The sequence below is a fragment of the Nonomuraea sp. B12E4 genome, from assembly GCF_039871825.1.
GTDB lineage: Bacteria > Actinomycetota > Actinomycetes > Streptosporangiales > Streptosporangiaceae > Nonomuraea.
Map to the genome: position 1 here is coordinate 1 of NZ_JBDPME010000014.1, position 57,671 is coordinate 57,671.

Consider the following 57,671-nt stretch of genomic DNA (forward strand, 5'->3'; position numbering starts at 1 on the left):
AGGCTTTCGTGTCGTTCGAGGACGTCGCGGAGCGCTGCTCGCAGGGCGTTGGTGTCGATGGGGCCGTGGAAGCGCAGGGCGGTGGGGAGGTTGTAGGTGGGGGTGGGGCCTTCCAGTTCGGCCAGGAGCCAGAGGCGGCGTTGGGCGTGGGACAGGGGTGGTGTGGGGGGTCGTGGTTGGGGGGTGAGGGCGGGCCGCTGGGTGCCGGTGGTGCCGGTGCCGGTTTCGGTGTCGGTTTCGGTGTCGGTTTCGGGGTCGGGGTGGAGGCGGGTGGCCAGGGTGGTGATGGTGGGGTGTTCGAAGATGGCGCGGGTGGGCAGGTCGGTGCCCAGGGTGGTGCGGATGCGGCTGGCCAGGCGGGTGGCGAGCAGGGAGTGTCCGCCGAGGTGGAAGAAGTCGTCGTCGATGGTGATGTGGGGGATGCCGAGGATCTCGGTGAAGAGTTCGGCGAGGGTGGTTTCGGTGGGGGTGCGGGGTGGTCGTCCGGTGCTGGTGGGGGTGTCGGGGGTGGGGAGAGCGGCGCGGTCGATTTTGCCGTTGGCTGAGACGGGCAGGGTCTTCAGCAGCACGAACACCGCCGGCACCATATGGGGTGGAAGCTGGGCTTCCGCCGTCTCCCTCGCATCCTCCTGACCGGCCGAACCGGCCAGGTAGGCCACCAGCCGCTCATGACCCGCCACATCGGCGCGCAGCATCACCACGGCGTCCTTGACCCCGGGCGTGGTACGCAGCGCCGCCTCGATCTCACCCAGCTCGACCCGCTGCCCACGGATCTTCACCTGGTGGTCCATCCGCCCGAGGAACTCGAGCTGCCCGTCGGGAAGAGCCCGTACGAGGTCACCGGTGCGATACAGGCGGTCACCCGCCCGGCCCGAGAACGGATCGGCGACGAACGACACCGCCGTGGCGGCGGGCCTGCCGAGATACCCCAGGCCCACCCCCTGGCCGCCGACGTACAGCTCGCCCGGGACCCCGGCCGGCACCGGCTGGAGAGTCCGGTCCAGGACGTACAGTTCGAGGTTGCGGACGGGCCGCCCGATCGGCGCGACCACGTCCGGAACGTCGGCCGCGCTCGTGATGAAGCCGTGGGTCACGTCGTCGGAGCACTCGGTGGGCCCGTACGCGTTCACCACTGGAACGCCGGGGAAACGCCGGAACCAGCGCCGGCACAAATCAGCGGAAAGGCTCTCGCCGGTGACCAGCAGCCGGCGAAGAGCCCCCAGGTCAGGGAGCGGCGCCCCGTCGTCCCAGGCGTCCAGCGCGGCACGCAGCAGGGACGGCACCACTTCCAGCACCGTGACCCGCTCCCGTTCGGAACGGCGGAACAGCGCCACCGGGTCCAGCGCCACGTCATCGCCGACGACCACGACGCACCCGCCGACGGTGGAGGCCGTCAGCATCTGCCACACCGAGACGTCGAAGGTCAGCGGGGCGTTCTGCAGGACGATGTCGGAATCGCCCAGCTCGAGATCCTCGTTCTTGGCCGCCAGGTGGTTCACCATGCCCCCGTGGTGCACGAGGGCCCCCTTGGGCAGGCCCGTACTGCCGGAGGTGTAGAGCATGTAGGCCGGCTGGTCCGGACGGACCTCGGGCGGCTCGAAACCCCCGTCGGGCGTGGCGGACCCGTCGAGAGCCACGATCCGGCAGGAGATCTGCGCGGCCGCCGCGATCTCGGCCGCGGTCCCCGCGTGCTCGGGCCCGGCGAGGAGGAATTCCGCGCCGCTCGCCCGCAGCATCGCCGCGTTGCGAGCCACGGGGGCGCGGGTGTCGAGAGGCAGGAACGCGTTGTCCGCTCCCAGCACGCCGAGCACCCCCGCGATGACGCGGGCGCCGCGGCTGGCGTAGATGGCGCACATCCCGCCCGGGCGGGCACCGAGGGAACGAAGACGGCGGGACAGGGCGCCCGCTCGCCCGCACAGCTCCCCGTAGGTGACCCGGGCGTCGTCCGCGATCACCGCCGGCTCCTCCCAGTGCGTCGCGGCCATCTCCCGCACGCGTTCCAGCAGGTTGGCGAACGCCTCGGGCCGTCGCGTCCCGTTGAGCCCGGTGAGCAGCCGCGCGCGCTCGCCGGGGGCGAGGATCGACAGCCTTCCCACCTCTCGCTCGGGAGCGCCGGCGATCTGGTCCAGGAGGCGTATCAGGCGATCCGCGACGGCCTCGGCCTCGTCGGCGGTGACCAGATCCGGCCGATAGTCGATGTGGAGTTGCGGGTCGGGCACGGGGAGGACCACGAGCCTGAGCGGGAAGTGGGCCGCGTCGTGCACATCCGCGCCGACCAGCGAGAGCCCCTCGGCGGGAGCGTCGAACGTCGAGACGTCCAAGGGATAGTTCTCCACGACCACCACCGTGTCGAAGAGCTGTCCCAGGCCGGCCATCCGCTGGATCTCGGCCATCCCCAGGTGCTGGTGGGGCATCATCTCGGCCTGCTGGTCCTGTATCTCGGCCAGCATCTCGGCCACGGGACGGGCCGCGTTCGGGCGCACGCGAACCGGAACGACGTTGATGAACGAGCCGACCATCCCCTCGGCCCCCGCCACCTCCGGAGCCCTGCCGCTGACGGTGGCGCCGAAGCAGACGTCGTCCCTCCCGGTGAGCCGGGCCAGCAACAGGCCCCAGGCGCCTTGGATGACCGTGTTCAGCGTGAGCCCGTGACCCTGCGCGGCGCGGCTCATCGCGGCCATGAGTTCCGGCGGCAGCACGACCTTGTGCTTGCCGGGCATCACGGGTGGCAGTGACGGGTCGACGGGGACCACGATCGTCGGCTCCGCCAGGCCCGCCAGGGTCTGCCGCCACGCCTCCCTCGCCTTGCCGGCGTCCTGCCGCACCGCCCAGGCGAGGTGGTCGCGGTGGGGTACGGGGGCCGGCAACTCGCCGTCGTCACCGCGCTTCTCGTACAGGTGGAACAGCTCCTGCAGCAGGATGGGCATCGACCAGCCGTCCAGCAGGATGTGGTGGTTCGTGAGCAGGAGACGCGAGCGGCCGTCGCCGCGGTGGATCAGGGTGAAGCGCAAGGACTCGGGCCGCGACAGGTCGAAGCGCCGGTCCAGCTCCTCGGCGGTCAACCGCGCGACCTCGGCGTCCCGGCGCTCGCCCGGGAGCTCCCGCAGGTCCTCTTCGCGCCACGCCGCCGCCACACCCTCGATGATCAGCTGGACGGACTGGCCGTTCCCGCGCTGGCGGAAGGCGGCGCGCAACGCCGCGTGCCGCCGCACCAGGGCGTCCGCGGCGGCCCGCATCGCGGCGGCGTCCAGGTCCCCCGCCAGGTCCAGGCGGTACTGAACGTTGTAGACGTCCGGGCCGTCCTGGTCGTACAGTGCGTGGAACAACACGCCTTCCTGAAAAGGCGTCAGCGGCAGGATGTCCGCCACTCTGTTCCGTTCCGCCACTTCGTCCTCCATCACTCTCCCGGATCGCTACCGGGTCACGCCTGCCGTTCCATGGCTTCGACGAGGCTCTTCGGCCGCATGTCGGTCCAGTTCTCCTCGACGTAGCGCAGGCAGGCGGCACGGTCGGCCTCGCCGAACACGACGGTCCACCCCGCCGGCACGTCCACGAACGTCGGCCACAGGGAGTGCTGGCCCTCGACGTTCACCAGAACCACGTAGGGCGCGTCCTCGTCATCAAAGGGATTCGTCACGGCGATGCTCCGGTGGGCTCGAAAACGGGTCGCACGTATGTCGCACGTATTCTGCTGGAAGGCTAGCAATCGCCTCTAATCTTCGACTTATCCGCGGCTTAAGCAGCTGCATGACGCCCGATAAAAGGCCTCTTTATTCAACGCCGCCGCCGATGGCTGAAAACTCCGCCGGGCCGCATGATGGAAACCAGTGGTAAGCCCCCAAGGAAAGCGGAGCCATGTGCGGTGTCGCTGGATATATGGACCTTCGCGGGCGGCGACCTGCCGACGACGAGGTCCTGTCGGCCATGACGGCCGTGCTGGAGCACCGCGGTCCCGACAGCTCCGGCCGATTCACCCACCCCGGAATCGGGCTGGGATTTCGCCGGCTGAGCATCATCGATCTCGCCACCGGCAACCAGCCGATCACCAATGAGGACGGCAGCCTGGTCCTCGTCTGCAACGGTGAGATATTCAACCACCGCGAGCTGCGGGAGAGGCTGGTGGCCCGCGGGCACACGTTCCGTACGGAGGGCGACGTCGAGGTCCTGATCCACCTCTACGAGGAGCGGGGGGTCAGGCTGCTCGACGACATCAGGGGCCAGTTCGCCTTCGCGATCTACGACCGGAACCGCCACCGGCTCTTCCTGGCCCGCGACCATGTCGGGATCCTGCCGCTGTTCTACACCCAGACCGCCGAGCACTTCGTCTTCGGCTCGGAGGTCAAGGCCGTCCTGCCGCACCCGGACGTCCGCCGCGAGGTCGACCTGGCCGGCCTGGACCAGGTGCTCACCTTTCCCGGACCGGTCAGCCCCCGTACCATGTTCGCAGGCGTGCGCAGCCTGGAAAGCGGGCACTACCTGCTGGTCCAGGACGGGCAGGTACGCAAGGTCCGCTACTGGGACCTTGACTTCCCCGAGCTCGGCGAGGAGCCCGGCGATGAGCCGGAGAGCTTCTACGTCGAAAGGCTGCGCGCCCTTCTCGCGACCTCGGTGGAACGGCGCCTGCTGGCCGACGTGCCCGTGGGCTTCTACCTGAGCGGAGGGCTGGACTCGTCCCTCATCGCCGCCCTCGTCGGCGAGGTCTCCCCCCGCACCCGCCGGCACTCCTTCTCGATCGCCTTCCCCGACGCCGCCATCGACGAGTCGCCCTACCAGCGCCTCATGGCGGGCAAGGTCTCCTCCCGCCACCACGAGGAGGTGTTCGAGGCCCGGGACGCCGCCGAGAGCTTCCGCCGGATGATCTGGCACGCCGAATGCCCCGTGAAGGAGACCTACAACACCTGCTCACTGTCCCTGTCGGCCGCGGCGCGGCGGGAAGGGGTGCGGGTCGTCCTGACCGGGGAAGGCGCCGACGAGCTGTTCGGCGGGTATCCCGGTTACCGTTTCGACCAGGCCGGTCGTACCGGCACGCGGTCTCGCCGGGGGGTCGGCGAGCTGCTGGAGGACGAGGCCAGGCATCGCCTGTGGGGCGATGAGCGCATCTTCTACGAGCGCGACTACCAGGCCTGGAGTGAGACGAAACTGGAGCTCTACTCGCCGGAGGCGGGAGCGCGGTTCGACGAGTTCGACTGCCTGAACCTGCCGCTGGTCGACCACGAGCGGCTGCGTAACCGGCATCCGCTGCACCAGAGGTCGTACATCGACGTCAAGCTGCGGCTCTCGGACCACCTGCTGGCCGACCACGGCGACCGGATGGGCCTCGCCAACGCCGTCGAGGCGCGCTACCCGTTCCTGGATCGCGACGTCATCGATTTCGCCACGACGATACCGCCGCGTCTCATGGTCACCCCGCGGAGCGAGAAGTACGTGCTCAAACAGGCGGCGCTCGGGCTGGTGCCCGCCGAAATACTCCAGCGCGAGAAATTCGGTTTTCGCGCGCCGGGCAGCCCCTGGCTGCTGCGGCACGACCAGGAATGGGCGAACGACATGTTGTCGTACGCCCGCATCAAACGGCAGGGCTACTTCAATCCCGACACCGTCGAGCGGCTCAGGACGCGGTACCTGCGCCCCGATTTCGACGTGCACCCGCACCTCGGCGACGACCTGCTGCTCATAGTCCTCAGTTTCGGGGTGCTCGTGGACCTGTTCGACCTGCCCGACCACCACTGAATTACGGCATCGGCGAGGACGTGTCTTGAGGAAGGAATGAGGATGGCTTTCGAGGCGATCCATTCGATGGTCCGGAGAGCGGCGGAGCGGTCGCCGGGACGCGGCGCGGTGTCGTCCCCGGAGCGCGAGCTGACCTATGCGGCGCTCGAGAACGCGGCCACCCGCGTCGCGACCGAGTTGGGCGCGGCGGGCGTCGGAGCCGGCCGGCTCGTCCCCGTGCTCGCCGAGGACCGCTGTGAGACGATCACCGCGGTCCTGGCCATTTTGAAGATCGGCGCCGTGTTCGTCCCCGTCGATCTGGCGGCTCCTCCGGCGCGGATCGGCCACATCCTTGCTGACACCAGGGCCGAACACGTGGTCGTGGGCGGCCTTACGGGCGATGGTGCCGTCGCCCGTAAGGCGTTGGAGCTGTGCCGTACGCACCTGCCCGGCGCCCGCCTGATCCGGGTGGAGGCGGGAAAACCGGACCAGCACGCGCTCGAACCGGATTTCACCCCGCACGCCCCCGCGCCCGACGATCCCGCTTACGTCATGTACACCTCGGGCTCCACCGGCCGGCCCAAGGGCATCGTCGGCCGGCTCGGCGGCATCGATCACTACATCCGCTGGGAGACCGAGCTTATCGGCGCGGCGAGCGGCTGGCGGGTCAGCCATCTCACCTCCCCCGCCTTCGACGCGATGCTGCGCGATCTGTTCGTCCCCCTCACGACCGGGGGAACGGTGTGCGTCCCGCCCACCGGCCTGCTCCTGGACCCCTCCGGCCTGCTCGGCTGGATCGACGAGCAGCGCGTCCAGCTCGTGCACTGCGTCCCGTCGATCTTCCGCGGCCTGGTCACCGCCTCGGCCGGCGGGCCCGAACTGCTCGACCTGCGATGCGTCGCGATGTCGGGCGAGCGGCTGTCCCCTTCCGACGCGGCCCGGTGGTTCGAGCGCCACGGCGAGCGGATCAAGCTGCTCAACCTGTACGGCCCGTCGGAGACCACGATGACGAAGACCTACCACTTCGTCACCCCGGACGACACCCGGCGCGGCTCGATCCCGATCGGCCGGCCCATGCCGGGAGCCGAGGTCCTGCTGCTCGACGCCGGCCGTCGCCCCTGCGAAGCCGGCCGGGTCGGGGAGATCTACCTGAGGACGCCCCACCGGTCGCTCGGCTACCGGGACCTTCCGGAGGAGACGCGCGCCGCGTTCGTGACCAACCCCTTGACCGGGGATCCGGCGGACGTCGTCTACCGCACCGGTGACTTCGGCCGCCTGCTGCCCGGCGGCGACCTGGAGTTCGTCGGGCGCAAGGACCACCAGGTCAAGGTCGGCGGCGTACGGATCGAACTGGGCGAGATCGAGAGCGTGCTGCGTACCCACCCGATGGTGAAGGACGCGGCGGCGGTGGTCCACGAAGGGACCGGCGAGACGCCCTCGCTGTGCGCGTTCCTCGAACTGTCCGGTCCCGCCGACAACGACGAGCTGCGCCACCACCTGGCGCAGCGGCTGCCGGGCAGCGCCGTCCCTTCCGTGCTGGTGGCGCTCGACGAGCTGCCGCGCACCATCAGCGGGAAGGTCGACCGGCGTGCCCTGCCCGCCCCCACGGTTCCCGCCCCTCGGGAGGACCAGGAGATCGTGGCGCCGCGCACGCCGACGGAGAAGGCGCTGGCGCGGCTGTGGGAGGAGTTGCTACCGGTCGAGGAGGTGGGCGTCCGGCACGAGTTCTTCGACATGGGAGGCCATTCGCTGCTGGTCATGAGCATGATCTCCCGGCTCGGCGAGGAGTTCGGCGTCGAGGTCCACCTGCAGGCGTTCCTGGCCGAGCCCACCATCGAGGCGCTCGCCAGGCAACTGGAGGAGGCGCTCGTGAACGAGCCCGGCGCCGACGACGACCTGCTGGACGTGCTGGGCGCGACCCAGCCCGGAGCGGGCGAGGGCACGAGATGAGCCGGTCGGGGCCGGCGCCGCTGAACGCCGGGCAGGCGCGCGTCCTCGAACGGGAAGTCGAGCTGGCGATCCTGGCGCACGAGCACGTCGCCGACTGCGCCGTGGTGTACCAGAGCTCCGCCTCGCCCGCCGTGGTGGCGCGGGCGTGCGCGAGCTGCGGCATGGACGCCGCCTACCCCGGCGCCGACCTGGACGGGGACGGCACCTGTGCCTTCTGCCGCCTCTACACCGGTCACCGGGAGGAGATCCACTCCTACTTCGGCGGGGTCGAGGACTTCCGGGAGAAGGTCGGGCGCGGCGCGGCCGAGTACGACTGCCTGCTGCTGTTCAGCGGCGGCAAGGACAGCACGTACGTGCTGCACCGGCTTGTGGACCTCGGCCTGCGGGTGATGACGTTCACCTTCGACAACGGGTTCATCTCGCGCACCGCGCTGCGGAACGTCGAGGACATCACCAGCAAGCTGGGCATCGAGCACGTCACCGCGGGGCGCGACGACCAGAACCGGATCTTCGTCGAGAGCCTGCGGCAGCACAAGAGCGTGTGCAACGGCTGCTTCCGCTCGCTGCTGAGCCTGAGTACGCAGCTCGCCGCGGAACGCCGGATCCCGACAATCGTCACGGGCCTGTCCCGGGGCCAGATCATCGACGAGCGGCTGAGCTGGTTCTACCGGCGAGGCGTCTTCGACCCGCGGGAGATCGAGCGGCAACTCACGATCGGGCGCACCGTCTACCACCAGATCGGCGAGCGAGTCGACCCGGCGGCGGTGGACGCCGTCGAGGTCGTCGACTTCTTCCGCTACGACGATGTCGCGAAGGACGGCATCCTGCGCTTCCTCACGGAGCAGGCGACCGCCTGGTCACAACCCAAGGACACGGGTTTCTGCAGCTCCAACTGCATGATCAACGATGTCGGCGTCTACGTGCACAGCGCCGAGCGCGGCTACCACAACTACGAGTCGCCCACCCGCTGGGAGGTGCGGCTGGGCCACCTGCGCCGGGCACAGGCGGATGAGGAGTTGCGCGCGCCGGTGAACATCCCGCGCGTGCGGACCATGCTCGGCAAGATCGGTTATGCCGACCCCGCCGACCGTCAGCGTCTCGGCCGCCGGCTCGTGGCCTACTACGTGGCCCGCGGCCCGGTCACCTCCGCCGCCCTGCGCGGCTTCTCCGCGCGTGCCCTGCCCGGCTTCCTGATTCCCGAGCGGTGGGTGGCGGTCGACAGCATCCCCCGGGAGGCCGGTGCTCTGCTGCGTCATGAGCTCCCGTCCCCTTCCCCCGCGACCGAAGATCAGGACCACGCCCCCGGCGACGGGACCCCCGGCGACCGACCCTCCAGAGATCGAGCCCCCGGAGATCGGGCCTCCGCGTCCGCTTCCCGGGCCGCCGGCCGGGAGTCGTTCCTCCCAGCCCCCGCGCAACACCGCCTCCTCTCCAGGAGCGGAGAGCCAGGCGCCGTTCCCGGGCGGGTCGTCCTGGCCGGGCTGCCGGACCACACCGACCTCACCCGGGTCCGCCGCGCGGTGTCGCAGCTCGTGCTGCGCCACGACGCGCTCCGCCTGCGCTTCCGGCAGGGCGCTCCCGGCGGGGACTGGCAGCAGTTCGACGCCGGCCTCGCCGCGCGGGTCCCTGTGCAACGGCTGGACCTGAGCCTGCGCCCCGGGCCGCACGACGACGTGCTGAGGGCCCTGGCGGACCGGCTGCTCGCGCAGACGGACCCCGTGACCGGTCCCGTCGTGAGATGCGCGATCGTGGAGACCGGCGACGCGCGCCTGCTCCTCATCGCCGCGCATGGCCTCGTCATGGACGTCCGCTCGTTCCGGCTGCTGCTGACGGACCTCGCCGGCGTCTGGGACTGGCTCGGCGAGGCGTCCCCCGAGCCGCCGCCGGCGGGCTCGTTCCTCTCCCTTCTCCCCAGCCCCGAGCACGTCCGACCCGCCCCCCGCGTCCCCACGTCCGAGCCGGGCGCGGGCACGTGGGTTCCCGGCGCGGCTGAGCCGGGCGCGGGCGGGCCGGGCGCGGGCGAAGTCACCACCACGTGGCTGCCCGAGGCGGAGACACGAGCGCTGTTGCGGGGAACCGCCGAGACCGGGCTACCGGAGATCACCGCCGTACTCGCCGCGCTCGCCACCGCCCGGGAACCCGGCGTACCGCCGCTGACCGTGGAATTCGCCGATCACGCGTGGCGGCCGGACGAGCGGGAGGCGATGACGGTCGGCCCGCTGCTCGCCGCCGGCTCCGTCTCCCTCACCCGGCCGGACCTCACCCGCCCGGATCTCGGTGCCCCCGGCGCGGTCTTGGAGGAGATCGGCCGTCAGGTACGGGTCACGCCTCCGTACGACTCCCGCTCGGTTCTGACGGCGGGAGCCGACCTGGGGATCGCGTCCGTCCGGTTGCACTACTTCGGGCGCTTCGCGGACGAGGCCGACCTCACCGGCGGAGCGGAGCCGTTCCAGCCCTTGGCGTTGCCCGGCCACGGCCTGGCCGCGCTGCCTGCCGCGTACCCGATGGAGATCGGCGCCTGCCTCGCCGGCGGGCGGCTCCGCCTCCAGTGGTCGTCGCGGACGGGCGGGGACGTGGCCGGCGTCGAGCCGGGCCGGGCCACGGCCTGGCTGGAGCGGCTGGCCGGCGGCCGCTCGCGCGCATGATGTGCTGCGCGATGCCGTCGCGGCGGACCCTGGGCGTCCTCGGCGGAATGGGACCGGCCGCGACGGCCGAGTTCCTGCGCCTGCTCGCCGCGGAATCCCCGGCCGGGACCGATCAGGAGCACGCCCGCCTGCTCCTGCTGTCGGAGCCGGGGATTCCGGACCGCAGTACCGCCGTGCTCGCCGGCCGCGCCGACCCGCTGGTCCCCATCAGGCAGGGGCTGCTGAGTCTCGCGCGGTGGGGAGCGGATCTCCTGGCCGTCCCGTGTAACACGGCGCACGCCTTCATCGAACGCTTCTCCGACGAGCTCCCTGTCCCCCTTGTCCACATCGTGGACGCGACCCTGCGGGAGGCGATGCGCCGGGCACCGGAGGGGGGCTGGCTGGCGGCGACCACGGGGACCGTGGCGAGCGGGATCTACCAGCGCCGGGCCGTGGAGCTCGGCTACCCGTTGCACGTGCCCGGCGGCTCGATCCAGGCGTACGTCCAGCGGACGAGTGTCCTGGTGAAGGCGGGCCGCCTGGCCGCGGCAGGTCAGGATTTCCTGACGGCCGTCTCCGGGATGTGGCACCGCCACCGGGTGCCGGTGCTGGCCGCGTGCACCGAACTGCCCCTCGCGTACGAGGCCGCGGAACTGCCACCCGAGTTCCTGATCTCCAGCCTCCGGGCCCTTGCCCTCGCCTGCGTCGAGCATCTGTACGACGAGGCCGGGACCACGAGCACCGAACCGATCGCAGGCGTCAAGCCGGCCGCAGGAGGCGTCAAGCCGGCCGCTCGCACCGCGCCGACCGCAGGCGGCTCACCCGCCCGCGAGCAACTCATCCGGCCGCGAGCGATGTGAGGGTGACCCACTCCCCCCGATCCGCGCCACGCTCCAGCCGCTCCCCCAACTCGGCCGCGTACCGCTCATCCACCTCGGCCTCCACGGACAGGCGCCGCAGCAGCCGCTGAAGACACAGCACCAGCCACCCGCCGTCCGCGAACGCGCCTCCCAGGCGGTCCCGGTTGCCGAGCCACATGAGCAGGCACGATGCGGCGGCGTGGTGAACGCAGTGGGCGTTCGCGTCGGCCAGCGCCCGGACGGAGCTCGAGTTCCAGGGCGTGGTGCCGCGTACCCGGGTGTGCAGGGCGTCCCGCAACTCGCCGAGCGCGGCGCACAGGTCGAGCAGGTCGGCGCCGGCCGCGGGCGGGCGCCGGCCCCGGACCAGGGACTCGGTGCGGCGGACGGCGAGCGGCCACGCGGCGCTGATCTCGTCCAGGCCGCCGTTGGCCAGGCGCAGCCGCCGCCCGTCCGGGCTCCACACCGGAGTGTCTTCGCCCTGGTCGAACAGCCGCCGCACCAGGTCCCGCGCCGCGTCGTCCGGCTCGCCCGCGCGGGCCACCACAGCGGGAAGCTGTTCGGCGATCCACTGGAGATTGACGTGGGTCGTGCCCTCGAAGACGCTCGCGATCGCATGGTCACGCTGGAGCTTCTGGAAGGCGCCGGAGGCCACGCCCTCCCGCAGGTAGCTGCGGGCGCCCATCACCACGCCCACGCTGTGCACCGTCTCCTCGGCGATGACCGGCACCAGGTATTTCGCGACCGCGGACCACAGGCTCAGCCGCTCCGGAGCCAGCACCAGGGCCCGCGAGATCGGCAGCGCCGTGCACTCGCCGATGAAGAGGTTGACATGCTCCTGCACGAGCTGGTGCCGGATGATGGGAATGGCGAAGATCTTGTCGCCGTAGAGGCGGCGGCCCATCGAGTACCCGAGTCCCATGCGCAGCACGGCGTCCATGGTGCCCAGGGAGAGCGCCGCGATGGCCGTACGGGTGATCTGCAGTGTCTTGAGCACCTGGGTCACCCCGATGCCGGACGGCCCGATCAGGGCGTCGCCCGGCAGCGGGGCCTCGTGGAACTCGACTCCGCTGAGGTCGTGCCCCCTGAGGCCGAGGGTGCGCACGAACGGGCGGCAGCTCCACGCGCCGTCGGGCAGCCGCTGTTTGTCGACGAGCGCCAGCGAGAGGTCGAACTCGCCGGTCCTGGCGAGCACGGTGACGAAGCGCGCCCGCGTGGCGTTTCCCACCGGCCACTTGACGCCGGTCAGGCGGAGGCCGTCCCCCTCCTTGGTCAGGGTCGCCTCGGTCGCCTGCAGGTCGCTGCCGTGGTCGGCCTCCGACACGCCGAAGCAGGCCAGGCCACCGGCCAGCAGCTCATCCGCCAGCGCCCGCTTCTGCTCGGCGCTGCCCCACAGCCACACGGGGTTGGCCGCGAGCAGGGCGGAGCCGTACGTCACGGCGACCGCGGCGTTGCGACGGGACAGGACCCGGCACACGTGCGCGAGATCCTCCAGCGTGCGCAGCCGCCCGCCCTGCTCCACCGGGACGAGGAGCCGGTGGAAACCCCACTCCTCGATCAGCCCGCGGGCGTTCGCCGGGAACTCCGACGCCTCGTCGCCCGCCACGATCTCCACGTAGGAGTACGGAGTCCCGCCGGCCATCGGGTCCCCCAGGAACCCGTCGAAGGAGGCGGCCAGCGCCTGAGCGGAAGAAAGCGATCCAGTCATTGATTCACCGTTTCGATTCAGCGGCCAGCGAATCGTCCGGAAGAAATACTAGTCCGGCGCCCGGACATCGAAAAAGAATGTCTCAGGGGAACCCGCCCGGCGCATTATCAACGCGCCCCGCACGAATTAAGCGACCTTTAAGACCGGTTTAAGGAGCGCCGCTGGATTTCTCGCGGGACTCCGAGAACGGACAAGAGCCCACGTCCGGAAAGAACGCGGACCCTCCATCCGCGCCGGCCGGCCCGGCAGAACTCCTCGGGCGTGCCCCCGCCCGTACGGCGACCCCGCGTGGGTGCTCCCGGCGTCGAGGACGACGTCCGCCGGATCGGGGCGGCGCCGCAGGAGCGAGGACGACGTCCGCCAGGTACGCGGCGGGCGAGCCCACCGGCCGTGACTCGTCCTCGTGCCGGAAGTCCGGCTCGCCGAAGCGCTGATCGAAGCTCGGCAGGGAGGCGTCGTCGCGCAAGGGGTCTCCAGGATGGATGGACGGAGCGCGCACGGCGACACGTCTCACACCGTCGTCCCGGCGGCCCCGATCGGCCGGATGAAAGCGGACAGAAGCCCGACATCAGCCCTCCTTCGCAGCCAGTCGTAACCGGGTTGATCGCCGGGGGCGTAAAACTGTTGCCAAACCGCGATGACCAGGCGATCCTCCCTACGTGGCCGTCTATCTGCAGCTCCTGGATCGATTCCACATCCGTGGCGGCGACGGCCCGATCGCCGTGTCGGCCACCGGGCAGCGGCTGATAGCGCTGCTCGCGCTGCGCGGTTCGGTCAGCCGCAGCGTCGTGGCCGGGACCCTGTGGCCGGACGTCACGGAAAACCGCGCGCACGGGAGCCTGCGCACCACCCTGTGGCGGCTGCACCAGGCCGACGAGGGCATCGTGGGCAGCGACATGGGCGTGCTCACCCTGGCCTCCGCCGTCCACGTGGACGTGCGCTCCTACACGGAGCGGGCGCTGCGCTCGCTCGACAGCCCGGATGACCGCTGCCTCGCCACGATGCTCGAAGGCGGCGAGCTGCTGCCCGGCTGGGGAGAGGAGTGGGTGGTGTTCGAGCGCGAGCGGCTGCGGCAGTTGCGCCTGCACGCGCTGGAGGCCATGGCCGGCCACCTGCTGGAGCGGCGGCAGTTCGCCCTCGCGCTGGAGGCCGCCCTGCACTGCTCCCGGCTGGAGCCGCTGCGGGAGAGCGCGCACCGGGCGATCGTCGCGGTGCACCTGGCCGAGCACAACGTCCACGAGGCGCTCCGCCATTATGGAACGTTCCAGGCGCTCGTCAGGGACGAGCTGGCCATCGAGCCGTCGGACGCGTTCACCGCGATGGTCAGGCCGTTGATGCGCCGCTGACACTTCCGTGACGCGCCCGGCCTGAGGTGGACGGGTGGATGCATCGGACCCCCCGCACAGCGCCATCCTGATGATCAGCCTTTCCGCGGACCCCGCGACCGGCGTGTACGGCTACCGCGTCATGGAGACCCTCGACCCGCGGCACCCCGGCCACGTCTACCACCTGACCAGCCGCGAGCAGGTGATCGCCGCCGTGCGGGGCTGGATGGACGACTACGGCGGCGGTGACGCAGGTGTGACACATGGCTGACGAAGCCTGTCTAGCATCCTGAGGCATGACGGGTCTGCACCAGGGACTCGAGCAGGCACTGGGGCTTCTCGACCGGCTGCTCGGGCGCGCGGTCGAGACGGTCCTGGCGGCCTACGGCACCGACCGCGATCCCCGCCGCGGGCTCTACCTGGACCCCGAGGAGATCGCCCGGCTCGTCCGGCTGCAGCCGCGGCTGCCGTTCCGCGCCACGGACGAGCGCTCGCCGCTCGACCTGCTCGACCCCGGCTCCCGGCCCGCCGAGCTCGCCGCCCGCTTCCGGCTCACCGGTTTCGACCTGGGTGTGCTGGTCATCGCGCTGGCCCCCGAGCTGGATCTGCGCTACGAGCGCCTCTACGCCTTCCTGCACGACGACGTCTCCCGGCAGCGGCCGACCGTGGACCTCGCGCTCACGCTGCTGTCGGCCTCGCCCGGGGAGAAGCTCGCCCGGCTGGAGCACTTCGCCGCCGACGCGCCCCTCGTCCGCCATCGGCTGATCAGGCTGGCCCGCTGCCGGCTCGCCGAGCCGATCCAGGTCGCCGAGCCCGTCGTCAGGCACCTGCTCGGGCTGGGCGGGCTGCCTCCGTGGTGCGAGCTCGTCGATCCGGGCGACCGGCCCGCGGAGCCCGCCCCCGGCCCGCGCGTCTACCTGTCCGGCGCCGGTGGCCCGGCCAAGCGGGAGGTCGCGCTGAGCATCGCCGCCGCCGAGCGGGCGCCGCTGCTCGTGCTGAACGCCGGCACGGCCGCCGAAACCCTGCCGCAGGTGGAGCCCGGCTCCCAGGCGGAGAGCGGCTGGCCGCACGCCGACCCCGGCCCGCAGCCGGAGAGCGGCCTGCCGCAGGCCGTGGAGGCCGGGCTGCTGGAAGCCGCGCTCCGCGATGTCGTGCTCCTGGTGGACGACGTGGACGAGCTGGACGACCACGGCGCCCGGCGGGCTCTCATGCGCGAGCTCGCCCGGCGCCGCGGCACCACGCTCGTCGCGGGGACGGGCGCCGTGCCCGACGGCTTCGCCGAGCGGCCGGTCCCCGACCGGCAGGCCGCCTGCCGCGTGCTGACCCGCCTCGCCCAGCGGGTCCTGCCCCGGCACGGCTGGGACGACCTCGTCCTGCCGGCCGACACGGTCGATCAGCTACGCGAGCTGTGCTCCCACGTCCGGCACCGCGACCAGGTGCTCGACGCGTGGGGGTTCGGCACCGCGGCGAGCCCTGGACGCGGCGTCACCGCCCTGTTCAGCGGCCCCTCCGGCACCGGCAAGACCAGCGCGGCCGAGATCGTCGCCGCCGACCTCGGGCTCGACCTCTACCGGATCGACCTGTCCGCGGTGGTCAGCAAGTACATCGGCGAGACCGAGAAGAACCTCGGCCGCATCTTCGACGCCGCCGAGGAGTCAGGCGCCGTCCTCTTCTTCGACGAATGCGACGCCCTCTACGGCAAGCGCTCGGAGGTCCGCGACTCGCACGACCGCTACGCCAACATCGAGACCGCCTTCCTCCTGCAGCGGATGGACGTCTACGACGGCGTCGCGATCCTGGCCAGCAACCTGCGCCAGAACATGGACGACGCCTTCACCCGCCGGCTGCGCTTCGTCATCGACTTCCCCGTCCCCACCCGGGCCGAGCGGCTGCGGATCTGGCACCGCCACCTGCCCGCGAAGGCCGCGGTGGAGCCCGGCATCGACCTGGAGTCCTACGCCGAGCGCTTCAAGCTCACCGGCGGCAACATCAGGAACATCGTGCTGTCGGCCGCCTACCAGGCCGCCGCCGAAGGATGCCCGATCGGCGACCGTCACCTGCTGCACGCCACCCGCCGCGAGCACCAGAAGCTCGGCAGGCCCATGAACGGAGCGCAACCGTGAACGCCGTGGTGCTGGGCCTGCTGGAGCGGGAATGGGAGGCGCAGTCCGGCCGTGACCGCCCCTTCGCGATCACCTGCCGGGTCACGGAGGTGCTGGAGCTGGCCTACGGCGGCGCCGTACGCGATCTTCCGGACGCCGGCACGCCCGGCGACCTGCTGGCCGGACTCGGCCCCGTCACCCCCGCCCCGTGGGCTCTCCGGGTCCTGACCTCCCTGTCCGAGCTCGACCACCACACTCCCGCACCCCCCGAGACCGGCATTCTGGTACGCGCCGACCTTCCCCCCGCCCTCCCCGCCGCGACCGCCCGAACGGGACAGCCCGCCCCCTCCCCCAGGGCCGGACAACCCGCTGCTCGTCCTCGTGTCCGGCTTTCCCGGCTGGTCGGTGCGCACGTCCTGGCCGCGGGGGGCGGGTTCGGGCTCGCCACGGCGTTAGGAGACTCGCCGGTTCTGCTCGGCACGTTCGCCGCCGTCGCGGGCGCGTGGGTCGCGCTGCTCATCCCCGCGAAATCCTCCCGAGGCATTGGAGCGTTCCACGATGACGACGCAGCGGATCGCGAGGCGAGCCCGCAGGCGTGACCGCGCACGCACCGTGGTCAGGCGCTCGGCCGAGTCCACCTACGAGCGCCCGGCCGAGCCCGCGGCCCTGGCCGGTCTGAGCAACCGGGCGATGGCCGGGTTCGTCCAGGCCAAGCTCACCGTCAGCCGGCCCGACGACCCGGCCGAACGCGACGCCGACCGGGTGGCGGCCGAGGTGATGCGCTCGGCCGAACTGTCCCGGCCGCCGATGCGCGTCTCGGGCACCTGCTCCCGCTGCGCCGACGACGGCCGGCCGTGCACCGGCTGCCAGGCGAGGCGATCGCCGGAAGACCTCGGCAGCGCCACCGCGAGGCGATCGGCGGAAGCGGGCGCCGGTGGCGGGCGCGCGAGCGTGGTGGTGGTGCCGACCGGCGGGCAGCCGCTGCGGGCGGCGGACCGGGCCTTCTTCGAGCCGCGGCTGGGCGTGAGCCTGGCGGGCGTGCGCGTGCACACCGGGACGGCGGCCGGCGCGGCGGCCAGGTCGCTCCAGGCCAAGGCGTACACCGTGGGCGACGACGTGGTCTTCGGGACCGGCCGTTACGCCCCGGAGAGCGATCAGGGGCGGCTCCTGCTCGCGCACGAGCTGGCGCACGTCGCCCAGCAGAGCGGCACCGCCCGGCAGGGCGTGTGGCGCGCCCCGGAGGAGGGCCTGTCGGCGGTCGACGCGGGCAGGGCGCTGCTGACCGGCGGCCTGGCCGGGCTGGCGGGCGAGCTGTGGCTGCGGCTGTCGCCGGAGCAGAAGGCGTCCTTCGTCGACAGGGCGCTGGAAGAGGCCGCGAAGGTGGTCGCCAAGCTGCCGAGCGACCCGATACTGGGCGTGCTCTGGCCGCTGTTCCGGACCGGGCTCGAGGGTTTCGTCGCCCGCCTGCGCTCTCCGCAGGTGAAGGCCGCCGAGAAGATCCAGGCGATGGACAAGATCGCCGGGATCGTGGCCGGCCGGAACATGGACTTCAACAAGGCCTTCCTGGCCGGCCTGGCCAGGGGCTTCTTCGTCGAGGGCATGCTCGGCATCTTCGTCATGCTCCGCGACATCGCCCTGGCGATGCCGCGGGTCTGGGAGTTCGTCAAGAGCGTGGGCCGGGCCATCGGCGGGTTCCCCGACGCCGTCGCCGACCTCCTCATGGGCCTGCGGGACACCTGGCAGACCCTGGTCCGCGAGTCCGACTCGATCGCCACGCAGGCCTGGGACTACGCCAAGCACCCCGGCAGGGTGCTGGAGGCGCTGTCCTCGGCCTGGTCGAGCATCAAGGACCTGGTCAGAAGCAAGGCAGGCGACCTGGCCGAAGAGCTCGTCAAGGCGGTCAACCAGCCGGGCAGCGAGGCGAAGCTCGGCGAGACCACCGGCGGCGTGCTCGGGCAGGGGCTCTGGGAGGTCCTCTTCGGCGTGCTCACCGCGGGCGGCGGCGCGGCGGTGACCGGGGTGAAGGCCGCGCTCAAGCCGGTCATCGTCTTCTTCCAGCGGCTCGGCGGCAAGATCGCCGGCGGTTTCATGGCGCTCTTCCGCCAGGTCCACGGCCTCCTGGAGCCCGCGATCAAGTGGATCAGAAGCACGGCCGGCTCGGCCAGGGGCAAGCTGGGCGAGTTCGGCGAGAAGCTCGGCAACCTTATCGAGAAACTGAAGGACTTCTTCGCCCGGCTGCTCGGCAGTTGCCACGAGAGCCAGTTGACGTGCTCGTTGCCCGGGCCCCGGCGGAACAGATATCCGGATTTCGAGCCGGTGCACCCGGGGCTCCTGCCGAAGGCGCTCGCTCAGGCCGGCACCTTGAGCAAGCAACTCGGCATCGCCATCCCGGCCGACCGGCTCCTCGACGCGCCGTGGATCGGCCGCCTCCGCAGCAAGAAGACGGGGAAGTTGCGACCGATCTCCACCAGTCTGGGTTACCTCCGCAGTGAAAACCGGTTCTGGCGGAAGTTCGAAGAGCTCTTCCCGGAGGATTTCAAGCTCATCGGGAAGGACCGGCGCGTCACCAAGGAGCTCGCCGCGAAGTACGGCTGGGACCCCAAGCACGTGGGTGACAAGCTCGTCCACCACCACGTCGAGAACGGCCAGTTCGTGGCCGCGATCCCGGAGGGCCTGCATCACGAGCTCTCCGGGACGATCCACGCGGCCGCCACCGTGGTCGGCCAGCCATGAGCCGGGGAGGACGCCGTGTTCCATGACCTCGACCTGACGCTGACCGTGCTGCTGAACGACGCGCCGGCCGCCGAGCTGCCCGAGCTGAACGGCGCCGACGTGAGCTTCGAGGCGCCTGACCGGGGCTTCCACCCGCCGGCCGCCACGGTCAACCTGTTCTTGCACGAGGTCAAGGAGAACCGGGTGCTCCGGCACCCCGCGCCGATCGTGCGGGACAACGTGCGGCGCCGGCCGCCGCTGCGCGCGGACTGCTCCTACCTGGTGACCACCTGGGTGCCCGGACCGGTGGGCGCGCAGCGGGTGGTCACCGAGCACCTGCTGCTGGGGCAGGCGCTGTCCTGGCTGAGCAGGTTCCCGACCGTGCCGGAGCGCTTCCTGCGGGGCTCCCTGGCCGATCCGGACCGGATCTACCCGCTGCCCACGGCGGTGGCGCGGCTCGACCCGGCCGATCACAACGGGGACTTCTGGGCGGCCATGGGCGTCCCTCCCCGGCCGGCCTTCCAACTCACCGTCACGATCGAGCTGGATCTGGGCTTTCCCCGAGCCGAGCATCCGGTCGCGAGCGTGGAGGTCGGCCATCCGGGCGAGCCATATGTCGCGTTCGGCGGCCGGGTCACCGACGCCGCGGGCGCGCCGGTGCCGGGGGCGCGGGTGGAGCTCGAACCCACCGGCCGGACGGCGCGCACCGACGCCGCCGGGCACTTCGCCTTCGACCGGGTGTCGCCGGGCGACGGCTACCGGCTCCGCGCGGCGGCGACGGGTCATGAGCCGGTGGACCGGCCGGTCACCATACCCGATCCGAATGGCCACTACGACCTGCAGTTCAGGTGAGCGAGAAAGGCGAGCGCATGGCCGTACGAACCTCCTATCCCGGGGTCTACATCGACGAGTTCGCCCCGGCTCCGCCCATCCAGGGGGTGGGCACCTCGACCGCGGCGTTCGCGGGTCCCGCCGCGGGCGGGGAGATCGACGTCCCGGTGAAGGTGACCCGCTGGGAGACCTTCCAGCGGCTGTTCGGCGACCTGCCGCTGCCCGGCCGCTATCTCTGGTACGCCGTACGCGGCTTCTTCGACAACGGCGGGCAGGTCTGCTACGTCACCCGGGTCAGCAACGGCGTCTGCGCCGCCGCCGGGATCGGCAACGCGGCCGGCGACCCGGTGTTCCTGGTCAGGGCGGCGGCTCCGGGCACGGCGGGTGACGCCATCGCCGTACGGGTGGCGCACACGTCGCTGGTGTCCGGGGCGGAGCTGTACCGCCCGTCGGCCCGGGGCACGGTCACCGGGGTCAGGCAGATCACGCTCGCCACGGCGGCGGAGTCGGCGCGCTTCCGCGTGGGTGACTGGGTGCGCTTCACCGGGCCGAAGACGGATCCGCGCGTGCAGGTGGTCGGCATCGGCGGCGGCGTGATCCGGGTGGACCGGGACCTGATCTCGGCGGTGAACGACGCCGGCGCGCTCACCCTGGCCGACGCGGTGCCGGGCACGAAGACGATCCGCGTCAAGGCCGCCGGGCAGCTCGGCGAGGGCGCGCTCGTGCCGGGCAGCACCCTGGCGGTGGTCCAGGGAACGGTCGCCGAGACGGTGATCGCACAGGAGGTGCGGCAGGAAGGCCAGGTGGAGACCGGTGCCTGGGTCTACGGCGTCACGCTCAGGCAGGGGCTCGCGCACGGCCTCTCCCTGGATCCGGCGGGGACGGCGCCGAGGGTGAGCTCCCGGGAGTTCACCTTGACCGTCGGCTCGGCCGTCTATCGCGACCTGGCGCTCGATCCGGCCCACCCCCGCTACTATCTGCCGCTGGTGAACGACGGCCCGGTCGTCGTACGCCCGGCCGATCCGGCTCCCGCCGACGGTTTCCCGGCGGCCGGGAGCACCAACCTGGCGGGCGGCGCCGACGAGGACCTGGGCACCCTGGACGCGGGCGACTACCTCCGCGCGCTGGCCGCCCTGCGGCCGATCGATGACGTCAACCTGCTGGCCGTGCCCGACGCGGCGGACCTGCCGGACGCCGACACGCTGGCGGTGCAACGCCGCATCGTGGAGGACTGCGAGCTGCTGATGGACCGGTTCGGCGTGCTGGACCCGCAGGCCCGCGACCTGCCGCCGTTCGGCGCGGGAGCGGCCGCGGGCATCGACACCCAGCGGCGCACGCTGAGCTCGGCCCGCGGATACGCGGCGCTCTACTACCCGTGGATCAAGGTCGTGGCGGCCGACGGCGGCCCGCCGGTGCTGGTCCCGCCGTCGGGTCACATCTGCGGCGCGATCGCCAGGGTGGACAACACCGCCGGGGTCTTCAAGGCCCCCGCCAACGTCTATCTCAACGGCGCCCTCGACATCCAGGCCAACGGCAACCTCATCGACGCCGAGCACGGCGAGCTCAACCTGATGGGCATCAACGTCATCCGGGTGCTGCAGGGCGGCCGGCCGCTGCTCATGGGCGCCAGGACCATCGCCGACGACCTCAACTGGCAGTACGTCAGTGTCCGCCGCCTGTTCCTGTTCCTGGAGGAGTCGATCCAGCAGGGCATCGGCTGGGCGGTCTTCGAGCCGAACAACCTGGAGCTGTGGCAGAAGCTCAAGCGCGCGCTCAACGCCTTCCTCCACCGGCAGTGGCAGGACGGCGCGCTGTTCGGCGCCACCGCGGACGACGCCTTCCAGGTGCAGATCGACGAGGCGCTCAACCCGCCGGACGAGCAGCGGCTGGGCAGGCTGCACATCAGGATCGCGCTACGACCCACCTATCCCGCCGAGTTCGTCGTGGTCCACATCGGGATCTGGGACGGCGGCGCCGAGATCAGCGAAGGCTGAGAGAGGAGAGCGGGCCATGCCCAGGCCAGTGGATCCGTACCGGAGTTTCAACTTCCACGTCGAGATCGACGGCATCACCCAGGCGGGGTTCACCGAATGCACAGGGTTCTCCGCGTCCGTCGACCCGGCCGACTATCGCGAGGGCAAGGACGGCCCGGCGATCAGAAAGCTCCCTAACCTCGCCAAATACTCCAACCTCACGCTCAAGTGGGGGCTGACCGACTCGCGGGACCTGTTCGACTGGTTCGTCGACGTGACCATCGGCAAGATCAGCCGCCGGAACGGCTCGATCATCGTCTACGACCTCGACGGCATGACGGAAAAGGTCCGCTGGAACTTCTTCGATGCCTGGCCCACCAAGTGGGACGGCCCCGACTTCAACGCCACCGGCACCGCCGTCGCCATCGACACGCTCGAGATCGCCTACGAGCGGCTGAGGAGAGAGTAGTGATCGCCACCGAACGCCCCTTCCGGCTGCCCGTCGGCTATCTCGACGAGGAGGGCACCTTCCACCGTGACGGCGTCATGCGCATGGCGACGGCGGCCGACGAGATCCTGCCCCTGCGTGACCCGCGGGTGCAGGGCAACGAGGCCTACCTCATCGTCATCCTGCTCTCCCGGGTGATCACCCGGCTGGGCAGCGTGGAAGCGATCACGCCCAAGGTCATCGAGAGCGTCTTCGCCGCCGACCTCGCCTACCTGCAGGACTTCTACAACGAGCTCAACCTGACGGGCGAGGCGCGGACCGCGTGCCCGGCCTGCGAGCGCCGCGCCGAGGTGATGGAGGTGAACGGTGCGGGGGGATCGTAGGCTACCCCCTCGACTCCCTCTACGGGGAGGTAGCCTTCCTCGCCTACCACTTCCACTGGCCGCTCGCCGACATTCTCGACCTGGAGCACGCGGATCGGCGGCGGTGGGTGGCCGAGGTCTCCGCCATCAACCGGCGCATGCTGGAGACGGCCGAGTGAACCGCTGGCTCGCCTGGGCCGACCGGCTGGCCGCCCGCCCGCGGCGCCGGCCGGTGCGCCGCCCGGCCGCGCCGCTCGTCCTGCTCCGCCCGCGGCGTCCGATGTCCTCCGGCGGCTCGTCTCTTGTGGTGAGCATGGTGATCGGCCTTCGCGGCGGGCCCGCGCGGATGACCGTGGTCCGGCTTCCCGGCCCGTCGCGGGGCCTCCGGTGGGCCGCGCCGGTCGTCGGCCGCACGCGTGTGGCCACGGTGCTCGACCTGCGCCGGACCGTACGCGAGCGGAACGCCGGTGAGGCTCGCCGTGACCGGGACACCATGCTGATCCGCCGCGACGGCACCCGGACGACGATGCTGATCCACGGCGACGGCACCCGGGTGACGGCGCCGCTCCGCCGCGGCCACACCCCGTCCGCGGCGCACGCCCGGGTCGAGCTGCCCGTGCGCGAGTGGCGCGGGACCAGCGGGCTCGCCCCGCGCCCGCCTGTCCCGGCCGGTCCCGTGGTCACGCGGGTGCCGGCGCGCCAGGCCGTACCCGGGGCCGGGTGGCGGGCGGCGGAGCCGCAGCGCGGGGCCGAAGCGCGGGTGACGGAGGCGCGGCCGCCCGCGCTCGATCTGGACCGGATCGCCGACGACGTCGTACGCCGCATCGACCGGCGGATCGTCGCGCACCGGGAACGGCTGGGACGGATCTGAGGAGCCACGATGCCGCTGGAGAGATTGACGATCACGCCGCTGGACGCGACGGGACGCCCGCAGACCGGCCGCCGGGTCACGGTCCGCTACAACCCGGAGGAGTTCACGGTCAGCAAGGACAACGCCTTCGCCGTGCAGGCCGTGCCCGGCCTGGGCTCGCCGATCGTGCAGTTCGTCAGCGGCAACCAGCGCACGCTGGAGATCGAGCTCTTCTTCGACACCTACGACAACGAACAACTGCCCAAGACGGACGTCAGGACGGAGTCTGGCCAGGTCGCCGCGTTCATGGAGCTCGACTCCGACCTGCACGCGCCGCCGGTGGTCGAGGTGGCGATGGCGGCCTGGAGCTTCCGCGGCGTGCTGACCAGGGCCAGCCAGCGCTACATCCTGTTCATGCCCGACGGCACGCCCGTGCGGGCCCGCATGACCTGCACGTTCGTCGAGTACGTGGACCAGGAGCAGGCGGCCAGGGCGGCCAACCTGCAGACCGCCGACTACAGCAAGCAGCACGTCGCCGCCGGTGACGAGACGCTCTCCTCGATCGCCGCCCGGCTTTACGGCGACGCGGCCAAGTGGCGGCCGATCGCGCTGGCCAACGGCCTGGCCGACCCCCGCGAGATCGCGCCGGGCGACGCGTTGCGCGTGCCCGCCCTCCCCTACGTCAATCCGGTGACCTGGGAGGTGGAGGAGTGAAGCGGTACGCGCCCGGTTTCGTCGTCGCCGTCGGCGGCCGGCCGCTGCCGCCCGCGCTGCGCGCGAGCGTCACCGCCATCCGCTACCAGGACGGGCTGGAGGGGGCCAACCGGCTGGAGGTGAGCATCGCCGACGAGCGGCTGCGCTGGCTGGACGATCCGCTGCTCGCCGTGGACGCGCCGGTCGAGCTGAGCCTGGGCTATGCCGGGGATCCGCTGGAGATCGTCTTCACCGGCGAGATCACCGGCGTGGACGCGGCCTTCCCCTCCTCCGGGGCGCCGTCCCTCACGGTCGTCGCCCACGACTTCATGCAGCGGATGACGATCGGCGCGAAGGACCGGGCATTCGCCATCAGCCTGCCCTGCATCGGGAAGTTCCCGCTGCCCGACCCGGTGATCGCCGCGGCGGTCTCGGCGACCGACCTGCTGGTGCCGGTCATCGATCCGGTGGGCGCGGCGCTGTCGTTCCTCACGTTGCTGGCCACGTACGCGATCAACCCGGCGGACGCCGCCGGCTCCATCCGCATCCAGCAGGGGCAGAGCGACTTCGACTTCCTGTCCGCGATCGCGCGGGAGAACGGCTGGGACATGTTCATCGACCACTCCGCCGCTCCGCGCGGGCACGTGCTGCGCCTCCAGTTCACCGGGCTGGACGCCGCCCCCACGGCCACCCTGCGCTGGGGCGAGTCCATCGTGGACTTCAGCCCGCGCATCACCACGGTCGGCCAGGTGGCCACGGTCTCCACCCGGATCTGGGTGTCGGCGACCAACACCGAGTGGGTGGTCGCGCTGGGCTGGGACTACGACCGGAGCGGCTTCGATCTGCAGGTCTATCCGGGGCTCGGCTATCCGGAGGCCGCGCGGACCGGCACGCTGACCGTCGACGCCGACGGCCCGGCCACCGCGCCCCGCAAGATCCTCGGCGAGCTGATCCCCCGGCTGAACAACCGGCTCACCGGGAGTGGCACCGCCATCGGCGACACCCGGATCAAGGCGGGCCGGCTGATCTCCCTGGACGGCCTCGGCGCCCGGTTCGGCGGGCTCTACCGGGTCACCCAGGCCACCCACACCGTCGATGCCAGTGGCTACCGCACCGCGTTCGAGGTGCGCAAGGAGGTCTGGTTCGAATGAGACTGTACGACTCGGGCGAGAAGAGCGCCGAGCCCGCCTCCACCCGGCTGCTCAGCGGTGTGGTGGTCAACGACTGCGAGGCGCTGCCCCAGGGCAACATCCTGGTCCGGGTGCCCGCTCTCGACCAGGAGATCTGGGCCCGGCTGGTGGCGGCCGGCGGCGGTCCGGGGGCGGGCTTCTTCTTCCAGCCCAGGATCGGCGACGAGGTGCTGGTCGGCGTCACCGGCGCCGAGGCGTTCGTGCTGGGCGGCATGTACAGCCTGGCCAACAGCCCGCCGGTGGGCAATCCCGTGGACGCCAAGACCAAGCGGGTCATCAAGAGCGGCCTGGTGGGCGGGATCGGGGGGCACCGCATCGAGCTGGACGACGCCCGGCAGAGCATCTCCATCAGCTGCGCCACCGGGCACGAGATCACGGTCGGGCCGGCGGAGATCGAGCTGACCAACCCGGCGGGCTCGTTGAAGATCACCCTGCGGGACGGCGACCAGACCGTCGTGATCAGCGGGGTCAACATCGAGCTCAGCGCCACGGCCAAGCTCACGCTGAGCGGCGGCCTGATCGACATCAGCGCGAAGGGCGCACTCGTCCAGCAGGGCAAGCCCATCAAGATCAACTAGGGAGGATCCGGATGCTTCCAGCCGCCCGTCCCGGCGACCCGACCGGCCACGGCACCCCGTTGACGCCCGGCCCGCCGGGCTGCAGCCCCGACGTGCTCATCGGCGGCCTGCCAGCCTGGCGGGTGGGCGACGTCCACGCGTGCCCGCTGGTCACCGGGGTGGTCCCGCACACCGGGGGCGCGGTGGTCGTCGGGAGCCGTACCGTGCTGATCAACGGGCGGCCCGCCGTACGGGCCGGGGACCAGGTGGTGGAGAGCGGCCCGCCCAACCCGATCGCGGCCGGCTGCCCGACCGTGCTGATCGGCGGGTGAGCCGATGCCGGACTTCCTGGGCGTGGGCTGGGCCTTCCCGCCCGGCGTGACCACGGCGGGCCGGACCGCGACCGCCTCCCATGAGGAGGACGTACGGCAGGCGATCCTGATCATCCTGGGCACCGATCCCGGCGAGCGGGTGATGCGCCCCGACTTCGGCGCCGGGCTGTCCGCCTTCGTCTTCGAGCCGATCACCCCGGTCACCCTGGCCGGGCTCGAAGACCGCGTACGCGAGTCGCTGATCACCTGGGAGCCGCGCATCGACGTGGAGTCGGTGGCGTGCCTGCCGGAACGTTCCAGGGTGGACATCGAGATCCGCTACCGGGTGCGGGCCACCAACACCCTGCACAACCTCGTCTACCCCTTCTACCTGGAGGAAGGAGCGGGCCGGTGAACCTGCGCGACCTGCGGCCCGGCTACGTCCCCGAGTGGCGGCCGGACGGGGACGATCCCGGGGCGGCGCTGCTCGACATCGCCGGCCGCTATCTGGCGATCATCGAGGCGCGGCTCGCCCTGGCCCCCGACAAGCACCACGCCGTCCTGCTCGACCTGCTCGGCGCGCGGCCGTGCCCGGCCAGGCCCGCCTCGGCCACCGTGGTGATCACCCTGGCCGAGGGCGCGCCGGACGCCCGGTTGCCCGCGGGGACCCGGCTCGCCGCGCCGCCGCCCCCGGGCGGGCAGGCGCAGATCAGCTTCGAGACGGAGCAGACGGTGGGGCTGGCGGGGGCCCGGCTGGCCGAGGTGGTCAGCCTGTGGCCGGGGCGCGACCAGTACATCGCGCACGACCCGGCCGGGCCGCTGCGCCCGTTCGACGCCCGGCTGCTGCGTGACACCCCGCACGCGCTCTACCTCGCCCACGACCGGCTGCTCGACCTCGGCGGGCGCGCCGAGATCACCGTCGGCTTCGACCTGACCACCCCGTCGGACCAGCCGCTCGACCTCGCCTGGGAATACTGGGACGGGTCGGACTGGCGGGCGTTCCTGGACGCGAGCGACTCCAGCGCCGGGCTGACCCGCGACGGCAGCCACGTCCTGCGGGCCGACTGCGCGAAGACGAAGCCGACCGAGGTGGACGGCGTGCGATCCCGGTGGATCCGCGCGCGGCTGGACGAGACCCTCCCGGCGGACCCGGCCAGGGTGTTGCCCGAGATCTCGGCGGTGACCCTGGCCACCACGCTGACCCGCTCGTACGCGTCCGTCTGGCGGGTGGGCGAGCGGGTGGGGGGCCGCGACGGCAGGCTCCTGGTACGGCTCCGGGACGCCGCCGGGGTGCCGCTGGCGGGGGTGCCGGTGTCCGTGCCCGGCGGCGGCGGCACGAGCGATGACAACGGCGAGGTCGTGCTGGATGCGGAGGCGGGTGACATCGTCGTGGTCCGGCTCGGCGGTTTCGCGCAGGAGCACCGGCTCGATCGAGGCGACGTGACCGTGACCTTCGGCCTCGACCTGCTCGCCCCGGAGCTGGCCGTCGCGGACGGGATCGAAGCGGACCTGTCCCGGCCGTTCCACCCGCTGGGCGTGCAGCCGCAGCCGGGGTCGGCCTTCTATGTGCGCAGCGAGGAGGCGCTCGGCCGGCCGGGCGCGCGGGTGCGGGTCTACGTGCGGCCGGCCCGTACGCCGGAGGACGAGCTGACCCCGCCGACCGGCTCGAAGCCGCTGCCCCATCTGGTGAGCTGGGAATACTTCGACGGCAACGGCTGGCGGGCTCTGCCGGTGGACGGGGTGGGCGACGCGCCGGGAGCGTTCAAGGGGCACGGGTTCTTCGAGCTGACCGTCCCGCGCGACCTGTCGGAGACCGAGGTGAACGGGCAGCGTGGCAGGTGGCTGCGGGCCAGGCTGCTCAGCGGCGGGTACGGGCTGGTCCGCACCCTTGAGGGCGGGCTGGAGTTCGTCGTCGGCCAGCCGCCGGTGCTGGCCGATCTCCGGTTCGGCTACACCTGGCAGGACGGGCCGGTCGCCCCCGAAGCCTTCCGTACCCACAACGACTTCGCCTACGGCCGGTCCGCGACCCCGTTCTCCCCCGTCTCCGACGAGACGCCCGCGCTCTACCTCGGTTTCGACCGCAAACTGCCGGTCGACGACGTCGGGCTGCTCTTCCGGCTGGCCGGCGAGCCCGACGCCCCGCTGCTGACCTGGGAATACTTCGACGGCCTCAACTGGAGCGAGCTCACCGTGGCGGACGGCACCCGAAACCTGTCCGTGTCCGGCACGGTCCGGCTCATCGGCCCGGAAGGCAGCCGGGCCCACCCCCGCTTCGGCGAGCCCCGCCACTGGCTGCGCGCCCGCCTCGCCCAGGACGGCCCGCCAGGGCAGCCCGAGATCCACGCCATCCACCTCAACGCGGTCCCGGTGGCGCAGCGGCAGACCGTCACCGGCGAGCCGCTGGGCATCAGCACCGGAACGCCCGGCCAGTCCTTCCCTTTCCGGGTACTGCCGCTGCTGCCCGGCCCAGCGATCGAGGTGCGTGAGCTGTCCGGCAGGCGGGCGGAGGTCGAGTGGCGCGGCCCGGCGGAAAGCGGCTCCCCGCGACTGGTCCGCGACCGGCTCGGCCGGGTGACGGAGGTCTGGATGACCTGGCAGGAGCGGCCCGACCTGCGCGCGTCCGGGCCCGCCGACCGGCACTTCGCCGTCGATCACCATCGTGGCCTGGTGCTGTTCGGGGACGGGCGGCACGGCATGGTGCCGCCGGAGGGCGCGGCCGTGGTCGCGACCACCTACCACGCGGGCGGCGGGCCCGCGGGCAACCTGCCGCCGCACGGCATCACCCAGGTCCTCGGCGCGGCGGCGGCCATCGAGACGGTGGACAATCCCGACGCGGCGGACGGCGGGTCGGCGCCCGAGCCGGTCGAGGCCCTGCTGCGCCGGGGCCCCGGCCTCATCCACGCCCGGGGCCGGGCCACCACCGTCGCGGACTACGCGGCGCTCGCCCTGGCCCTGCCCGCCGTCGCCGCCGCGTGGGCCTACCCGTGCCTGGACGCCTCCGGACGGCCCGCCGCCGGATGGGTGACCGTCGTGATCATCCCGCACAGCACCGAGTCCCGGCCGTACCCGTCGCCGGCGTTGCGCGCCGAGGTGGCGCGCGTGCTCGCGGCCCGCGCCCCCGCCACGGCCAGGCTCAACGTGACCGGGCCCGGCTACCTGCCGGTCGATGTCACGGCGACGCTCGTGCCGCGGTCCCGGTCCGCGGCGGGCGCGGTGGAGCAGGCCGCCCGCCGGGCGATCACCGGCTTCTTCCGGCCGGGGCGCGGCCTCGGGCGCGGCGAGGTCCCGGTGGCCCGGCTGGCCGCCCTGCTGGAACGGCTGGACGGGGTCGACCACCTGGAGGACCTGGTACTGACGGCACGCGGCGAGAGCCACGCCGACAACGTCCCGGTGCCGGACGGCCTGCTGGCCACCGCGGGCGACATCCGTCTGAACGTGATCGGAGGTTGAGCCGTGCCCTTCCCACCGTCCCATCCGAGCCTCCGCGTGATCGGAGGTTGAGCCGTGCCCTTTCCGCTCCCCCGCCTGGATGACCGGCGCTGGCGCGACCTGGTCGACGAGGCGCGCGCGCTCATCCCGTACCGGGCTCCCGGGTGGACCGACCACAACGTCTCCGATCCCGGCATCACGCTGTCCGAGTTGTTCGCGTGGGTGGCCGAGATGGACCTGTTCCAGCTCGACCAGATCTCCGACCGGCTGCGGCAGACGATGCTCTCCCTGGTCGGCTTGCGGCGCGGGCCCGCGGCGCCCGCCACCGTCACACTCGCGCTGTCGGGGGACGGGGTCGTGGTCCCGGCCACCACCGAGATCGCCGGGCCGTACGGGCTGCTCTTCCGCACGCTCGAACCGGTCCTGGCGACCGGGGTGCGGCTCGCCTCGGTCGAGGCGGCCGGTGAGAGGGTGGTCGCCGGCGCGCCGTTCACCCCGTTCACCCGGCCAGGTGAGGCGCTGGTGCTGGGCTTCAGCGAGCCGTTGCGGCGCGGCACGACTCTCGCGATCACGGCGGACGGCAACGAGGTCGTCACCCGATGGGAGGGACACCTGCGCGGCCGCTGGCGGCCGCTGGAGGTCGAGGACGGCACCCGCGGGCTCAGCCAGAGCGGCTCGGTGCACCTCCACACCCCCGGCGCCGCGCTCGTCAGGTGCGTGTACGCCGGCGGCGACCTCGACGCGCCGCCGGTCGTGCGGGACCTGGCCGTCAACGGGGTACGGGCCGAGCAGGCGATCCCGGCCGGCACGCTGACCTGGCCGATCGCCCCCGATGCCGTGATCGTGGGCACGGTGCGGCCCGGCACGACCATCCACGCGGCGATCCGGCTGGACGGCTCCGGCGCGATCACCCGTGTGGAGACCGGCCGGCCCGGGACCCCCGGGCTGTTCGTCCTGGACCACTCCCCCGTCCAGCTCACCGTCGAGGCGAGCCTGCTCGGCACGGGGGACGACGCGCCCGGCCGGCAGCACCGGCTGCCCGCCTTCCCGGTGGGCGCCGAGATCTGGACGCTCGAATCGGAGTGGCGGCGCTGGCGGCTGCGCGAGGACCTCGCGGGGTCGGGACCCGCCGACTCGCATGCCGTCCTCGATCCCCTGACCGGCCTGCTGCGCTTCGGCGACGGCGAACACGGCCGGGTGCCACCCAGAGGCGCACCGATCATCGCACTGTCCCACCGGACCACCGGCTCCGCCGGCAACCGGGCCACCGGATTCACCGCGCCCGGCCAGACGCCGACCACCGAGTACGCCGCAACCGACCAGACGCCGGTCGGCGGGTTCGCCGTGGCCGATACTCCCCACAACCGGGCGCTGGCCGTGTCCGGCGTGCGGGTCACGTATGCGTCGCGCGCCGCCGGGGGGTCGGACGCGGAGAGCGTGGCCGACGTGTGGGCCCGGGCGGAAGGGCTGATCGACCGCGCGACGCGGGCGATCACGCTCGCGGACTGCGAGGAACTCGCCGCCGCCACTCCCGGGGTGCGGCTGGCCCGGGTGATGGCGCTGGCCGGGGTTCATCCAGCGCTTCCTGGTGTGCCCGCGCCCGGCGTGGTCACCGTCGTGCTGGTGCCGTACCTGCCCGCGGGCCGTCCGGTGCCGAGTCCCGGGCTGCTGCGTGCGGTGGCCCGCCACCTGTGCCAGCACCGGCCGATCGGCTCACGGTTCGAGCTCACCGGCCCGGTCTACACGGAGGTGGTGGTCCGCGCACGGGTGCGCGTGCTTCCCGCGGCCGACCCCGAGGCCGTACGGCGGGAGCTGCTGCGCGCGCTGGACGCCTGGCTGGACCCGCTCACCTGGCCGCTGGGCCGGGACGTCTACCGGACCGAGGCGCTGGCCGTGCTCGACCAGGTGCCGGGGGTGGACCGGGTGTCCGGCGTCGAGCTGGCGGCCGGGAGCGAACCGGCGTGCGGCAACCTCCGCGTCGGCCCGCTGGGGCTGGTCACCGCGGGTGAGCACACGATCGAGGTGGAGCGGGCATGCGGCTAGAACGACTACGTCACCGGTCCGGGCAACTCCTGCGCGCCCGAGACCTGCGCGATCAGCTGGCCTACCAGGAACGGCTGCGTGACCTGCACGAGCGGATCCCGCACCCGGCCGCCGCGGACGCCCCGCACATCGCCTGCGGCGGCACTCCGGGCGACGGCACACCATGGCGCCCCTGGATGGGCACGCGGGCGCCCAGTGCCGTCGCCCGGCAGACGCCTGACGCCGTCGCCCGGCAGACGCCTAGTGCTGTCGCCCGGCAGGCGCCTAGTGCCGTCGCCCGGCAGGCGGCCAGTGCCGTCGCCGCGCAGGTGGTGCTGGGTGTCGAGGTGGTGGTCGACACCGGGGCGCACGGCTTCACCGACGTGCCCTGCTACTTCGCCTGGCAGTCCCTCGGCGGCCGGTCGCGGGTGCCGGTCGTGGTGCCGTACGTCGAGGAGGTCAGCGCCACCGGGTTCGTGTTCCGGCTGGTTATGCGGGGCCTGCCCGACACCGGACCGGACGCGTTCGTGGCCATCGCGCTGGCGGAGCGGTGGTCGGTCTGCTGGATCGCCGTCAGCCGCCCGGCCGACCTGCTGGAAGGGGAATGAGCGTGACTTCTCCGCTCCCTGAAGGAAGCGGCTTCTCGCTAGGCTGCTTCCGCCGCGTCGCGAAGGGCAAGCCCTGCCCTCAAGATGTTGATCGCCGCGTTCACGTCGGCGTGCGCGGTGTGCCCGCACGCCGTACACGCGAACTCGGCCTGGGTGACACGGTTCTCCGTCACACAGTGCCCGCATTCGGCGCACGTGCGGGAGGTGTTGGCGGGGTCCACTGCGATCAGCTCTCGACCGGCGCTGCCCACGGCCGCACCCGTGGCCGGGAGCGGCCGGGCGGGCACGTCGTCGCACGACAGGACGACGAACCAGCGACTGCCTTCCCGCTTGATGCTGATCGTCTTGACGGTGCCCAGCACCCGCCGGTGCCGGTGCACCCGCACATGCCCGACTCCCTGAAGCCGCACGAACGTGGCGGTCGGGTGGCAGGGCTGGGAGTCCCACCGGCACCCGTCACCGTCCTTGGGCCACTCGACCGTGTCGAACCAGCCCCGCCCCTTGAAACGCGGGAACCCTGGCGTGCGGCCTGCTTCGACGCGGGCGAAGAACGCCTTGAATGCCTTGTCCAGCCGACGCAGGGTGGCCTGCTGGGAGGAGAACGACCACCGGCCCTGACCGCCGGGGTCGTCGGCGCGGATGTGCTTCAGCTCCGCCGACTGGCCGCCGTAACGCACCCTCACCCCGGCTTTGCGGTAGGCCGTACGGCGGTGTTCGAGAGCGGCGTTGCACAGCTCCCGGTGGTCTTCCAGGCACCGCGTGAGCGCGGCGGCCTGCCTGCCGGTGGGGCGCAGCAGGAACTTGAACGACCTGCGCACCCCCACCCCCCACGCTCGGCAACGAGAACACCACGGTATCGGCCGGCACCGACAAACCCGGAAGGAAATCTGTGATGCGCGGACCTGACAGGTCAGGGCACACTCGGGCCTTGGCGGCCCTCCCGCTCCCGATTCCCCCGTCGCCTCAAGGCGACGGTCCCCTCGGGAGACTCTGATGGAAACCCGTTACACCGAGCGGCTGCGCTTCTTCGACGGGCAGCAGCTCCACGCCGAGGACCTGGACGAGCTGGAGGCGGTCAACCGGGAGCTGCGGTGGCTGCACAACCGGAGCCTGCACCAGCCGGGCATCGGCGCCGGGCTGGCCGTGCACGGGCCGGCGGGTGCGGGCCACGTCCTGGTGCAGGAGGGATACGCGCTGGACGCCTCCGGCCACGAGATCGTGCTGACCGGGCCGGAGCGGCTGCCGGTGCCGCCGGTGGCGGGCGAGGAAACCTGCGGACCCGCGTACTTCGACCTCACGGTGTCGTACCCGGCTGACGAGGAGCTGGAGGAGGCGGAGACGAGGGAGGGCGCCTGCGCGCCCCGCGGGATCGTCCGGCTGCGGGAAAGGCCGGCGTTCACCTGGGTGCGGCTCAAGCACGACGTCTCGGGCACGTTGCGGCCGGTGGACCCGCGCCACCGGGCGGACATCCAGGCGGGCATGATGATCATCCTGGCCCGCGCGCGGATCCGCGAGTGCGTGCTGGCGGCGGACGTCTCGCTCGCCCAGCGCAGGACCTCCAGGGTCGCCGACCGGCCGCGCATCCGCTGCGACACCTCCTACGCCGAGTGGACGTGGTGGAGCGTTCCGGCCGGGACGGAGTCGGTGATCCAGGGGGTGGAGGCGGTCATCGACACCGAGGCGGCCTGCTTCGCCCAGGTGCCCTGCTACTCGGCCCGGGTGGCGGGCAGGCGGCCGCTGACGGTCGAGTACGACGACGACGCCGTGGTGACCGTCTTCGACGGCCCCGCCCACGTCGAGGAGCCGGCGACCACCTCCTTCCGCTGCCGGGTGCCACTGCTCAGCCCCGACTACGGCGTCGGCGACGCGGGCATCGAGGCCATCCTGACCGCCGTACGCGCCGAGTGGGCGGTCACCTGGCTCGGGATCGAGTGCTGATGAACTACCGCTTCCTCAACCGCGAAGGGCGCTGGCTCGGCTTCCAGCGGTCCGGCCTGCGGCTCGGCGCGGACGGCTCGTTGCGGCTGCACCCGCTGCCCCTCGGTTCCGTCGCCGACGACGGCCGGGCGGCGCCGGCCGGTCCTTTGGGGGTCGCCGCGGTGCCGGGCGGAGCCGTCTACTTCACCGACGGGCACCGCCTGTACGTCGTGCCGGACTGCCGGCGCGACGCGACGGCCTGCTTCGGCGGACTGTGCGAACCCCGTGGGCTCGCCTACCACCCCGGCCGCCGGGCGCTGCTGGTCGCCGACACCGGGGACGACCGGGTGCTCGCCCTCGACGCCGAAACGCTGCGGCCGGTGCAGAGCTGGACCGGCCTGCCCGAGCCGCGTTCGCTGGCCGTGGACGACGCGGGGAGCGTGTACGTCGCCTGCCGCGACGCCGTCCACGTCCTCGACCGATGGGGCAACCGGGCGCCCGGACTGCCCCGCGCCGAGGAGGTGGCCGCCGCCGGCGGGCGCGTCCTCCTGCTGGCCGGCGGGGCCGTGACCGTCCTTCCCGAGGGGCGGACCTGGCAGAGCGGGCTGGCCCGGCCGATGGGGCTGGCCGCCCGCGGCGACCACGTCTACCTGGGCGACAACGACCGCCGCGAGCTGGCCGTGTTCCTGGCGGACGGCGAACGGATCGGGCGGGCGCGCGGTTTCGCCGGGCCGGTCGCGGCCGTGAGCGCCGACGGGGACGAGCTGCTGGTCCACCGGGGCGGCGCGGAGGTCCCGGTACGGCTGGCGGCCGAAGGCGCGTACGGCGAGCACGGCGTCCTGTGGGGCGGGCCGATCGCCAACCCCAGCCCGCACCGGGACCCGCTGCACCTCGTACGGGCCCGGATCTCCGGCACGCGCTTCCGCCTCTACCTGAGTTCGGCCGAGCCCGCCGGTCCCCCGCCCGGCGACCCGGCCTGGCGTCCGGCGGCGCCCGGCGCCCCGCACACGACGATCGCGGGCAAGCCGCTCGACCGGCTCTGGATCGGCGTGCGGTTCACCGGCGACGGGCTGAGCACTCCCGTGCTCTCCCAGCTCAGGGTGGATTTCGACCACCGTACCTACCTGGAACGGCTGCCGCGGATCTACCAGCGCGACCCGGCCTCGCGCGAGTTCCTGCGCCGGTTCCTGGCGCTCTTCCAGAGCGGCTTCGACGAGACGCGCGACCGGATCACCGGCCTGCCCGACCGGCTGGACCCGCTGACCGCCGAGCCGAGCGAGCTGGCCGCGCGGCTCGGCCTGCACCTGCCGCCGCACCACCGGCGGCGCGCGCTCGCCGGGGCGTTCGCCACCCACGCGCGCCGCGGCACCGCCGCCGGGCTGCGCGCGGCCGTCCACGCGGAGACCGGGGCGTGGGCCGTCATCGCCGAGCCGCTCCAGCAGACGCACTGGTGGGTGCTCGGTGAGCAGCCGCTCGGGCTGGAGACGATGATGCCGGTCGGCGAGCCGGGCGGCGCGGTGCTCGGCGCGGGCGCCACGCTGGACGCCTCCTTCCTCGACCCGTCAGCCGGCACCGCCCTGTTCGAGAGCCTCGCGCACCGATTCGCCGTGCGGATCTACCGGGGTGACGCGCGGCCGGCGGTGGTCCAGCAGGTGGTGGAGCGCGAGAGTCCCGCGCACACCGCGTTCCACGTCTGCGTCATCGAGCCGCGCATGCGGCTCGGGGTGCAGTCCGTGCTCGGCGTGGACAGCGTCGTGGCCGAGCCCGCCCCGGCGGGGTCCGGCGTGCTGGCCCTGGCCGGTCCGCCGACGCCCCGGCTGGGCGTCACCACCGTACTCGGCCCGATCGGAAAGGAAACGTGATGTCAGACCACCTACGGGCGCCGACCAGGAACAACTACTTCTACGGCCAGCTCATGACCGTGGAGACCTTCACCACGGAGACCGACTACTTCCTGCGGCAGGAACGCACCTTCAACCGGCTGGCCATGGGGCACGGCGTGGTGTGCGGGCTGGACGTCCAGTTGGCCGACGCGGGCCGCGCGGTCGTCGTCACCCCCGGCCTGGCCGTGGACCGGTGGGGCAGGCGGATCGTGGTGCCCCGCGCGTCCGCCCGCGTCCCCATCCCCGACGACGTGCTCGAAGAGGCCGTCGAACGCGGCCGCGAGTGCCGCCAGGACGCGTGCGTCCAGGTGCTGATCGGCTACCACGAGTGCGTCACCGACCCGATGCCGGTGCACGCGGGCGACTGCGAGGACCCGCGACCCTGCATGCCGGGCACCCTGCGGGAGGGCTACACCGTCTCCTTCCGCGCCGACTGCGCGCCCACCAAGCGTCCCTCGCCCGGCGGGCGGCTCATCCGCGGCGGCAAGGTGGACTACGCGGAGCTGGCCCGGCTGGTCACCCGCGACTGCCCCGCCCCGGCCGCGGACCCGCGCATCGTGCTGGCCGCGCTCCAGATCGAGGACTGCCCGCCGCGGGCCGAGGGCGACCCGGACATCACGGTACGGCCGGTCTCGCCGACGAACCAGGTGCTCATGCGGCTGCTCCTGGCGCTGCTCGAATCCACCCACGACTGATGAGGGCGACCATGCACCACGACACATTCGAACGGCCGCGGTTCTTCCCCCGCCAGCTCGTCACCCACACCGAGCTCAACCAGGCGGGCGACTACGCGCTGGCCCGGCTGCGCCGGCACAACCGCATGATGCACGGCTGGGGGGTGGTCCACGGGGCGCTCGTGTGCCCGGCCGGGGACCCGTGGCAGCTCAGGATCACCCCCGGCTATCTGCTCGACCCCGCGGGCAACGAGCTGTGCGTGCCCAAGGAGCAGGTGGTGGACCTGCGGTCCGACGGGGTGACGGTCATGGCCGGCGACCCGTTCGGAGCGTGCGGCGAGCCGGCGCGCCGCGGGCGGCCGGGCAAGGTGTGGGTGGCGCTGCGTTACGTGGAGGAGCCGCGGCGGCCGGTCCGCACGCCCACGTCCGGATGCGGCTGCGACGAGACGGCGTGCGAGTACTCGCGCCTGGGCGACGGCTACGCGGTGGCCTTCCTGCCCGAGTGCCCGCCCTCGCACGCCGGCTCGCCGCCCACGCCCGACCAGTTCCTGAACGGCGTGCTCACCCCCGGCCCGCCCGCCGGGCTCGATCCCTGGGTGGTGCTGGCCATGGTCGAGGTGGACGCCAAGGGCGAGATCGTCGCCATCGACAACTGCTCCTGCCGCCGGATCGTGACCACGCTGGCACCGTTCTGGCAGCGGTGCACGCCCCAGCCCGCCGCCATCAGCCAGGTGTCCGCCACCGAGCCGGTCGCGCCGGGCGCCACCGGGGTGAAGCTGGTCGTCGAGGGGAGCGGCTTCGACCCGGCCGCGCGGGTGGACCTCGGGCTGGGCGTACGGGTCACGCGGGTGGAGGTGACCACGGGCGGCACCACCATGCTGGTGACGGCGCACGTCCTGCACAGCGCCGCGCCTGGGGGCCGCACGCTCACGGTCACCCTTCCGGACGGCTCGACCAGCAGGCACCCGGAGGCCATCACGATCGCCTGAACGCTCCCGGGCTCGGCGAGGAGGCGAGTCTTCCCCCTTTCGCCCACTCGGCGCGGCCCGACTCGGACGTACGGCAGGCGCGGGCGCCCACCGTACGGACGGTAGGGGCGGCCGGACCGGGGGTGCCGACGCGACAGCGATCAGGTCGCGGGCGCCTCCTCGCGCAGCGGGAAGTGGCAAGCGGCCTGGTGCGTCCCGCCCTGCAGCAGGGGCTCGGTGGCGCAGATGTCCTGGGCCAGCGGGCAGCGGGTGCGGAAGCGGCAGCCGGTCGGCGGGTTGAGGGCGCTCGGCAGCTCGCCGCGGATGGTCGTGTCCGGGCTGGGCGCGTGGCCGGGGTCGGGCGAGGGGACGGCGTCGAGCAACGCCTGGGTGTAGGGGTGGCGCGGGGCGCGGACCACCTGGTGCGCGGGGCCCACCTCGACCAGCTTGCCGAGGTACATCACGCCGATGCGGTCGGCCATGTAGTCGACCACGGACAGATCGTGGCTGATGAACACGTACGACAATCCGAGGTCGCGCTGCAGGTCGCGCATGAGGTTGAGCACCTGCGCCTGCACCGACACGTCCAGCGCGCTGACCGGTTCGTCGGCCACGATCAGCCGGGGCCGCAGCGCCAGCGAGCGGGCCAGTCCGATGCGCTGCAACTGCCCGCCGGAGAACTCGTGGGGATAGCGCTCCAGCGCCCGGCGCGGCAGTCCGACCTGGTCGAGCAGCTCACTCACCCGGGCGCGGCGGGCGCCGGAATCGCCCGCCTGCTGGATCTCCAGCGGCTCCGTGAGGATGGCGTCGATGCGCATGCGCGGGTTCATGGCCGCGTAGCTGTCCTGGAACATCAGCTGCACCTGCCGGTGCATGCGGTGGCGCGCGCCCCGGTCCAGCGTGGCGAGGTCGGCGCCGTCGAGGACGATCTGTCCACCGGTAGGTGCTTCGAGGCCGGCGACGAGACGGCCGACGGTGGACTTGCCGCACCCGGACTCGCCCACGATGCCGAGCGTCTCGCCGGGTTGGACCTCGAAGGACACGCCGGCCACGGCGCTGACCCGGCCGCCGGCCCGGCGGATCCCCGTGCCGCCGGCGTCGTACTCCTTGACCAGGTCGCGCACGGTCAGGATCGGGTCGGTGACGCCTGACGCTGTCCGGGCCTGGCCGGCCGAGGCCACGATCGTGACGGGCTCGGTGACCGGGTGCAGGCAGGCGAACTCGTGCCCGTTGCCGGCCGGGGTGAGCATGACGTCGGTAGTGCGGCATTCGTCGGTGGCGAAGTGGCAGCGGGGCGCGAAGCGGCAGCCGGTCAGCGGCCGCGACAGGTCCGGCGGCAGGCCGGGGATGCTGTAGAGGCGGCCCTCTGCGGCCGACTCGGGCAGGGCGCGCATGAGCGCCTCGGTGTAGCGGTGGCGCGGCGAGCGGAACAGTTCGGCGGTGGTGGCGGTCTCCACCACCCGGCCGGCGTACATGACGGCGACCCGGTCGGCGCGGCCGGCGATCACCCCGAGGTCGTGGGTGACCAGGATGACCGCCATCCTGAACTCCTCGCGCAGGTCGTCGATGAGCTCCAGGATCTGGCGCTGGGTGGTGACGTCCAGCGCCGTGGTGGGCTCGTCGGCGATGAGCAGGCGCGGGGAGCGGATGAGCGCCATGGCGATGACCACGCGCTGGCGCATGCCACCGGACAACTGGTGCGGGTAGTCATCGACGATCTTGTCGGGCCGGGGCATGCCGACCCGGCGCAGGATCTCGACGGCCCGCCCGCGCGCCTCGGCCTTGCCGATCCCCTGGTGGACGCGCAGCGGCTCGGCTACCTGGGCGCCGATACGCATGGTGGGGTTCAGCGAGGTGAGCGGGTCCTGGAAGACCATGCCCATCTCGATGCCGCGCACCCTGCGCAGCTCCTGCGCCTCCAGACCGCGCAGGTCGCGGCCGTCGAAGAGGATCTCCCCGCCGACGACGCTGCCGCCGCTCGGCAACAGACCCATGATCGACAGTACGGTCATGGTCTTGCCGCTGCCCGACTCGCCCACGATGCCGAGCGTCTCGCCCTGGCCGACCTGGAGGTTGACCTGGTCGAGCGCGTGCACGGTGCCACGCCGCAGCGCGATGTCGGTGCTGAGGTCGCGCAGCCGCAACAGCGGCTGGTTGGCTGCCTCCATGTACGAAACTCCCGCTAACGCCGCCGGAGGCGGACCTCGAAGACGTCCCTCAGCCCGTCGCCGATGAAGTTGAAGGCGAGGACGATGAGGATGATGGCGATTCCCGGCGGATAGAGCAGCCACCAGTGGCCGCTGAAGGTGTCCGACAGGCCGTCGGACAGCATGCCGCCCCAGTTGGCCGCGGGTGGCGGCACTCCCAGGCCGAGGAAGGACAGGTAGGCCACGTACAGGATCGCGTCGGCTACCTGGAAGGTGGCGTTGACGATCACGGTGCCGATGGCGTTCGGGATGATGTGCCGGCGCACCGCGCGTCCGCCGGTGCCGCCCATGCCGCGCATCGCCAGGACGTACTCGCGGGTGCGCAGTGTGAGCGCCTCGCCGCGTACCAGCCGCGCCGGGCCGAGCCAGGCGAAGGCGCCGATGATGACGATGAGCATCGGCACCGTGGGCGTGACGATCGAGGCCATGAGCATGAACAGGAAGAGGGCCGGGATCGACATCATCGCGTCGACCACCCGCATCATGACCGCGTCGACCCAGCCGCCGGCGAACCCGGCGATGGCGCCCCAGACGGTCCCGACGACGGTGGCCAGCAGGCCGGCGGCCAGCCCGACCACGATGGACGTCTGGCCGCCCAGCATCAGCCGGCCGAGCTGGTCGTAGCCCACGCCGTCGGTGCCGAGCGGGTGTCCCTCCGTGCCGGGGACCAGGAAGGTCTTGGCCAGGTCGGTGTGGACCTGGTCGGTCCGGTAGAAGAGCGGCCCGAGGAAGGAGAAGATCGCCAGCAGGACGAAGATGCCCACGCCCACCAGGGCGAGCCGGTTCTCGACGAAGACCTCGAGCCCCTGGCGCCACATCCCGCGGACGGGCGCCTCCTCCTCGTGCGGGATGGCGGTCATGAGACCTCCTTCGTCGGCCTCATGACCAGGGTGCTGTGTCTGTTGATGGCCTCGGCGGGGTCGGTCATGCGCGGCCTGCCTTGAGCCGCACCCGGGGGTCGACCGTGGCGTAGAGGATGTCGGCGATCAGCGCCCCGACCACGGTGGCCACCGAGAGCAGCAGCGTGACGCCGAGCAGGATCGGATAGTCCCGCTTGAGCGCCGCCTGCCAGAACAGCAGCCCCATGCCCGGGTAGTTGAACAGCCGCTCGACCACCAGGGCGCCGCTGAACAGCGCGGGCAGGTACATGCCGAGCAGGGTGATGACCGGGAACAGGCCGTTGCGGAGCGTGTGGCCGACGATCACCCGGCGCTCCGACAGGCCCTTGCTGCGGGCCGTACGGACGTAGTTCTCGTTGAGGTTGTCGACCATGGACGAGCGGATGTAGCGGGAGTAGACCGCCACGGTGAGGATGGCCAGCGTGACCGTGGGCAGCACGAGCCCGGCCGGGTCTGCCAGCACCTCCAACAGGGTGAACCCCTGCGGAGCCTCGGGCGGCAGGACCGGCCACGCCTGGGAGAACAGAATGATCATCATGAGGCCCATGAAGAAGATCGGCGTGGCGTACGCCAGCAGCGACAGCCCGTTGATGGTGTAGTCGGGCCAGCGGTTACGGCGTACGGCCTGCACGACGCCCAGCGGGACGGCCACCACGACCGCGAGCACCGTCGAGGCCAGCGACAGCAGCATGGTCTTGGGCAGCCGCTGGCCGATGGCCTCGGCCACCGACTGGTTGAGCTGGAAGGAGTAGCCCAGGTCTCCGGTGACCAGCCGCCGCAGGTACAGCGCGTACTGCTCCCACACCGGCCGGTCGTAGCCCATCTCGTGGTTGAAGGCGGCGATCTGCTGCACCGTCGCCTCCTTGCCGAGGATGGCCCGGGCCGCGCCTCCCGGTAGCAGGTGCAGGATCACGAACGTGATCAGCGTCACCAGGATCACGATGACCAGGGCCTGCCCCAGGCGGGTGAGGAGGTACCGGGTCACTTCCAGGACCAGTCTTGGAAGTACATCAGGTTCATCGGGTCCTGCGGCTCGACGCCCTGCAGGCCCGCCTTGTAGGCCGAGATCTGGTAGACGGGGTTCGGCATCCAGAGCACCGGCAGGTCCTTGGCCAGGAAGGCGTTGTACTCCTGCAGGGCTCCGGCGTCCTCGGTGAACTGCGCGTTCTCGATGAGCTTGTCGGCCTGGGGGTTGCTGTAGCTGCCGAGGTTGACGGGGGCGTCGGTCTGGAACAGGCGCTCGCCGGAGGCGAAGGCCGGGTAGTACCAGCTGCCCTGGGAGCCGAAGAACGACATGTCCCAGTCGCACTTGGCGTCGTCCGGCTTGCAGGCCGGGGTGACCGCCACCGAGTCGGGCACTTCCTTGATGGCCAGTTGCACGCCGACCTTCGCCATCTGCGACTTGATCTCGGCGAACATCTTGGTGGTCGCGGCGAAACCGGACTGGCTGGTCACGGTGAAGTTCAGCGGGGTGCCCTCGGCGATGCCCTCACCGCACAGGGAGGGGTCCTCGCAGGTGGTCTGCCCGTCGGGGGTCACCTTCCAGCCGTGGCTCTGCAGCAGTTGCTGGGCCTTGGCCGGGTCGAAGGGGTAGACGCAGCCCTGGCCGCCGGGCGCGCCCGGCTTGGGCGGCACCGGGCCGCAGGTGGGCTGGGCCATGCCGGACCAGATGACCTTGCTGATGGTGGGCTGGTCGATGAGCATCTGCAGCGCCTGGCGCAGGTAGGGCTGCTTGAACAGGACCCCGGTCTTGGGGTTGCTGAAGTTGAGCTGCAGGTACGTGATCGACCACCCGTACCAGGGGGAGACGTCGTAGCCCTTGGACTCCAGGTATGCCTTCTGCGACAGGTTGGCCGGCGGGATGTAGCCGTAGTCGATCTGCCCGGCGCGCAGCACGTTGAACTCGGCGTCGTCACCGGTGAACGGCCGCAGCACGACCTTGTTCAGCTTCGGCTTGTCGGTGCCCGAGTAGGTGTCCTGCTTGGCCAGGACCACCTCGCCGCTGGGCACGTAGCTCTCCAGCTTCCAGGGGCCGCTGTTGGTCTTCCACAGCGGGTTCGTCGCGTAGGACTTGGGGTCCTTGGCGGCGGCGGTCAGCTCCTCGAACGTCTTCTTCGGATCGCCCTTGTCCCAGGCGTGCTGGGGCAGCGGCACGATGCGGTTGAGCTGGTTGGCGACGAACCAGGCGGCGTTGTACGCCTTGTTCGTGGTCAGGGAGAAGGTCTTGTCGTCCTTGACCTTGAAGCTGGTGATGTTGTCGGGGAAGCCGCCGGGCTTGTACGAGGCCCACTTGTCCTTGTTGGCGCTGACGAGGTCCCACCAGAACCGGACGTCCTTCGTGGTGATCGGCTTGCCGTCGTTCCAGGTGTTGTCCTTGAGCGTGATGCTCAGCGTCTTGCCACCGTTGCTCACCTCGGGCGCCCCCGCCAGCGAGCGGTCCGGGTCGACGTTGTCGGTGTTGGAGCCGTCAAGGTTGAAGGAGTAGAGCTTGCGGTACAGGGCGGTGACGAAGATCTCGTTCTCGCCCTGGGTGAAGCCGGGGGCCGAGATCGGCAGGATCCAGTTGGGCGTGCGCAGAGCCACGGTCACGGTGTCCTGACCCTGTGAGCCGCCCTGCTCCGAACCGCTGCCGGCACCCGCGCTGCAGGCGGTCAGGCCGAGCCCGATAGCCACCACGCCGCACAGGATGCGGATTCTCGTCCCCATGATTCTCCTCGTCGAGACGTGGATGTGCCCTGCAGGGCCGTTCAGCCGGTGAATGTATAGAGGTACAAGTATTAAGTCAATACGAAAAATCTACTTTTGTCAGCATACTTATTTCGGGATAGAGTCCGCCGCGAAGACCATCTGTCGGTGATCGTCTTCGTACTCGATGATGGGCATCTGCCGTGTCCGTCAGGGAGGAGTGGCATGTCGGACCCCGCTAGTCTGCGGGAGCAGGCGTTGAGCCTGCTGGCCAGTGGCAGGGCCACCTCCCGCGCGGATCTGGTGGAGGCCCTGCAGGTGGCTCCGTCGACGGTCTCCAGCGTGGTGCGCCGCCTGCTGGAGGAAGGCGCGATCCTGGAGGAGGGCACGGGCGTCTCCACCGGAGGGCGCCGCCCCAAGATCCTTCGGCTGCGCGAGGCCGGCGGCGTGTACGCCGTGACCGAGCTGGGCGCTCGCCATGCCCGCGTCGGCCTGTGCTCGCCCTCCGGGGCGCTGCTGGCGGCCGAGGAGTTCGCCGTCGACATAGGAGCAGGCCCCACGGCCATCTTCGACGAGATCACCCGGGCCCTGGACGACGTCAGAGACGCCCACGCGCCCGGCCAGCGGCTGCTCGCGGTCGGCATGGCCCTGCCGGGGCCGGTGGACTTCCCGCACGGCCGGCTCGTCGGCCCGGCCCGGATGCCGGGGTGGAGCGGGTACGACGTGCAGAGCGACCTGATCGACCGCTTCAAGGTGACCGCGGTCGTCGACAACGACGCCAAGGCCGCCGCGACCGGCGAGCACGTCACCCGCCGCGCTACCGGCGACGTGATCACCCGTCGCGGACCCGGCGACATGATCTATGTCAAGGCCGGTTCCGGCATCGGCGGCTGCCTGATCACCGGCTCCCAGGTCCACCGCGGGGGGCGCGGCCTGAGCGGCGACGTCACCCACCTGCGGGTGGCCGACAGCGGCGAGCGCGAATGCTCCTGCGGCAGCCGCGGCTGCCTGGAGACCGTCGCCAGCGGCTCGGCCCTGGCCCGCGAGCTGGCCGGGCGCGGCCTGCCCGTGACCGGCACGCGCGACGTCATCGCCGCCACCGTAGACGCCGACCCGGTCGTGGTGACCCTGGTACGCCAGGCCGGCCGGCAACTGGGCGTGGCCCTGTCGGGCCTGGTCAACTTCCTCAATCCGGACAGCGTCGTCATCGGCGGCTCGCTGTCTAGCCTGGACGTCTACGTGGCGGCCGTCAAAGGCATGCTGTACGAGCGCTGCCTGCCGCCGCTGACCCAGTCGTTGTCCATCGAGGCGAGCATCGCCGGCCCGGACGCGGCCCTGATCGGGCTGGGCCACCTGCTCCGCGAGACCGCCGACGTCCGCCCTTCCTAGAAAGCACCACAGTGTCCCTGCGTATCGCCATCTGCGGCATCCACATCGAGTCCAGCACCTTCTCGCCGCACGTGAGCGGCACCGCCGACTTCGAGGTCACCCGCGGCCAGGCCCTGCTCGACCGCTACGACTGGCTCGGCGAGCCGTGGACGGCCGGGGTGGAATGGGTGCCGCTCGTCCACGCCCGCGCCCTGCCGGGCGGAGCGGTCGAGCCCGCCGCGTACGACGCCTGGCGGGCCGAGATCGTCCAGGGGCTGGCCGGCGGTCTGTTCGACGGCGTGCTGCTGGACTTCCACGGTGCGATGAGCGTGGCGGGCCGCCAGGACGCCGAGGGCGACCTCATCACCGCCATCCGCGCGGTCATCGGCCCGGAGCCGCTGGTGTCGGCGGCGATGGACCTGCACGGCAACGTCTCCCCCACCCTGTTCGACGGCTGCGACCTGCTGACCTGCTACCGCACCGCACCCCACGTCGACGTCTGGGAGACCCGCGAGCGCGCCGCCCGCAACCTGGTCGAGGCCCTGTCACGACGGGACGCTGGGCGTTCGCACGCGGAAGAGGCCGAAGGTTCTGAAGGCGCCGCGCGTTCGCGGGCGGTGGCCGACCGGCCGTACAAGGCGCTCGTCCACGTGCCGATCCTGCTGCCCGGCGAGATGACCAGCACCCGCGTCGAACCCGCCCGTGGCCTCTACGCCCGCATCCCCGAGATCGAGTCCCGGCCGGGCGTGATCGACGCGGCGATCTGGATCGGCTTCGCCTGGGCCGACGAGCCGCGCTGCACCGGAGCGGTGGTGGCCACCGGCACCGATGCCGGCGCCACCGAGCAGGCGGCCCGCGAGCTGGCGCGGGCGTTCTGGGACGCGCGGGACGACTTCGCCTTCGTCGCGCCGACGGGCTCCATGGACGAGTGCCTGGACGCGGCGCTGAAGGAGAGCTCGGCCCGGCCGTACTTCGTCAGCGACTCCGGCGACAACCCGGGCGCGGGCGGCGCCGACGACGTCACCTACGCCCTGGAGCGAATGCTGGCCAGGCCCGAGATCCGCGACGGCTCGGTCCGCGCCGTCTACGCCTCCCTGTTCGACCCCGAGGCGGTGGCACGCATCGGGCACCTGCCGATCGGCTCGCCGGTCAGCGTGCGGGCCGGCGGCCGCCTCGACACCCGCCCGCCGGGGCCGCTGCTGCTGGAGGGCACGCTGGAGGCGCTGGCCGACGACCCCGACGGCGGGCGGGTGGCCAGCGTACGCGTCGGCGGGCTGAGCGTGTTCCTGACCTCGCGCCGGATGCAGTACCGGCTGCTGGAGTCGTACCGGCGGCTGGGGGTGGAGGTCGCCGGAGTGGACGTGGTGACGGTCAAGATCGGGTATCTGGAGCCCGAACTGTTCGAGGCCGCGGCCGACTGGATGCTGGCGCTCACGCCGGGGGGCGTGGACCAGGACCTGCAGCGGCTGCCGTACCGGAACCTGCGGCGGCCGATCTTCCCGCTGGACCCCGGCGCCACGCTCGACCTGGAGCTGCCGTAGACGGGTGCGCTCACCACCGGTCCCAGTGCAGCACCTCCTCGCGCGGGACGCGGGGAGCGGGCTTGAAGTCGGTGCCGATGGTGAAGGCCAGCGGGATGAACGCCGCCAGCATCACCTCGTCGTACGGCACTCCGAGCACCTGGGCCAGCTCGCGTTCGAGCGGTCCCTGCGCGGTGGTCCACACCGTGCCGAGACCGCGCGCCCGGGCGGCCAGCATGAAGCTCCACACGGCGGGCACGCCTGACCCTCGCCCCTGCGCGTCCCCCAGGGTGGTGACCGAGGAGGGTTCAGCCGCAGGCCGCGGAGATGCCTTCGAGCCAGTCGCGAACCGCCGCCCGCTGCTCCGGCGTGAACGCGGCTTCCAGCTCGGCCTCGCGGCGGGCGACCGCCTCGCGGGCCTCCGCCAGGCGCGCCTCCCCGGCCTCGGTGAGCTGGATCCGATGGGTACGCCGATCGGACGGGCTCGGGCGCCGTTCGATCAGCCCCTCCAGTTCGAGCCCGGCGAGCATCTCGTTGGCGGCCTGCCGGGTGCTCGCCACCTTCCGGGCTATGTCCGAGGCCGACATCCCGGGCTGCGCCCCGGCCATCATCAGGGTGGCGTACTGCGAGGTCGAGAGCCCGAATGCCTTGAGCTCCTCCCCGATCGCCGACCGCATGTTCAGCCAGACCGTACGGACCATGAAGGTCAGCGACCCGGCCCCGCACCGATAGGGATCCAACGCCCCACCCTCCTTCGAGATTGACAGGTTCCTGACGAACCTCCAGAATTCGTCAGGAACCTGTCAATCGTACCGAAGGTCCGCATGACGACGCCTCCCAAGCTGCCGAAGTCCAGGCAGCAGTTGATCCTCGCCGTCCTCCTGTCGTCCTCACTGCTGATCTGGCTGGACAACACGATCCTCACCACCGTCTTCGAGACCCTCGCCGACCCCGTCCGCGGGCTGGGCGCCAGTCCCGCCCAACTGCAGTGGGCCACCGGCTCCTACACCCTGGTGTTCGCCACCCTGATGTTCACCGCGGGCGCCCTGGGCGACCGCTTCGGCCACCGGACCGTGCTCGCGACCGGAATGGCGATCTTCGCCGCCGCCTCGGCGTACGCCGCGTACGCCGGCGAGGCAGGCGACCTGATCGCCGCTCGGGCCGCGATGGGCGTGGGCAGCGCGCTGATCATGCCCGCCGCCATGGCCATCATGATGTGGACCTTCAGCGGTCCCGCGCGGGCCACCGCGATCGGCATCTCCTCGGCGTCCGCCGGCGTGGGCATGGCGGTGGGCCCGCTGCTGGCCGGAGTCCTGCTCGACCACTTCTGGTGGGGCTCGGTCTTCCTCATCAACATCCCGGTCGCGGTGCTCGCGCTGGTGGGGATCGTCACGCTGATCCCGAACTTCCGCAGCCCGACCCCGCGCCCGCTGGACCCGGCCGGGCTGCTGCTGTCGATCAGCGGGCTCGCCTCCCTGGCCTACGGGCTGATCCGGGCGGGGCAGATGGCCTCCTGGACCCCGGTGGACGTCTGGGCACCGATCGCCGCCGGGCTGGTCCTGCTGGCGGCCTTCGTACTCGTCGAACTGCGCATCCGGCAGCCCAGCCTCGATCCCCGGCTGCTCGCCCGGCGGATGTTCGGCGGTGGCAACGCGGCGCTCGGGCTCCTGTTCTTCGCCCTGACCTCCGCCAGCTTCTACGGAGCCTTCTACCTGCAAGGCGCGCTCGGGTTCTCGCCGCTGGAGGCGGGCCTGGCCTTCTCCCCCGCGGCGCTCGGCGCGGTCGTGGGGGCGCCACTCGGCGTCCGTCTGGTCCGCCGCTGGTCCCTGCGTCCGGTCACCGTGACGGCGCTGACCACGGCTGGGCTGGCGATGGGCTCCATGACGCTCTTCGGGCTGCACACCCCGCTCGTCTGGAACGAGATCGTCTACCTGGTCCAGGGCCTGTCGATCGGCATCGTGATCGGCCCGGTGACGACGGCGCTGATGAACACCCTGCCGTTGGAGCGGGCCGGCGCCGGGTCGGCCGTCACCAACACCGTGCGGCAGACCGGCAGCGTGCTCGGGATCGCGGTCGGTGGCACGATCATGTCGATCGCGTACCGAAGCGGGATCGAGGCCGCGCTGCCTGGTCTGCCCGGTCTGCCCGGTTCGGCGCTGGATCAGGCCCGGGTCTCCGCGGAACAGGCCCGCCATGTCGCCGGCGTGATCCACCGGCCCGACCTGGCAAGTGCCGCCGATGCGGCGTTCATGGACGCCATGCACCTCAGCGCGGCCTGCACCATGCTGATCGCGCTCTCCGGAGCGGTCCTGCTGGTGATCGCCCTGCGCGGTGATCGAAGGCCCCCGGGCTCGGGACCGGAGTCAGACGCACCCGTTCCCACCACGACCGCGTCCCGCTCGGCCCAGGGTTCCTGATCCCTGCCCCGCGTGGAGCCGCTCCGGGCCCGTCAACGGGACCCGGTTCAGGGCCTTGAGGCCGGTCAGATGCGCCAGTCTCGGTTGGACCAGTCTCGGTTGGACCAGTCGCGATTTACGGGCATCACACCGATCCACCCATGACCCGCCGGGGCGACCCCGATCCACTCGTCGCCGGCGGGTGCGACGTCGTGTGCGGGAAGGCGTGCATCATCCACCGGCCGCAGGCTCCGGTTACGCGAACTGGCCCGGCTGGTAGCCGCCGGCGGGCCTCTGCACGACGACGTTCGCGCGGTTGAAGGCGTTGATGATCGCGATGAGCGACACCAGGGCGGCGAGTTGCTCCTCGTCGTAGTGCTTGGCGGCGTTCGCCCAGACCTCGTCGCTGACGCCACCGGCCGCGTCGGCGATGCGGGTGCCCTCCTCCGCCAGCTCCAGGGCGGCCCGCTCGGCCTCGGTGAACACCGTGGCCTCCCGCCAGGCGGCGACCAGGTTGAGCCGCACCTGGCTCTCCCCGGCGTGCGTGGCATCCTTGCTGTGCATGTCGATGCAGAAGCCGCAGCCGTTGATCTGGCTGGCGCGGAGCTTGACCAGTTCCTGCGTCGCGAGCGGCAACGACGAGTCCGCAACCACCTTGTTCGCCGCGATGAAGTGCTTCATGACCTTGGCCGAGACCTGGTCGCCGAAGAGGTTCAAACGAGCGTTCATGAGGGGCTCCTTGCCATTGATGGGGTCTCACCCATCAGGACAAGCCGGCTCAGCGGACTGTGACAGAAAACCAGTGTGACGTACGTCTCTCTGGGACGGCCTCGATCCGGCTTCCGGTGGGCTTCGTTCCTTATCACCTCCGTACATGCGAGTATCTAAAGTCCTATGAAGCTAGATAAATGGAGAAAAGGTGATCGAGTTCTACCTGGACGCGAAGTCCGGCCTGTCGCCGTACCTCCAACTGGTCCAGCAGGTACGCCACGCGCTACGGCTCGACCTGCTCCGCGAGGGTGACCAGTTGCCGACCGTCAAGGAGGTCGTGGCGCAACTGGCGATCAACGCCAACACGGTCCTCAAAGCCTACCGGGAGCTCGAACACGAGGGCCTGGTCGCCGCCCGGCCGGGAGTGGGGACGTTCGTGACGGCGACGCTCACCGGCACGTCGCTGGCGGCGCACGGCCCGCTACGGCGGGACCTGCAGCGCTGGCTGACCAAGGCCCGCCGGGCCGGCCTCGACGAGGAAAGCATCGAGGCCCTCTTCACGACCACCTTCCGCGCCGCCGCTCAGGAGGACGTTGCGTGACCTCGGCCTCGAACGCGAGAACGCGGACACGTTCGGCGTGCGCCGCGACGGCGTCGCCTCGGTGATCCTCGCGGCGGCGATCCCCGGGCACACGGGCGCCCGGGTCCTTTCCAGCCGGCTCCTCGACCCGTTTCCGGTGGATCCGCAGGCGGCCGTCCTGGCCGCCGAGGAGCGTGTTCGCGGGGCCGGGGTCAGAGATCGGCGAGGAAGTCCAGGGCGACCGCCCAGGCCCGCTCGGCGGCCTCGGCGTTGTAGTCGGGCAGATCGGGATCGGTGAACAGGTGGCCCACGCCCGGGTAGCGGAAGACCTCCACGTCGGCCCGGGCCCGGCGCAGGCCGAGATACCAGGCGTTGAGCCAGTCGACGGGCTCGTAGGTGTCGGGGTCGGCCACGTGCAACTGCACGGGCAGGTCGTCGGCCGCGACGCCGTCCGGCATGTCGGAGGTGCCGTGCATCAGCAGCAGCCCGCGGGACCGCTCGTCGCCCAGGGCCAGGTTCTGCGCGATCGCCGCGCCGAGCGAGAAGCCCGCGTAGACCAGGCCGTCGGCGGACAGCGGGGCCGCCGCGGCCACGGCCCGCTTCAGCAGCTCGTCCCGGCCGATCTCCTCCTTGATCGCGATGCCTTCCTCGGGCGTGTCGACGACCCGGCCGTCGTACAGGTCGGGGACGTGCACGTCGTGCCCGGCCGCCCGCAACCTGTCGGCCGCCTGGTGAACGTGGGGACGCAGGCCGTACATCGAGTGCAAGAGGAGAATCCGTGCCATGCGCGCAGCTTAGCCAGCGACCGGCGGACGGCCACCGTCAACCCTGCGGCTCGGACGTGTCGCGGGCGGGAATGTGCGCTCATGGTGGCCGGCCGGGGGCACCTGATCGTGCCCGGTGGCCGCCACCATGAGCGGCCATCTCGTGAAATGAGAGTGGGCTGATTTCGCGACTTACTTTCCCGGGACGGCCGTGGCCGCCCCGGGAAAGTCTGACCCGATTGATGGTCCCGGATTTCTCGTCGTGGCCATCGGCTACAGGTCAGCACATCGCGAAATCAGGGGAATCTGAACTGACCTCAGTCCCAGTCCCAGTAGTGGCGGCGACGGCGACGGTAGCGCTCGCGATAATAGTCGCGATCGCGGTGACGATACCGGTCGCGGTCGCGAGGCCAGGGACTTGCGATAGATGCGGCGAACATAGGCCGTTCTCCTCTCCGAATACGCGGTCGCACGAGGCGATCGCGCTTTCCCATCCATCATTGGCAGCCACATCGGAACGCGTCTAGACAAGCCGGTCCGAACCAGGCGACATGATGGGCGTCCGATTCTCCGGCATGACTCCGCGTTGACCGGGGCGCCCACCCGCGAACCGCCGGTTTACCCGTGCGGCAGGAATGAGAGAGGCTCATCAGCCATTGAACTGGCACGGCATGTCCGGCCGGGCCGTTCAATGTGGCGGAATCTATACCACCGGCAGGTGCGGAGCGCTGTCGCCAGGGCATAGGCCCTCCGTCAGGACGAATCCGAGCAGATCTTGGAGGTAGTCATGTCCGGATATCTGCCTTATGCCGGCGACCGTCCGGCTCCGCGCACGAGCGTGCGCCGCTGGTCCGACGCCATCGTGCTCGGCGAGCGGGCCTAAGAAATAAGGGTGCCGCGGCCGGTATTCGGCCGCGGCCCTCCCTCATTCGACCGGAAGGATTTCTCCATGGGCCGACCGCTTTATCCGCAGGCGCAGCGCGACGATGCGACGGAAAACCTGTTCGGCTTTCTGGTCCCCGATCCTTATCGCTGGCTGGAGGCCGGTGCGGACCCGCGGGTGCGGGCCTGGGCGGCACAGCAGGACGAGTTGTTCACCGCGCATCGCGGTGCCTGGCGCGAGGCCGGGCGCTGGCGGTCCATGGTCGAGGAGCTCTCCACCTTCGGGGTCTCCGATCCGCCGCTGGTGCGCGGATCGCTCATGTTCTTCGCCGAGCAACTGCGTGACGACGAACAACGCCGCCTGGTCGTGGTCGAGGACGCGGTGGACAGGCACGTGCTGGTGGATCCGGTGGAGCTGGATCCATCCGGCCGGACGCGGCTGCACACCTGGTGGCCGTCGCGGGAGGGCGAGCGGGTGGCGGTCCAACTGGAGGTCGCCGAGCGGCCCGCCAGCGACCTCGTGGTGCTGGACGTCCGTACCGGCAAGGTGGTGGACGGACCCCTGCCGCGCGCGTGCAACACCTCGCTCGCCTGGCTGCCCGGCGGGGACGCCTTCTACTACGTCAGCCGGGTCCCCGACGAGGAACTGGCGCCGGACGACCAGCGGTTGCACCGGCGCGTCCGGCTGCACCGGATCGGGTTCCCGCCCGAGGCCGACCCCGTGGTGTTCGGCGGCACCGAGGCCCCCGACTGCTACTACGGGCTCACCACCAGCGCCGACGGCCGCCATATCGCGATCACGGCGTCGGAGGGGCCCGCCCCGCACAATGACGTGTGGATCGCCGAGCTGACCGAGCCGGCGGCTCCGCGCTTCGTGAAGGCGGTGGACGGGCTCGCCACACGGGCCCGCTCCCTGGCACGTTTCCTGCCCGGCGGCGACCTGCTGCTGGTCACCGACTACCAGGCTCCGTGCGGCCGCATCTGCACGGCGTCCAGGCATGACACCGACCCGTCGGCATGGCGCACGCTGGTGCCGGAGGATCCCCGGGCCCCGCTGGACGACTGCGTGGTCCTGGACGATCCGGAGCTGCCAGGTCCTCTGCTGCTGGTGGCCCGGGCCCGCCACGGTGTCTCGACGCTCACGGCGCACGACCTGGCCGACGGCCGGCAGCTCGGCACGGTGCCGCTGCCCGGCGTCGGCGTGGCCTCATCCCTGCAGGCCGAGCTCCCCCGGGGAGGCCACCTGTGGTTCAGCTACTGCGATGCCGCCACGCCCACCACCGTCTACCGCTACCACGCCGCCACGGGGCGGGTGGCCCCGGAGGCCACCTGCGCGGCGAGCAGGCCCGGCTCCTCCGGCGCCATCCGCAGCCACACCGTCCGTTACCCGGCCGGCGACGGCACCGAGATCACCCTGTTCCTCTTCATGCCGTCCGAGGAGCTCGACGGCCCCCGGCCCGTTCTCCTGTACGGCTACGGCAGCTTCGGCATGGCGTTGCGCCCGGTGTTCTCGCCGATGGCGGCCGCATGGGTGCACGCCGGCGGGATCCACGCCGTCGCCTGCGTGCGTGGTGGCGGCGAGGAAGGCCAGGACTGGCACGACGCCGGGCGCGGGCCGCACAAGCGGCGGGCGATCGGCGACTTCAACGACGCCGCGAGCTGGCTCGTCCGTACCGGCTACACCACGCCCGGGCAACTGGCGAGTTACGGGATTTCGGGGGGCGGGCTGCTGGTCACCGCCGCCGCCATGCAGCGCCCGGATCTGTACGCAGCGGTCATCGCCGACGGCCCGCTGTGCGACATGGTGCGCTACGAGCGCTTCGGCCTGGGCGGCACCTGGACCGAGGAATTCGGCTCCTCCGCGCAGCCGGAGCAGCTCCAGTGGCTCCTCACCTACTCCCCGTACCACCACGTCACGCCGGGCACCGCCTACCCCGCGTTCCTGCTCGCCGGCGCGGTCACCGACCTGCTGACCGGCGAGGCCCACGTCACCAAGATGTGCGCGGCCCTCCAGCACGCCACCAGCAGCGACCGTCCCGTTCTGATGCGCCGCGAGCCCGACAGCGCCCACGCCGGCTCGTGCGCGACCAAGGAACGCGCGCTGGCCGCCGACATCCTCGCGTTCGCCGCGAAATACACGGGGCTGTGCGCTTGAACAGTCCGCTTTGCATTTGTTTAGGAATGTTGAGCATGCCCGCCGACCTCACGGGTCGTGCCCGCCCGCGCGATGCCGCCATGTCCCTGTTCGCCGAGCGGGGCGACGAGCCGCGAGACCGCTAGCCGCCGGAAGGAAGGTCCTTTCGACGGTCAGCCGGTCCGGCCAGCGCCGTGAGGCGGCGGGCGAACCCGGCGGCGGCCGCGCGCAGCTCCGGGGGCTCCAGCACCTCCGCCTCGAAGCCCAGCATGGCCACGTGCGCGGCGAGCCACTCCAGGCTCTGCCCACCGGCGACCAGCACGCACCACCCGTCGCGGTCGTCCTCGATCCGCCCCACCTGCGGCGGCACCAGCTCCCGCACCTGCTCGGGCCGGGCGTGCACGCGCACCCGGGCGAGATACCGGTACGGCGACTCGGTCACGGACCGCTGCACGTAGGCGACCGGGTCCGGATGCTCCCTCGCCCGGAAGCGCCAGGTCGTGGCCGCCACCTCGCGCATCCGGTCCAGCCGGAAGGTACGCCAGTCGTCACGGTCGACGTCCCAGGCCATCAGATACCAGCGGCGGTTGGTGGCGACCATCCGAACCGGCTCTACCGTGCGCTCGTGCTCGTCGTTGTCGCGGCCGGCGTACCGGAAGCGCACCCGTACGGCGTCGCGGCAGGCCCGCGCCAGCGTCACCAGCACCTCGGCGTCGATCTCGACCCCGGGGCCGAGGAGGGTCTCGGTGGCGCCGTGCACCGCCCGCACCTCGGCGCGCAGCCGGGGCGGCATCACCTGGTCGAGCTTGGCCAGCGCCCGCAGGGCCGCCTCGCCCGCCCCCGCGACCGTGCCCCCCGACGCCAGCCGCAGGGACACCGCCGTCGCGATCGCCTCCTCGTCGTCGAGGAGCAGCGGCGGCAGACGGGTGCCCGCGCCGAGCTGGTAGCCGCCGCCGACGCCCGCCGTCGCGTGCACGGGGTAGCCGAGCGCGCGCAGCCGCTCCACGTCGCGGCGCACCGAGCGGTCGGTGACCCGCAGCTCGGCGGCCAGCTCGCCGGCGGTCCAGGACGGCCGGCGCTGCAACAACGCCAGCAGCCGCAGCACCCTCTCGGTCGTCGCTTCGACTGTCACCGACCACCTGCAGCGTGGAGGCCCCATCCTTCAGAACGGGGAGAAAACGCGGGACAGTGGGTCATGATGGCCTCCAGATTCTGTCGGTGACGGTCGGTAGTGTTCTCGGCATGTCGCGTTACCGGCTGATCCCCACACCCGCACAAGAGCAGGTGCTGGCCGAGCATTGCGCGCATGCCCGCTTCATCTGGAATCTGGCGATCGAGCAGCACGGATACTGGCGGCCCGGCCGCAAGAGCGGGCCGGGATTCGCCGAGCAGTGCCGGCAACTGACCGAAGCGCGGGCGGCCTGCGCCTGGTTGCGGGCCGGCTCGATCATCGTGCAACAGCAGGCGCTGAAGGACTTCGCGCAGGCGATGGCCAACTTCTTCGCCGGCACCCACCGCCACCCGACCTGGCGCAAACGGGGCCGGCACGAGGGCTTCCGGATCGTCGCGGTCAAGCCCGACGACGTGCGCCGAGTGTCGCGCCGGGTGGGCCGGGTACGGATCCCGAAGGTGGGGTGGGTGCGGTTCCGCTGGTCCCGCGCCGTCCCGCCGGGCGTGAAATCGTACCGGGTGACCCGGGATCGGGCCGGGCGCTGGCATGTCGCCTTCGCCGCCGTCCCGGCGCCGATCCCCGCCCCGGGCACCGGCCAGACCGTGGGCGTGGATCGGGGCGTGGCCGTCAGCGCGGCGCTGTCCACCGGCGACCTGCTGGTCGCGCCCGGCCTGCGCGAGCGGGAGCGGGCCCGGTTGCGGCGGCTGCTGCGCAAACTCGCCCGAGCCCAGCGCGGATCGAACCGGCGGAGCAGGGTCAAGGCGGCGATCGCCCGGCTGAAGGCGCGCGAGACGGACCGACGCCGGGACTGGGTGGAGCAGACCAGCACGGCGCTGGCGCGGCGGTTCGACATGATCGGCGTGGAGGACCTGAAGATCGCGGGCATGACCCGGTCGGCGCGGGGCACGGTCAGGGTGCCGGGCCGCGGGGTGGCACAGAAGGCCGGACTATCAACCGGGGCATTCTGGCGGCCGGGTGGGGGCGGCTGGTGACCCGGTTGGAGCACAAGGCGCCCGGCCGGGTGGTCAAGGTCAAGGCGGCGTACACGAGTCAGCGGTGCTCGGCGTGCGGGATCGTGGATCGGGAGGCGCGTGAGAGCCAAGCGCGTTTCCGGTGCCGGTCCTGCGGTCATGCGGGCAACGCTGATGTGAACGCGGCGCGGAACATCGCACACGCGGCAGGGCATGCCGTGTCCGCACGGGGAGGCCCGCCGTTGGGCGAGCCGGCGAACCGTGAACCTCAACACGCTCTCCTCCTGGTGGGGTGAGTGTGGTTGGAATCCCCCGTCCTTCAAGCGGGGGAGGATGTCAAGCGCTCATCGTTCCACAGATCACGGAACGCTCCTGTCCGCTATTCGCGGGAAGCTTGCGCCATGACCGACCAGACCTGGAACCCCATGCTCCGCGATCAGATCGACTGGCACTGGACCAAGCAGGTGCGCGACCGGCTCGACGGGCTCACCGACGACGAATACTTCTGGGAGCCGGTGCCGGACTGCTGGAACGTACGGCGGCGGGGCACCGGCTCCGCGCCCATACAGGCCGGATCCGGCGCGATGACCATCGACTTCGAGATACCGACGCCCGAGCCGCCACCGTTCACGACGATCGCCTGGCGGCTCGGCCACGTGATCGTCGGCGTGCTCGCGGTGCGCAACGCGGCGCACTTCGGCCGCCCGCCCACCGACTACCGGTCCTTCGAGTACGCCGCGACCGCGTCCGAGGCGCTCGCCCAGCTCGACACGGAGTACGCCACGTGGCTGGCCGGGGTCGAGTCCCTCGGCGAGAGCGACCTGGCGCGCCCGTGCGGGGAGGCCGAGGGACCCTACGCCAAGAGCCCGATGGCGGAGCTGGTCCTGCACATCAACCGCGAGCTGATCCACCATCTGAGCGAGGTGTGCCTGCTCCGCGACCTCCACCTGCACACCCGGCGGGAGGCGAGCTGAGATGGCACGCGACATCCAGATCACCTTCGACTGCGCCGACCCGGCCGGGCTGTCCGCGTTCTGGGCCGAGGCCCTCGGCTACCGGCTGCAGGACCCGCCCCCCGGCTTCGAGTCGTGGAAGGAGGCCCTGGAGGCGCTGGGGGTGCCGCCCGAGAGGCACAACGACGCCTCGGCGGTGACCGACCCCGAGGGCTCCGGGCCGCGGCTGTTCTTCCAGAAGGTGCCGGAGGGCAAGCAGGTCAAGAACCGGGTGCATCTCGACGTGCGGGCCGCTCCCGGGCTGGAGGGCGACGCGCGGATGGCGGCCCTGGAGGCGGAGGCAGAACGACTCATCGCCCACGGCGGCACCCGGATCCGGCGCCACGAGCCCGCTCCCCCGCTCGACTTCGGCCACATCATGATGGCCGACCCCGAGGGCAACGAGTTCTGTCTCGACTAGGCGAACATCGCGCTGACCAGGGCACGCCCTCAGATCGAGTGCTCTGAGGGCACGTCCAGGGCACATGACATATCGGCAGTGCCCTCGAAGAAGGCGTTCATGGCCCTGCGTACCCGGTCGGCTAGCGTTCGGCATCAAGTGGCTAGCGGGCCGGGACTCAGATGCCCTGCTCCAGGCCCGGTCATCCGTTCTGGCAGCCGGGGCACCAGAAGAGGTTGCGCGCGGCCAGTACGGCGGTCCGGATCTCGGTGCCGCAGACGTGGCACGGCA

The 57,671-nt window shown here is 71.9% G+C and carries 48 protein-coding genes (1 of these 48 running past the window's edge); 34 read left to right on the top strand and 14 right to left on the bottom strand.

Annotation, left to right across the window (positions count from 1 at the left end):
• Together ABGB18_RS28160 and ABGB18_RS28165 are read right to left on the bottom strand one after the other, a co-directional pair.
• Window positions 1-3,386, bottom strand: a 3,386-nt coding sequence (locus ABGB18_RS28160) for an amino acid adenylation domain-containing protein (RefSeq protein WP_347698627.1), incomplete at its 3' end; no start/stop codon positions are given.
• Between the two features lie 35 nt (window positions 3,387-3,421).
• Window positions 3,422-3,637: an MbtH family protein gene (locus ABGB18_RS28165; RefSeq protein ID WP_347698628.1), complete on the bottom strand. Its 216-nt coding sequence runs from the start codon at window positions 3,635-3,637 to the stop codon at window positions 3,422-3,424.
• 218 nt (window positions 3,638-3,855) lie between these two features.
• Between ABGB18_RS28165 and asnB the strand changes: the two genes are divergently transcribed.
• From asnB to ABGB18_RS28185, 4 genes are read left to right on the top strand one after another with little or no spacing between them, the layout of a single operon-like run.
• Window positions 3,856-5,727 carry an asparagine synthase (glutamine-hydrolyzing) gene (gene asnB / locus ABGB18_RS28170; protein WP_347698629.1) on the top strand — a complete coding sequence of 624 codons (1,872 nt, stop codon included), beginning with the start codon at window positions 3,856-3,858 and terminating at the stop codon, window positions 5,725-5,727.
• A 42-nt stretch (window positions 5,728-5,769) separates the two neighbouring features.
• On the top strand, window positions 5,770-7,656 hold the full coding sequence (locus ABGB18_RS28175; protein WP_347698630.1) for an amino acid adenylation domain-containing protein: 1,887 nt from the start codon (window positions 5,770-5,772) through the stop codon (window positions 7,654-7,656).
• The gene (locus ABGB18_RS28180) at window positions 7,653-10,301 is read left to right on the top strand and encodes a condensation domain-containing protein (protein WP_347698631.1); all 2,649 of its coding nucleotides are present in this window, start codon (window positions 7,653-7,655) and stop codon (window positions 10,299-10,301) included. Before ABGB18_RS28175 ends, ABGB18_RS28180 begins: the two co-directional genes overlap by 4 nt.
• An 11-nt stretch (window positions 10,302-10,312) precedes the next feature.
• Complete coding sequence (locus ABGB18_RS28185) at window positions 10,313-11,140, top strand: amino acid racemase (protein WP_347698632.1); 828 nt, start codon at window positions 10,313-10,315, stop codon at window positions 11,138-11,140.
• On the opposite strand, the gene ABGB18_RS28190 is transcribed toward ABGB18_RS28185, so the two are convergent.
• Window positions 11,118-12,845, bottom strand: a complete 1,728-nt coding sequence (locus ABGB18_RS28190) for an acyl-CoA dehydrogenase family protein (protein WP_347698633.1) — start codon at window positions 12,843-12,845, stop codon at window positions 11,118-11,120. The genes ABGB18_RS28185 and ABGB18_RS28190 overlap by 23 nt on opposite strands.
• A 659-nt stretch (window positions 12,846-13,504) precedes the next feature.
• Between ABGB18_RS28190 and ABGB18_RS28195 the strand changes: the two genes are divergently transcribed.
• The 18 genes from ABGB18_RS28195 to ABGB18_RS28280 all read left to right on the top strand — a co-directional run bounded on the left by ABGB18_RS28195 (window position 13,505) and on the right by ABGB18_RS28280 (window position 32,258).
• A complete protein-coding gene (locus ABGB18_RS28195; protein WP_347698634.1) occupies window positions 13,505-14,191 on the top strand; it encodes a BTAD domain-containing putative transcriptional regulator in 687 nt (228 codons plus the stop codon).
• A 34-nt stretch (window positions 14,192-14,225) separates the two neighbouring features.
• Window positions 14,226-14,441 carry a hypothetical protein gene (locus tag ABGB18_RS28200; RefSeq protein ID WP_347698635.1) on the top strand — a complete coding sequence of 72 codons (216 nt, stop codon included), beginning with the start codon at window positions 14,226-14,228 and terminating at the stop codon, window positions 14,439-14,441.
• Between the two features lie 25 nt (window positions 14,442-14,466).
• Window positions 14,467-16,293, top strand: a complete 1,827-nt coding sequence (locus tag ABGB18_RS28205; RefSeq protein WP_347698636.1) for an ATP-binding protein — start codon at window positions 14,467-14,469, stop codon at window positions 16,291-16,293.
• Complete coding sequence (locus ABGB18_RS28210) at window positions 16,290-16,871, top strand: hypothetical protein (protein WP_347698637.1); 582 nt, start codon at window positions 16,290-16,292, stop codon at window positions 16,869-16,871. The genes ABGB18_RS28205 and ABGB18_RS28210 overlap by 4 nt, the downstream gene beginning before the upstream one ends.
• Window positions 16,831-19,005: a DUF4157 domain-containing protein gene (locus ABGB18_RS28215; RefSeq protein WP_347698638.1), complete on the top strand. Its 2,175-nt coding sequence runs from the start codon at window positions 16,831-16,833 to the stop codon at window positions 19,003-19,005. The genes ABGB18_RS28210 and ABGB18_RS28215 overlap by 41 nt, the downstream gene beginning before the upstream one ends.
• A 15-nt stretch (window positions 19,006-19,020) precedes the next feature.
• Window positions 19,021-19,836, top strand: a complete 816-nt coding sequence (locus tag ABGB18_RS28220; protein ID WP_347698639.1) for a Pvc16 family protein — start codon at window positions 19,021-19,023, stop codon at window positions 19,834-19,836.
• A gap of 17 nt (window positions 19,837-19,853) precedes the next feature.
• Entirely contained in the window at window positions 19,854-21,809 is a 1,956-nt protein-coding gene (locus ABGB18_RS28225) for a phage tail sheath subtilisin-like domain-containing protein (protein ID WP_347698640.1), read from the top strand.
• 16 nt (window positions 21,810-21,825) lie between these two features.
• Window positions 21,826-22,257 carry a phage tail protein gene (locus ABGB18_RS28230; RefSeq protein WP_347698641.1) on the top strand — a complete coding sequence of 144 codons (432 nt, stop codon included), beginning with the start codon at window positions 21,826-21,828 and terminating at the stop codon, window positions 22,255-22,257.
• On the top strand, window positions 22,257-22,619 hold the full coding sequence (locus ABGB18_RS28235; RefSeq protein ID WP_347698642.1) for a hypothetical protein: 363 nt from the start codon (window positions 22,257-22,259) through the stop codon (window positions 22,617-22,619). Before ABGB18_RS28230 ends, ABGB18_RS28235 begins: the two co-directional genes overlap by 1 nt.
• A 154-nt stretch (window positions 22,620-22,773) precedes the next feature.
• Entirely contained in the window at window positions 22,774-23,469 is a 696-nt protein-coding gene (locus ABGB18_RS28240) for a hypothetical protein (protein ID WP_347698643.1), read from the top strand.
• 9 nt (window positions 23,470-23,478) lie between these two features.
• Window positions 23,479-24,162: a LysM peptidoglycan-binding domain-containing protein gene (locus tag ABGB18_RS28245; RefSeq protein ID WP_347698644.1), complete on the top strand. Its 684-nt coding sequence runs from the start codon at window positions 23,479-23,481 to the stop codon at window positions 24,160-24,162.
• The gene (locus tag ABGB18_RS28250) at window positions 24,159-25,292 is read left to right on the top strand and encodes a hypothetical protein (protein WP_347698645.1); all 1,134 of its coding nucleotides are present in this window, start codon (window positions 24,159-24,161) and stop codon (window positions 25,290-25,292) included. The genes ABGB18_RS28245 and ABGB18_RS28250 overlap by 4 nt, the downstream gene beginning before the upstream one ends.
• Entirely contained in the window at window positions 25,289-25,909 is a 621-nt protein-coding gene (locus ABGB18_RS28255) for a phage baseplate assembly protein V (protein ID WP_347698646.1), read from the top strand. The genes ABGB18_RS28250 and ABGB18_RS28255 overlap by 4 nt, the downstream gene beginning before the upstream one ends.
• An 11-nt stretch (window positions 25,910-25,920) precedes the next feature.
• Complete coding sequence (locus tag ABGB18_RS28260; RefSeq protein ID WP_347698647.1) at window positions 25,921-26,220, top strand: PAAR domain-containing protein; 300 nt, start codon at window positions 25,921-25,923, stop codon at window positions 26,218-26,220.
• 4 nt (window positions 26,221-26,224) lie between these two features.
• On the top strand, window positions 26,225-26,614 hold the full coding sequence (locus tag ABGB18_RS28265; protein ID WP_347698648.1) for a GPW/gp25 family protein: 390 nt from the start codon (window positions 26,225-26,227) through the stop codon (window positions 26,612-26,614).
• A complete protein-coding gene (locus ABGB18_RS28270) occupies window positions 26,611-29,649 on the top strand; it encodes a baseplate J/gp47 family protein (RefSeq protein ID WP_347698649.1) in 3,039 nt (1,012 codons plus the stop codon). The genes ABGB18_RS28265 and ABGB18_RS28270 overlap by 4 nt, the downstream gene beginning before the upstream one ends.
• Before the next feature lie 54 nt (window positions 29,650-29,703).
• The gene (locus ABGB18_RS28275; RefSeq protein ID WP_347698650.1) at window positions 29,704-31,671 is read left to right on the top strand and encodes a baseplate J/gp47 family protein; all 1,968 of its coding nucleotides are present in this window, start codon (window positions 29,704-29,706) and stop codon (window positions 31,669-31,671) included.
• A complete protein-coding gene (locus tag ABGB18_RS28280) occupies window positions 31,662-32,258 on the top strand; it encodes a hypothetical protein (RefSeq protein ID WP_347698651.1) in 597 nt (198 codons plus the stop codon). Before ABGB18_RS28275 ends, ABGB18_RS28280 begins: the two co-directional genes overlap by 10 nt.
• Window positions 32,259-32,296: 38 nt before the next feature.
• Here the strand turns inward: ABGB18_RS28280 and ABGB18_RS28285 are convergent, their stop codons facing one another.
• The gene (locus ABGB18_RS28285) at window positions 32,297-33,076 is read right to left on the bottom strand and encodes a transposase (protein ID WP_347698652.1); all 780 of its coding nucleotides are present in this window, start codon (window positions 33,074-33,076) and stop codon (window positions 32,297-32,299) included.
• Window positions 33,077-33,251: 175 nt separating this feature from the next.
• Here ABGB18_RS28285 and ABGB18_RS28290 point away from each other — a divergent pair, with 175 nt between their 5' ends.
• Genes ABGB18_RS28290 through ABGB18_RS28305 form a run of 4 tightly spaced genes read left to right on the top strand, consistent with a single transcriptional unit; the run spans window position 33,252 to window position 37,721 of the window.
• Window positions 33,252-34,196: a hypothetical protein gene (locus ABGB18_RS28290; RefSeq protein WP_347698653.1), complete on the top strand. Its 945-nt coding sequence runs from the start codon at window positions 33,252-33,254 to the stop codon at window positions 34,194-34,196.
• Window positions 34,196-36,037, top strand: a complete 1,842-nt coding sequence (locus ABGB18_RS28295; protein ID WP_347698654.1) for a hypothetical protein — start codon at window positions 34,196-34,198, stop codon at window positions 36,035-36,037. The genes ABGB18_RS28290 and ABGB18_RS28295 overlap by 1 nt, the downstream gene beginning before the upstream one ends.
• Entirely contained in the window at window positions 36,037-36,753 is a 717-nt protein-coding gene (locus ABGB18_RS28300) for a hypothetical protein (RefSeq protein ID WP_347698655.1), read from the top strand. The genes ABGB18_RS28295 and ABGB18_RS28300 overlap by 1 nt, the downstream gene beginning before the upstream one ends.
• An 11-nt stretch (window positions 36,754-36,764) precedes the next feature.
• On the top strand, window positions 36,765-37,721 hold the full coding sequence (locus tag ABGB18_RS28305) for a hypothetical protein (protein ID WP_347698656.1): 957 nt from the start codon (window positions 36,765-36,767) through the stop codon (window positions 37,719-37,721).
• A 140-nt stretch (window positions 37,722-37,861) separates the two neighbouring features.
• Here ABGB18_RS28305 and ABGB18_RS28310 read toward each other — a convergent pair whose 3' ends face one another.
• The 4 genes from ABGB18_RS28310 to ABGB18_RS28325 all read right to left on the bottom strand — a co-directional run bounded on the left by ABGB18_RS28310 (window position 37,862) and on the right by ABGB18_RS28325 (window position 43,512).
• A complete protein-coding gene (locus ABGB18_RS28310; protein ID WP_347698657.1) occupies window positions 37,862-39,868 on the bottom strand; it encodes an ABC transporter ATP-binding protein in 2,007 nt (668 codons plus the stop codon).
• A 14-nt stretch (window positions 39,869-39,882) separates the two neighbouring features.
• Entirely contained in the window at window positions 39,883-40,767 is an 885-nt protein-coding gene (locus ABGB18_RS28315) for an ABC transporter permease (RefSeq protein ID WP_347698658.1), read from the bottom strand.
• A gap of 64 nt (window positions 40,768-40,831) precedes the next feature.
• Complete coding sequence (locus ABGB18_RS28320; RefSeq protein ID WP_347698659.1) at window positions 40,832-41,791, bottom strand: ABC transporter permease; 960 nt, start codon at window positions 41,789-41,791, stop codon at window positions 40,832-40,834.
• Complete coding sequence (locus ABGB18_RS28325) at window positions 41,788-43,512, bottom strand: peptide ABC transporter substrate-binding protein (RefSeq protein WP_347698660.1); 1,725 nt, start codon at window positions 43,510-43,512, stop codon at window positions 41,788-41,790. The genes ABGB18_RS28320 and ABGB18_RS28325 overlap by 4 nt, the downstream gene beginning before the upstream one ends.
• Window positions 43,513-43,716: 204 nt before the next feature.
• On the opposite strand from ABGB18_RS28325, the gene ABGB18_RS28330 reads away from it, so the two are divergent.
• Window positions 43,717-44,880 (top strand): ROK family transcriptional regulator, encoded by a 1,164-nt coding sequence (locus ABGB18_RS28330; protein ID WP_347698661.1) that lies wholly within the window; start codon window positions 43,717-43,719, stop codon window positions 44,878-44,880.
• Window positions 44,881-44,891: 11 nt separating this feature from the next.
• Window positions 44,892-46,400, top strand: a complete 1,509-nt coding sequence (locus ABGB18_RS28335; RefSeq protein WP_347698662.1) for a M81 family metallopeptidase — start codon at window positions 44,892-44,894, stop codon at window positions 46,398-46,400.
• Window positions 46,401-46,410: 10 nt separating this feature from the next.
• Here the strand turns inward: ABGB18_RS28335 and ABGB18_RS28340 are convergent, their stop codons facing one another.
• Both ABGB18_RS28340 and ABGB18_RS28345 read right to left on the bottom strand, forming a co-directional pair.
• Window positions 46,411-46,638, bottom strand: a complete 228-nt coding sequence (locus ABGB18_RS28340; RefSeq protein WP_347698663.1) for a nitroreductase family protein — start codon at window positions 46,636-46,638, stop codon at window positions 46,411-46,413.
• Window positions 46,639-46,687: 49 nt separating this feature from the next.
• Entirely contained in the window at window positions 46,688-47,119 is a 432-nt protein-coding gene (locus ABGB18_RS28345; protein WP_347698664.1) for a MarR family transcriptional regulator, read from the bottom strand.
• Window positions 47,120-47,203: 84 nt separating this feature from the next.
• Between ABGB18_RS28345 and ABGB18_RS28350 the strand changes: the two genes are divergently transcribed.
• A complete protein-coding gene (locus ABGB18_RS28350; RefSeq protein WP_347698665.1) occupies window positions 47,204-48,796 on the top strand; it encodes an MFS transporter in 1,593 nt (530 codons plus the stop codon).
• A 234-nt stretch (window positions 48,797-49,030) separates the two neighbouring features.
• On the opposite strand, the gene ABGB18_RS28355 is transcribed toward ABGB18_RS28350, so the two are convergent.
• Window positions 49,031-49,504 (bottom strand): carboxymuconolactone decarboxylase family protein, encoded by a 474-nt coding sequence (locus ABGB18_RS28355; RefSeq protein WP_347698666.1) that lies wholly within the window; start codon window positions 49,502-49,504, stop codon window positions 49,031-49,033.
• Window positions 49,505-49,694: 190 nt separating this feature from the next.
• Between ABGB18_RS28355 and ABGB18_RS28360 the strand changes: the two genes are divergently transcribed.
• Window positions 49,695-50,087: a GntR family transcriptional regulator gene (locus ABGB18_RS28360; protein WP_347698667.1), complete on the top strand. Its 393-nt coding sequence runs from the start codon at window positions 49,695-49,697 to the stop codon at window positions 50,085-50,087.
• 191 nt (window positions 50,088-50,278) lie between these two features.
• Here ABGB18_RS28360 and ABGB18_RS28365 read toward each other — a convergent pair whose 3' ends face one another.
• Window positions 50,279-50,851 (bottom strand): dienelactone hydrolase family protein, encoded by a 573-nt coding sequence (locus ABGB18_RS28365; protein ID WP_347698668.1) that lies wholly within the window; start codon window positions 50,849-50,851, stop codon window positions 50,279-50,281.
• Window positions 50,852-51,779: 928 nt separating this feature from the next.
• Here ABGB18_RS28365 and ABGB18_RS28370 point away from each other — a divergent pair.
• A complete protein-coding gene (locus ABGB18_RS28370) occupies window positions 51,780-53,867 on the top strand; it encodes a prolyl oligopeptidase family serine peptidase (RefSeq protein WP_347698669.1) in 2,088 nt (695 codons plus the stop codon).
• Window positions 53,868-53,988: 121 nt separating this feature from the next.
• Here ABGB18_RS28370 and ABGB18_RS28375 read toward each other — a convergent pair whose 3' ends face one another.
• Window positions 53,989-54,978 carry a YafY family protein gene (locus ABGB18_RS28375; RefSeq protein ID WP_347698670.1) on the bottom strand — a complete coding sequence of 330 codons (990 nt, stop codon included), beginning with the start codon at window positions 54,976-54,978 and terminating at the stop codon, window positions 53,989-53,991.
• An 86-nt stretch (window positions 54,979-55,064) separates the two neighbouring features.
• Here ABGB18_RS28375 and ABGB18_RS28380 point away from each other — a divergent pair, with 86 nt between their 5' ends.
• The 3 genes from ABGB18_RS28380 (at window position 55,065) to ABGB18_RS28390 (ending at window position 57,401) form a co-directional block, all read left to right on the top strand.
• Window positions 55,065-56,009 (top strand): transposase, encoded by a 945-nt coding sequence (locus tag ABGB18_RS28380; protein WP_347698671.1) that lies wholly within the window; start codon window positions 55,065-55,067, stop codon window positions 56,007-56,009.
• 380 nt (window positions 56,010-56,389) lie between these two features.
• Window positions 56,390-56,962, top strand: a complete 573-nt coding sequence (locus ABGB18_RS28385; RefSeq protein ID WP_347698672.1) for a DinB family protein — start codon at window positions 56,390-56,392, stop codon at window positions 56,960-56,962.
• Between the two features lies 1 nt (window position 56,963).
• Complete coding sequence (locus ABGB18_RS28390) at window positions 56,964-57,401, top strand: VOC family protein (protein ID WP_347698673.1); 438 nt, start codon at window positions 56,964-56,966, stop codon at window positions 57,399-57,401.
• A 181-nt stretch (window positions 57,402-57,582) separates the two neighbouring features.
• Here ABGB18_RS28390 and ABGB18_RS28395 read toward each other — a convergent pair whose 3' ends face one another.
• Window positions 57,583-57,671: the 3' end of a DNA-formamidopyrimidine glycosylase family protein gene (locus ABGB18_RS28395; protein WP_347698674.1), read on the bottom strand. The gene runs 715 nt beyond the window's last position; the window shows 89 of its 804 coding nt (coding positions 716-804); its start codon lies off the right edge, out of view; it ends in the stop codon at window positions 57,583-57,585.

Bases quoted from the DNA above. Each gene is read 5' to 3' on its own strand.
- ABGB18_RS28365 (WP_347698668.1), bottom strand. From the start codon at position 50,851: ATGGCACGGATTCTCCTCTTGCACTCGATGTACGGCCTGCGTCCCCAC.
- ABGB18_RS28330 (WP_347698661.1), top strand. From the start codon at position 43,717: ATGTCGGACCCCGCTAGTCTGCGGGAGCAGGCGTTGAGCCTGCTGGCC.
- ABGB18_RS28295 (WP_347698654.1), top strand. From the start codon at position 34,196: ATGAACTACCGCTTCCTCAACCGCGAAGGGCGCTGGCTCGGCTTCCAG.
- ABGB18_RS28190 (WP_347698633.1), bottom strand. From the start codon at position 12,845: ATGACTGGATCGCTTTCTTCCGCTCAGGCGCTGGCCGCCTCCTTCGAC.
- ABGB18_RS28245 (WP_347698644.1), top strand. From the start codon at position 23,479: ATGCCGCTGGAGAGATTGACGATCACGCCGCTGGACGCGACGGGACGC.
- ABGB18_RS28310 (WP_347698657.1), bottom strand. From the start codon at position 39,868: ATGGAGGCAGCCAACCAGCCGCTGTTGCGGCTGCGCGACCTCAGCACC.
- ABGB18_RS28180 (WP_347698631.1), top strand. From the start codon at position 7,653: ATGAGCCGGTCGGGGCCGGCGCCGCTGAACGCCGGGCAGGCGCGCGTC.
- ABGB18_RS28385 (WP_347698672.1), top strand. From the start codon at position 56,390: ATGACCGACCAGACCTGGAACCCCATGCTCCGCGATCAGATCGACTGG.
- ABGB18_RS28370 (WP_347698669.1), top strand. From the start codon at position 51,780: ATGGGCCGACCGCTTTATCCGCAGGCGCAGCGCGACGATGCGACGGAA.
- asnB (WP_347698629.1), top strand. From the start codon at position 3,856: ATGTGCGGTGTCGCTGGATATATGGACCTTCGCGGGCGGCGACCTGCC.
- ABGB18_RS28350 (WP_347698665.1), top strand. From the start codon at position 47,204: ATGACGACGCCTCCCAAGCTGCCGAAGTCCAGGCAGCAGTTGATCCTC.
- ABGB18_RS28260 (WP_347698647.1), top strand. From the start codon at position 25,921: ATGCTTCCAGCCGCCCGTCCCGGCGACCCGACCGGCCACGGCACCCCG.
- ABGB18_RS28280 (WP_347698651.1), top strand. From the start codon at position 31,662: ATGCGGCTAGAACGACTACGTCACCGGTCCGGGCAACTCCTGCGCGCC.
- ABGB18_RS28175 (WP_347698630.1), top strand. From the start codon at position 5,770: ATGGCTTTCGAGGCGATCCATTCGATGGTCCGGAGAGCGGCGGAGCGG.
- ABGB18_RS28300 (WP_347698655.1), top strand. From the start codon at position 36,037: ATGTCAGACCACCTACGGGCGCCGACCAGGAACAACTACTTCTACGGC.
- ABGB18_RS28205 (WP_347698636.1), top strand. From the start codon at position 14,467: ATGACGGGTCTGCACCAGGGACTCGAGCAGGCACTGGGGCTTCTCGAC.
- ABGB18_RS28230 (WP_347698641.1), top strand. From the start codon at position 21,826: ATGCCCAGGCCAGTGGATCCGTACCGGAGTTTCAACTTCCACGTCGAG.
- ABGB18_RS28305 (WP_347698656.1), top strand. From the start codon at position 36,765: ATGCACCACGACACATTCGAACGGCCGCGGTTCTTCCCCCGCCAGCTC.
- ABGB18_RS28265 (WP_347698648.1), top strand. From the start codon at position 26,225: ATGCCGGACTTCCTGGGCGTGGGCTGGGCCTTCCCGCCCGGCGTGACC.
- ABGB18_RS28390 (WP_347698673.1), top strand. From the start codon at position 56,964: ATGGCACGCGACATCCAGATCACCTTCGACTGCGCCGACCCGGCCGGG.
- ABGB18_RS28355 (WP_347698666.1), bottom strand. From the start codon at position 49,504: ATGAACGCTCGTTTGAACCTCTTCGGCGACCAGGTCTCGGCCAAGGTC.
- ABGB18_RS28185 (WP_347698632.1), top strand. From the start codon at position 10,313: ATGCCGTCGCGGCGGACCCTGGGCGTCCTCGGCGGAATGGGACCGGCC.
- ABGB18_RS28290 (WP_347698653.1), top strand. From the start codon at position 33,252: ATGGAAACCCGTTACACCGAGCGGCTGCGCTTCTTCGACGGGCAGCAG.
- ABGB18_RS28225 (WP_347698640.1), top strand. From the start codon at position 19,854: ATGGCCGTACGAACCTCCTATCCCGGGGTCTACATCGACGAGTTCGCC.
- ABGB18_RS28315 (WP_347698658.1), bottom strand. From the start codon at position 40,767: ATGACCGCCATCCCGCACGAGGAGGAGGCGCCCGTCCGCGGGATGTGG.
- ABGB18_RS28325 (WP_347698660.1), bottom strand. From the start codon at position 43,512: ATGGGGACGAGAATCCGCATCCTGTGCGGCGTGGTGGCTATCGGGCTC.
- ABGB18_RS28255 (WP_347698646.1), top strand. From the start codon at position 25,289: ATGAGACTGTACGACTCGGGCGAGAAGAGCGCCGAGCCCGCCTCCACC.
- ABGB18_RS28215 (WP_347698638.1), top strand. From the start codon at position 16,831: ATGACGACGCAGCGGATCGCGAGGCGAGCCCGCAGGCGTGACCGCGCA.